Origin of the sequence: Cyanobium sp. Cruz-8D1, from assembly GCF_024345975.1 — a bacterium.
GTDB lineage: Bacteria > Cyanobacteriota > Cyanobacteriia > PCC-6307 > Cyanobiaceae > Cyanobium.
The window spans coordinates 1-52,184 of record NZ_JAGQCD010000007.1 but is presented as its reverse complement, the minus strand read 5'-3'; the positions used below and the strand labels follow the sequence as shown (position 1 = coordinate 52,184).

Sequence of the window (52,184 nt, the reverse complement as noted above, 5' to 3'; positions counted from 1 at the left end):
CCCGGTACTCGCGATGGCCGAAGCCCATGATCTTCTGCTTCTGGGCGATGGCCCGATCGAGCCAGGGCTCCACCTGATCGGTGCTGCCGATCTGGTCGAGCATGTCGAGGACGTCCTCGTTGGCGCCACCATGCAGGGGCCCGGCCAGGGTGCCCACAGCGGAAGCCACCACGGCGTAAGGGTCAGTGAGGGTGCTGGCGGTGACCCGGGCGCTGAAGGTGCTGGCGTTGAGGCTGTGCTCGGCGTGCAGGATCAGACAGGCATCGAAGATCCGTGCCGCCAGGGGATCGGGCTCCCGCTCCGTGAGCATGTAGAGGAAGTTGGCCGAGTAGGCGAGGTCGTCCCGGGGCTGGATCGGATCCTGACCCTTCCGGATCAGCTGGAACGCCGCCACCATCGTGGGGATCTTGGCGATCAACCGCACCACCGCATCGACGATGTACTGGGGGTCGTACAGGGCACGCCGGGAATAGAAGAGTCCCAGGGACGCCGCACTGGCCTGGAGGGCATCCATCGGATGGCCCGTGGCCGGGAAGCACTTCATCATGTCCCGGATGCGGAAGCTGAGCCGTCGGTGCATCTGCACCTCCTGCTCGAACTCCCGCAGCTGGAAGATTGTCGGCAGCTCCCCCCAGATCAGCAGATAGGCGGTTTCAAGGAAGCTGCTCTGGTTGGCGAGCTGCTCGATGGGGTAGCCCCGGTAGGTGAGCAGTCCACATTGCCCTTCGATGTCGCAGATGGCCGACTGGGTGGCCGGCACCCCTTCGAGCCCAGGGCGAAAGGCCGGCGGCGCCGGCGCCGGCGCCGATGGCGAGGGAGGGGTTCCCTGAGGGTCGTTCGCCTCTGGGGTGCTCTCCGCCGCCATACCGCTTCCTGTGGATGAGAAGAACTTAGGAGCAGGAACCGTCACCTGACGTAGCGCCCGCTGCCGGCTCAGGGGCGGGGAAGCCAGAGCCTGGGGCGCATCAGCCACTCCAGACCGGCTTTGCCGGCGAGCGAGCTGCCAACCTCCAGCAGCGGAAGGCGCAGCAGCGCCAGGCCTGCCTTGCGCAAGGCGATGGCGCCAGGCGGGGCCCCGAGGAGGCGGGACGCCAGCAGCCCCAGATCCGGCTCATGGCCCACCAGCAGCAGGCGGCAGGATGGCGAAGCACCGCCCTGGGTGAGCCAGCCCTGCAGCAGGGGCAGGGGATCGCCGCCGGGCTCCAGGGCCTGGGCCAGTTCGATGGCAGGGGCCAGGCCGACCATCCGGGCGATCTCCGCGGTTTGCCAGGCGCGGGCCAGGGGACTGGAGAACAGCCGATCGGCACGCAGACCCAGGCGGTTGGCCCGCTCCAGCACCGCCCGGGTGCGGGCCCGGCCGGCGGCGGTGAGCTCTCGCCCCGCATCCGTTCGGGTGGGGCTGCGTTCCTCGGCGATGCCGTGGCGCAGCAGCAGCAGCTCCCAGGTGTGCGGCGCCATGGTCAGGATCCTCCGAAGTCGAGGCGAGCTTCCAGCACCAGGACGCCTGGCTCTCCCCCCAGAGCCAGAGCCAGGCCGGTGACGGGCTCACTGAGCGGGCCCCCGGCCAGGGCGGTGAGGCGCTGCCACGGCCGCCAGGACGCCAGCACCTCGCGGGCCCGCGGACCGTCGAGGGCCCACTGCAGGGGGGCCTCCGGAACGGCAAGGGCCTCCAGCTGCCCCTGCAGGCGGCCGGCCCCCTTCGCCTCAGGTCCATCCAGGCTCTCCAGCTGGCCGAGGGACTCGCCCCACCAGGCCTGCTCGCCCCGTTGCCAGCGCCAGCCCAGCAGCGGCGCCTGCAGCTGCTCCGACCTCTCCGACCTGCCGTCGCGGCGGCCCGGGACGGCCTGCAGCCGCGTCCAGGCCAGCAACGGGTGGCCGTCGACCTCCAGGGGCGCCGCGATCAGGCCATCGACCGCCAGGGCCGCCTCCAGCACCGAGGGATCGGGGCGATCGGCCGCCGTGCCCAGCAGCCAGCGATCGCCGCTGGCTGCCGCCAGCAGCGGCCCCCCGTCGGACCCCACCACCAGGGCGGGCACCGGACCTGCCGCATCCGCCGCCCCCACCAGGCGGGCAAGCAGCGGCCGCAGCAGGGGGATCATGGCGAGGCTGGCGGGATCCTGCACCAGGGCGAGGCTGGAGGCCGGACGGTGCAGGGCGGCCAGCAGGGCCTGGCCAAGGCCGGCGTCGGCGCCGACCTCCGGCAGGGCGATCTCCGGCGGCAGCCCCAGCAGGGCGGACAGCCGCAGGCTTGGCCCCTCGGGTCGCAGGGCCAGCAGCAGCGCGCCGGGCCGCTGGTCGGCGGGGGCCGGCAGCGGCAGCCCCAGCCAGCGCTCGAGGGCGCCGGGGGCGGCCTGGAGCAGGGCGGCACCGGTGCCGAGCCGCCTGAGCCCCTCCTGGAAGGACGCCTGGCCAGCCTGGTTGAGTTCAGGGATCTGGGACACATCCAGCGCCTGCTCCAGCACCCCCCGCCCCGAGGCGATCAGAACGAGGTCGTCATCCACCAGAGCCGTGGCCAGCGGCATCGGTGTCCGGCCCAGCAGGGCGCCCTTGCCGCTGATCAGCCCCATGCCCCTGTAGGTGCTGATCTGAAGATCGGTGCCCGCCAGGCTGCGGGTCTGCCAGAACCGTTGCAAGAACAGGCGGGCGCCGTCGTCGTCACGGCTGCCCAGGGCCAGCAGCCAGCCCCCCCTGGAGCCCCCTGCTGCGATGGCTGAGTCCGCCTCGAACAGGGCCAGACCCACCGGCGCCGCCAGCCAGGAGCGCAGTTCACTGTCGTAGTCGAGGCCCGCCGCGGCGAAGGCCCCGTCACGCAGCCGGCCGACCGCCTCGGCTGCCTGGCGTCGCTGGCGGGGCGGGGCGACGGCACGGGCGTAGTCCAGGGGCTGGTCGCCGTCGCTGAACAGGTGGAAGCTGAGGGGCGCATCCCTGGGCACGAACTGGGCCGCCCGCGGGACCACCAGCGGCAGGCGCTGCAGCCGCAGGGCGCTGCGTTGCCACACCAGCCACCAGCCACCGAGCCCCAGTCCGAACACCACCAGCACCAGGGCCAGCAGCACCGCCAGGAAAGGGCGGGCCTTCATGCGTTCTCAGCAGGATGGGACCATCCTGACGCCACCCCCCCTCCGACGCCCGCCATGGACGAGCCGAACCGCCCGGGGACCCCCCGCACCCTCACCGCCACGGACCTGCAACGGCGCCTTGAGGCGGGGGAGCCGCTCCGGATCGTCGACGTGCGCGAAGACGGCGAACTGGCCCTGGCCAAACTGCCCCTCGAGGTGCTGCATCTGCCCCTGAGTCGCCACCGGGAGTGGCTGCCGCAACTGGAGACCCTGCTCGACCGGCAGCAGCCAGTGGTGGTGCTCTGCCATGCCGGCATCCGCAGCTGGGACTTCGGCTGCTGGCTGATCCAGGACCAGGGCTTTGGGGAGGTCTGGAACCTGAAGGGGGGCATCGACGCCTGGAGCCGGGAGGTGGATCCCCTGGTTCCCCGTTACTGAGCGCACCTGACGGGCCTGGGAAGGGACCTCACCTACCTAGGATTAATGATCGATTTCTTTGCTGTTTTCCCCCCGTCCTTGGACACGCTGCCGCGCCGACAACAGGAGGTCCTACGGGCCACGGTGCGGCACTACGTGGATACCGTCGAGCCCGTGGGCAGCCACACGCTGGTGCGACGTTTCGGGCTGCCCGCCAGCCCCGCCACGGTGCGCACGGCCATGGGGGCCCTGGAACAGCGCGGCCTGCTGACCCAGCCCCACACCTCCGCCGGCCGGATCCCCAGCCAGCGGGGTTATCGCCTGTACGTCGATCAATTGCTGCCAGCCCCGGGGGCGGCCGCCCTGCAGCTGGAGCGGGAGCTGGCCGGAATCAGCCTGCAGTGGGCCGCCCTGGATGATCTGCTGCTGCATCTGGCCCGCCGCCTGGCCGACCTCACCGGCCTGCTCAGCCTGATCACCCGCCCCCAGCGCCCCAGCCCCCTGCTGCAGGCGGTGCGGCTCGTGCCCAGCGGCGACCGGTTGCTGGTGTTCCTCGTCCAGGGGCCCGACTTCAGCACCAGCCTGAACCTGCGCCTTGGCGCCGGCCTGGAGGAGGAGCTGCCCATCCTGGAGCGCTGGTGCAACCAGCAGCTCCGCGCCAGCGGCGACGGCCGCATCCCCTGGGAGCGGCTGCCGGCCGAACTGCGCCGCAGCGGCGGCCTGCTGCGCCAGGCCCTGGAGAGCCACAGCCGCATCCGCGGCGAGGAGCTCGACGCCGTCGTGGCGGCCGGCCTGGGGGGGCTGCTGGCCCAGCCCGAATTCAGCCACAGTTCCAGCCTGCTTCCGGTGGTGCAGCTCGTGGAGCATGGCCCCCGCGCCCTGCTGGGGCTCAGCGACAACCCCGAGGCGATCGCCAGCCACGCCATCTTGATCGGCACGGAGCATCCCCATGCGGCCCTCGGGCAGTGCGCCGTGGTCCAGGCCACCTACCGGACGGGCCACGGCGGTCGCGGCCAGGTGGCCCTGGTGGGGCCGATGCGCATGGCCTATGCCACCGCCCGCGCGGCGGTCCAGTCGGTGGCCTCGATTCTGGAGAGACTGCTCAGCTGATGACCTATTGCCTCGGTTTTCTGCTCCAGAGCGGCCTGGTGTTCGCCTCCGACTCCCGCACCAACGCAGGCGTGGATTACATCTCCAGCTACAGCAAGATGCATGTGCTGGCGCCGGCTCCTGATCGGCTGTTCGTGCTGATGGCGGCCGGCAATCTGGGCACCACCCAGGCCGTGCTTAACCGCATCCGCCGCGACATCGAGAACCATGGCGCCGGCCCCAGCCCCCAGTGGGGCCGCCCGGACGACACCCCAGCCGGACCGAGCATGCTCACCGCCCGCTATCTGTTTGAGGTGGCCGATTACATCGGCCGGCTCAATGTGATGGTCCAGAAGGAGTTCAATCCCAACCTGCGCCAGGCGGGAGCCAGCGGCGAGGCCAGCTTCATCCTCGGCGGCCAGATCGCCGGCCAGCCCCACGGGCTCTACATGGTGTATCCCCAGGGGAACGCGATCATGGCCACCGCCGACACGCCCTTCCTGCAGATCGGCGAAACCAAGTACGGCAAGCCCCCCCTCGATTACATCGGCCGCCCCGACCTCTCCCTCGAGGATGCGGCGCGCCTCTGCCTGGTGTCGGAGATCGTCACCCGACGCTCCAATCTCACCGTCGGGCCACCCTTCGAGATCGCCCTGGTGCGCCGCGACGAGTTCAAGGTAAGCCGTCACCTCAAACTCGAAAAGGAGGCCCCGGAGATCCAGCACACCATGGATGTATGGGCCCGCCACATGCAGGAAGGGCTCAACAAACTGCCCCGCTTCCCCTGGGAGCAGGACCCGCTCTGAGGCAGGATCAGAAGGGACGCTCCATCCCAAGCGTTCGCAGGTAGAAATAGACCTGCAGCAGCAGACCGACGGGTGCGCTGGCAAGCCAGCCATAGACGCTCCAAGAAACCACCTGAATTCCCCAGAACGCAAATCCCACAGGGGCGATCCATACCGGCAGGACGACAGCTTGAAGTCGCGGTGGAAATCTGGAGAGTGAGGCCCATGTCTGTTGCCAGTCCAATGGGATTTCAATGGCGAGAATGAAGGCCGACATCAGACAAAGAATCACCCAGCGCCCATGGTCCCAGGCGGAGAAGAAGACGGGCGCCATGCAGAGAAACTGCAGCAGGGCTGCCGCCACAAAGAACCAGGCACGGATCCGCGACTGGCGTCCGATCACCGCCGCCAGCAGAACGACACCACTGACGCTGGCCAGGAGAACGATCAACCAGAGCGGGACGCCGTAATGGAGCTCGGCCAGCACGCCCTGGGAATCGGCGATGTACTTTTCGGCTGGAAGCGAAAGCCAGGCGATGGCCCCCTGGGGTCCAGGGAAAAGGACACCCGGATCGAAGGCGCCCCTCCAGGACTGGGCGATGGCCTGAACCCGGGAGTTCGTGCCTCGGAACCACAGCACCGCAGCCAGGGATAGGAGCGGAAGTACCAGCCAGGTCAGGCTGGTCGTGACACGACGGACGACACAGGTCACACCGGAACGGCCCCCGGCCAGGGCACGCAGGAGGATCAGAGCCGAGAACGAAGGCAGGGCCAGGAAGGCGATGACCTCATGGGACAGGATCCCCACCGCCAGAACCAGGCCCGCCAGGAACCCATGCCAGGGCTGCCGCTGGGAACAGATCAACCGCACCGCCCAGGCCAACAGCAGCAGAACAAGAAGATCCTTACGAATCAGGATGCGATCGATGAACACTGGATAGCCGAGCAGGGGGGTTGACAGCAGGACCCATCGGGGCACGATGCCGGCAGATCGACGCCACAAATAAACACTGAAGACGGCATAAAGAATGATGCAGGCCGTGACAATGCTGGCATTGGGCGCCACACCCAATTGTTCATACAGCCCATGGATGAAGGCGCCCGGCAAACCCCTGCGCTGAAAACCTCCGGCGTAGTTGGTCAACCACTCCGTGAGTCCATAGTTCGTCGTGAAATCGAGTGTTCTCCCGGCGAGGTGGAACACATAAACCAGGCGCTCAGCAAGACGGGCCGCGAACGCAAGGCCGAAGGCGAGAAGAAGAAGGCGGTCCAGCCGATCATGGCCCTGGCGATCAGCCGTGTGCTTCGCCATGGCGATTCGCCAGTATGGAAGCCGAGCTTACGTCGAGTTTCCGATCCCGCGTCCCCATCCCAGGCCCCAGAGCTTGGCCAGTGCCTGCCCGGCGCGGTGACCGGTGCCGATCAGGCCCCCATGGCATCGCCCAGCTTCTCCGCCACGGTGTTGACGTCCTTGTCGCCGCGGCCGGAGAGGTTGAGCACCACTTCGGTGCCGGGGGCGAGGGTTGGGCAGAGGGATTCGAGCCAGGCGAAGGCGTGGGCCGTCTCCAGGGCGGGGATGATGCCCTCCAGCTGGCTCACCCGTTGGAGGGCCTCCAGGGCCTGGGCGTCGGTGACGGCGGCATACTCGGCGCGGCCAATGCCCTTGAGATAGCTGTGCTCCGGACCCACACCCGGGTAATCGAGGCCGGCGCTGATCGAGTGGGCCTCCTGCACCTGGCCTTCGTCGTCCTGCAGCAGCAGGCTCATGGCGCCGTGCAGCACCCCCACCCGCCCTTCGGTGATGGTGGCGGCATGGCGACCGGTGGCCACGCCCTCGCCGGCCGCCTCCACGCCGATCAGGCGCACGGAGGTGTCCTGAACAAAGGGATGGAACAGGCCCATGGCGTTGGAGCCACCGCCCACACAGGCGATCAGCACATCCGGCAGTCGACCGAAGGCCTCCAGGCACTGGGCCCTGGCTTCCTGGCCGATCACGGCATGGAAGTCGCGCACCAGCATCGGGTAGGGGTGCGGGCCGGCCACCGAACCGAGGATGTAGTGGGTGCGCTCCACGTTGGTGACCCAGTCGCGGATGGCCTCACTGGTGGCGTCCTTGAGGGTGGCGCTGCCGGCGGTGACCGGCTGAACCGTGGCCCCCAGCAGCCGCATCCGGAACACGTTGAGGGCCTGGCGGCGCATGTCTTCGGCGCCCATGTAGATGACGCACTCCAGCCCGAAGCGGGCACAGACCGTGGCCGTGGCGACGCCGTGCTGGCCGGCGCCGGTCTCGGCGATGATCCGCTGCTTGCCCATCCGCAACGCCAGCAGGGCCTGGCCCAGGGCGTTGTTGATCTTGTGGGCGCCGGTGTGGTTGAGGTCTTCGCGCTTCAGCCACAGGCGCGGGCCGCCCTCCGGACGGCGGTAGTGGGCGGTGAGGCGCTCGGCTTCGTACAGCGGCGTTGGACGCCCGACGTAATGGCGCAGCAGGTGATCAAGCCGGGCGGTGAAGGCGGGGTCGGCCCAGGCCTCAGCGGCGGCCGTCTCCAGCTCCGCCAGGGCGGGCATCAGGGTTTCAGGAACGTACTGACCGCCGAAGGGACCGAAACGGCCCAGTCCATCCGGGCGGACCGACGGCTGCAGCTCGGCGGGATCAACGCGGCGGGAAGGGACGGTGCTGGTCACCGGCGGTGCCTACGGGGATGGTCCAGAGTAGGGAGGCACCACCCGGCATGGCTGGGACGGACCCTGGGATTCCGATGGGCCCGGCAGAATCACGGGCGGCAGTGGGTGCCGACCCCGTTCCAAACGAACGCCAGAGATGCTTCCCCACCACTACCTCTCGTCCCTGACACTGGCGGAACGGTTGCATCGCCAGAAACCCGAAGTGGCGGGCCAGATTTACTCACCGGAGATGCTGCACTTCCTTCGAGACGGTGTGATCATCTTTCCCCAGGTGATCGACTCTGATCTCCTCGATCGGATCGACGCCGACCTGGACGCCCTGCCACGCCTGGCCCAGACGTCCCTGCTGCACGGCATGATCGGCATCGACGGCAAGGTGGATCACTACGAAGCCAGGGTGCTGCGCAATCTGCCAAAACTGGGTATCACGGATCTGCGGCAGGCGGGCCCCGGGCTCAAGCTCAATGACCTGCATCGCTACTTCGATTCAGCCCGCGACCTTGCCTTCTCAGAGCCCATCATCCGGTTTCTCGACGAGCTGTTCGGATCGGCACCGGCCCTGATCCAATCGCTCACCTTCTGGAAAAGCAGCGAGCAATCGCTGCACCAGGATTTCTCCTACGTTCACCATCACAAGCGGCTGGGCCATCTGGCCGCCGCCTGGATTCCCCTGGAAGACATCAGCGATCAGGCCGGACCGCTCGTTTACTACAAGGGCTCCCATCTCCTGGAAGGCCATCAGTTTTACGACTGGCACCAGGGTGGAATTCTCGCCAGCCGCGACACCGACCCCCAGACGGCCGCGGGGTACGGCCAGTACCTGGAGACCCTGATCCGCCAGCAGGGCTGGTCACCGAGCATCTACCTGCCCCGGCGCGGCGATCTGCTGATCTGGCATGGGGCGCTGATTCACGGCGGCACCCCCATGGGCGATCCCTCGCTCACCCGCCGCTCCTACGTCTGCCACTACACGGCCGCCGCCAACCACAAGGCCCTGGCCCGCCATCGCGTCGGGGAGGGCGTCGACTTTTCCGAACCGCCGACCTTGCCCGAAATGATGCGCCCCCGCTCGCTGCCTTCCCGGCTGGTCTCCGCCGCCGGCCGCCGCATGCAGCAGCTCTTCAGGGAGGTCCGCAACCATGCCTAAAGGCGGCTGGAGGGAATTCAGCGGCTCAGAGAGCCTGCAGCGGCCTCCGGCCCCTGGCGGCCCTGGCGTGGCCCGGGCCCAGCAGCGCGTGCGGGTGCAGCGCACCAAGGCGGGCAAGGGCGGCAAGCTGGTCACGGCGATCACGGGGCTGGACATTCCAGATGCCGAGGCGCGCGCCCTGCTGCAGCGGCTCAAGACCCGCGCCGGCACCGGCGGCACCCTCAAAGACGGGGTGATCGAACTCCAGGGTGACCAGGTGGCCCTCAGCCTGGCCGAGCTGGAGGTGCAGGGGTTCCGCCCGAAGCAGGCGGGGGGGTAGGGGAGAATGCGGCACAAAGCTCCTGTCCGTTCTGTGTCCGAGATGACCTCGCCGTCCAAGGCCACCAACATCGTCTGGCACCACTCCACCGTGAGCCGCGCCGCCCGGGCCCACCAGCGGGGCCACCGCAGCGCCATCCTCTGGTTCACGGGGCTCTCGGGAGCGGGCAAGAGCACCCTGGCCAATGCCGTGAACTCGGCCTTGTTTGAGCAGGGGCTGGCCTGTTACGTGCTCGATGGCGACAACGTGCGCCACGGGTTGTGCAGCGATCTGGGCTTCTCCGACGCCGATCGCGAGGAGAACATCCGCCGGATCGGTGAGGTGGCGAAGCTGTTCCTGGATGCCGGCGTGGTGGTGCTCACCGCCTTCGTCTCCCCCTTCCAGGCCGACCGCCAACGGGCCCGTGACCTGGTGGAGTCGGGCGATTTCCTGGAAATCCATTGCGCCGCCGACCTGGAGGTCTGCGAACAACGGGACACCAAGGGGCTCTACGCCAAGGCCCGGGCCGGGGAGATCAAGGAATTCACCGGTATCTCGAGTCCCTATGAAGCCCCCGAAGCCCCCGAGCTGCGGGTGGCCACCGGCGAGCAGAGCCTCGACGACTCGGTGGCCCAGGTGATGGCCGAACTGGAGCGGCGCGGCATCATTCCGGCTCCGGCAGAGCCCTGAATGGCTCTGCCCTCAGGCGCAGGGCCCAGGCATCGAGGAAGGTCTTGGAGCAGCTGGCGACTGGCACCGCCAGCAGCAGACCCAGCAGTTCCCCCAGCCCCAGCAGCCCCCCCAGCCGGGCGCCGATCGGCAGGCTGATCAGCAGCCAGGCCGGCTGCAGTCCCACGATCGACCCCATCAGGCGCGGCTGGATCACCTGGTCGACCACCTGGCCGACGCTGATCGCCACCGCCAGCACCTCCAGGCCGGTACGCGGATCCTGGAGCGCCAGCAACACGCTCACCCCCACGATGGTGAGGGCACTGGCGTAAGGAATCAGGGTGGTGAAGCCGATGGCCACCGCAAACAGCACCCCATAGGGGATCCCGAGCAGGGTGAACACCAGGCTCTGGGCGCCGCTGAGGATCAGGGCCAGCACCACCTGGCCAGCGAAGTAGCCCCGGAAGGTGCGGTCGAGGGTGCTGAGCACCAGGGCGCGGGTGCCGCTGGGCAACCACTCCACCAGCCCCCTGGCGATGCCCTCGCCCCCCAGCAGCAGGAACACCGCCAGCACCAGGACGATCACCGTGTTGACGGTGATGCTCACCGTGGCCCCCAGGATTCCCAGCACCTGCTGGCTGAGCTGGGAGGCGATCTTGCTGGTGCGGGTGATCAGATCGCTGCTGATCCCGCCGAAGTCGGTGGGCAGCCCCCGCTCGGTGGCCCAGCTCTGCAGCTGCCCCAGCAGGGTTTCCCCCTGGGCCAGCCAGCTGGGCAGGGCCAGCACCAGGTCACCGAGCTGCTCCACCAGCCGGGGCACCAGCACCAGGGCCGCCAGCACCACCACCGAAAGGCTCAGCCCCAGCACCAGCACCAGGGCCAGTGGCCGCGGCAGACCGCGCTGGATCAGCCAACGGCTGGGGATGTCGAGCAGGAACGCCAGCAGGGCGGCCGTCAGGAACAGGGCCGGGAAGGGCGCCAGGGGAACCAGTAACTGGCGCAGCACCCACAGGTTGAGCACCAGCAGGGGCAGGGCCAGGGAGAACCGCAGCCAGGGGGGCAGCACCAGCCGCTCAAGCATCAGCGGGAGCCGGGCACAGCCCCGGTGAAGCAACGAACGCTGCTCAGCTTGGCCTGCCGGGCCGGCAACCGCCAGCGCTTCACCCCTGGCCCATGGCCTCCAGGTAGGCGGCGCTGCCCAGGGCCTGCAGGCGCCCATCCTTGGCCACCACCTGATCATGCAGTCCGCGCCGGTAGGCCTCCAGAGCTTCAGCGAGCACCGGATCGGCGATGGCCAGGATCGAGGCCGCCAGCAGGCCGGCATTGAGGCCGCCGCCGATGGCCACCGTGGCCACCGGGACACCCGCCGGCATCTGCACGATGGAGTGCAGGGAATCCATGCCGGAAAGGGCCTGGCTGCGCACCGGCACACCGATCACCGGCAGCAGGCAGAAGGCCGCCACCATGCCGGGCAGGTGGGCGGCACCGCCGGCCCCGGCAATGATCACCCGAAAGCCGCGCGAGGCCGCCGCCTCGGCGAAAGCCGCCATCTCCCATGGGGTGCGATGGGCCGAGAGCACCCGCACTTCGCTGGCCACCCCCAGCTGCTCCAGGATCCGCACGGCCGGCTCCAGCGTCGGCAGGTCGGAATCACTGCCCATCACGACCGCGACCCGGGGCGGTGGGGCGGGCACGGAAGCGGCGGGGGTGGGATCCATGGGGCAGGGACGGCGAGGATGGCATTGTCCCGTCCCGCGGCTGCCCGGATGCGTTGGCTGACCAACCTGCGACTGGCAGGCGATGACCCGGCCTGCGGCGAGGCGGAGCGGCGCTGGCAGGTCGGTGTCGACCGCGACGGACTGATTGCCCGGGTGCGGCCGACGCCGCCGGGGAGCCGGGCCGCCGGCGAGGACTGGGGTGGCGACTGGCTGTCCCCGGGGGGTGTGGACCTGCAGATCAACGGCGGCCTGGGCCTGGCCTTCCCCGAACTGACCCACGGGGACCTGCCCCGCCTGCAGGCGCTGCTGGCGCACCTCTGGCGGGATGGGGTGGAGGCCATCTGTCCCACCCTGGTGACCTGCGACCCGCAGGACGTACGCCAGGCCCTGACGGTGCTGGCCGAAGCCCGCCGCCGGCACCGTCCGGGGCACTGCCGGCTGCTGGGCGCCCATCTGGAGGGACCGTTCCTGGCGCCGGAGCGGCGCGGTGCCCACCCGGCCCAGCACCTGCAGGCCCCCAGCCGGGCTGCCCTCGACAGCCTGATCGCCGGCTTCCATGCGGGCCCCGAGGCCGATGTCGCCCTGGTGACCCTGGCGCCGGAACTGGAGGGCGCCACCGAGGTGATCGACGACCTGCGGGCCGCCGGCGTGGTGGTGAGCCTGGGCCACAGCGGCGCCAATGAGGAGCAGGCCAGGCAGTCCTTTGGGCGGGGGGTGGGGATGCTCACCCACAGCTTCAACGCCATGGCCGGGCTGCACCACCGCGCCCCGGGACCTGTGGGGGCGGCGTTGCTCCAGGGGGAAGTGGCCCTGGGGCTGATCGCCGACGGTGTCCACGTGGCTCCGACCATGGCCGTGCTGCTGCAGCGGCTGGCGCCCCACCAGCTGGTGATCGTCAGCGATGCCCTGGCTCCCTACGGGCTCGCCGACGGCAGCCACCGCTGGGACGAACGGCTCCTGCTGGTGCAGGACGGCAGCTGCCGACTGGAGGACGGCACCCTGGCGGGGGTCACCCTGCCGCTGCTGGAGGGGGTGCGGCGGCTGGCCGGCTGGAGCGGCCTGGTGCCGGCCTCGATCGCCGCCGCCACCCTCGCCCCCCGGCGCCTGCTGGGGGAGCGGCGGCCGCTGGAGCAGCTGCTGCTGGGGTTGCCCCTGGTGGACACCCTGCGCTGGAGCACGGCGGCTGACGGGCGCCTGGACTGGCGGCGTCCGGACACGGCGGCTGGCGAGCCCTAGGGGGGTGACCTTGGCCCCAACTCCCTAGGATCCGGCCCACCCGAACGGCCCTGCGCCCCATGCCCCCGGAACCGCAACCCCCCGCGTCAGCCGAGACACAGGCTGAGACGCAGGCCGAGAAAGCCGAGGTGCAGGCCTACTTCGAAAGCACCGGCTTCGAGCGCTGGAACCGCATCTACAGCGACAGCGAGGAGGTGAACCGGGTCCAGCGCAACATCCGCCTCGGCCACCAGAAGACGGTGGATGCGGTGCTGGCCTGGCTGCAGCAGCAAGGCGATCTGTCGAGCCGCAGCTTCTGTGATGCCGGCTGCGGGGTCGGCAGCCTCAGCCTGCCCCTGGCCGCCCTCGGGGCCGGCTCGATCGCCGCCAGTGACCTCTCGGCGGCGATGGTGGCCGAGGCCAGCCGCCGCGCCGCCGAGGCCGGTCTGGCCTCGGAGCGGCTGAGCTTCAGCGCTTCCGATCTGGAGAGCCTCCAGGGTCGCTACGACACGGTGATCTGCCTGGATGTGTTCATCCACTACCCCCAGGCGGCCGCCGAAGCCATGGTGCGGCACCTGGCCGCCATGGCCGAGCGCCAGCTGATCGTCAGCTTCGCCCCCTACACGCCGCTGCTGGCGGTGCTCAAGCAGATCGGCCAGCTGTTCCCCGGGCCGAGCAAGACCACCCGCGCCTACACCCTGCGCGAAGACGGGATCGTGGCGGCCGCGGCCGCCGCAGGCTTCCGCCCCGTCCACCGCAGCCTCAACCAGGCCCCCTTCTACTTCTCCCGCCTGATCGCCTTCGAGCGCGGCTGAGCTGGCGCTCTCCCGCCCTGGCCGCCATCAGCCCGAACCCCACGCCGGCAGGGGCGCCTCCCACGTGAAGCTGGCCCCGTCGGGTCCGGCCAGATCCAGCCGATGGGCGTGCAGCCGGTAGCCCCCCTCCCCCGGCAGCACCTCCGCACGGGCCGATCCACCGGCCAGATACAGGGGATCCCCCAGCAGCGGCGCCCCAATGGCGGCGCAATGGATGCGGATCTGGTGGGGCCGGCCCGTGGCGATCTCCACCTGCGCCAGATCCCCGTCCGGATGACGCCGCAGCATGGTCAGCAGGCTGCTGGCGGCCAGCCCAGCAGGGGAGGCGCACCAGATCGTCCCCAGCAACGGGTGGGCCCGACGGCCGATGGCCGTGGTGATCGGCAGGGGAACGCCCAGCTCCAGCTCCAGGGCCCCCGGCCGCAGCAGCGTGCGATAGAGCTTGCGACAGGACGGGGCCTCGCCTTCGCCCGCGGCGCTGCTGTCCCGCAACCGCTGGCTCAACCAGGCGCGGGTGGCGGGGCGGCGGGCGCAGACCAGCAAGCCGGAGGTGAAGCGGCCGAGCCGGTGCACCGGCCGCGGGGGCGGCGCCCCGGCCGGCCCGGCGGCGCTCTGGCGCTCCAGCAGCCGCAGCAGGGTGTGTTCCAGGAAGCCACCCGCCGGCAGCACGGGCAGGCCGCTGGGCTTGTCGATCACCAGCAGATCGCCGTCGTCATGGATCACCCCCCAACCCACCGGCACGGCGGGCTCCAGCCAAGGGGAACGCCGCCAGAGCAGCCGGTCGCCCGCGGCGAGGATCGCCTCAGCCCGCAGCGGCTCGCCGTTGCGGCTGATCTCGCCGGCGTCGAGGCGCCGTTGCCATTCGGCCGCTCCGGAGTGGGGGTAACGGCCGGCGTAATAGGCCACGATCCCCCTCCCGGCCCCGGCGAGGGGAACACGGTCGCGATAGGTCCAGCCGGCGTTGCGCTGGGCCGGCAGCCAGCCCGGTGGCAGGCTCAGCGGTGGGGGGTGGAGGGCCTCAATCCACCAGCCCGTGCTCGAGGGCGAAACGCACCAGCTCGGTGCGGCTGGCGGTGCCGGTCTTGATGAACAGCCGGCTCACGTACTTCTCCACATTGCGGATCGAGGTTTCCAGCCGGCGGGCGATCTCCTTGTTCATCATTCCCTCCGCCACCAGCTGCAGGACGCTGGCCTCGCGGGGGGTGAAGTCGAGTTTGACGTCGGTGACGGGCTTGCGGGCACTGGCGCCACCGCCGCCCAGCATCGAACGGATCTCGGTGATCTGGCGGGCCATGGCACCGATGTCGGCATCGGCGAAACGGGCCGCCTCCGCCAGCAGCCGCTCCTGGCGGCGCACCACGTTGCGCACCCTGGCCACCAGTTCATCCGGGTCGAACGGCTTGGGGATGTAGTCGTCGGCGCCGGCCTGGAAACCGGCGATGCGGTCGGCCGTCATGCCTTTGGCGGTGAGAAAGATCACCGGCGTGCCCCCGAGCCGCTCATCGTCCCGGAGCCGCTTCAGCAGGCCGTAGCCGTCGCAGCGGGGCATCATCACGTCGGTGATCACCACATCAGGCATCTGGGCCTGGGCCGCCGTCCAGCCCTCCTCGCCGTCGTTGGCTGTCGTGACGGCGAACCCCTCGTCTTCCAGGTAGGCCTTGACCGCCGTGCGCAGTCCGGGCTCGTCGTCCACCAGCAACAGCCGCACCGGGGTGCTGGCGGCGGCCTCGAGCGTCTCCTCCGACCCGGACGGCTCGGAGATGGGGCCGGCGGCGGCGGAAGGGTCTTGGCTCATGGGTCCAATCTATCGACCGGGACCAAGCACCACCTGTTCCCGTTCCGGCAACCGGCCGCTGTAGCCGAGCTGGAGGGCCAGGGGGCCGAGGCTGGCGGGATCCTTGCCGGCCTGGGCGGGCACGCAGACGGCCCACCACATGAGGTGGTCGAGGCGATTGGCCGGGGTGATCACACCGCCGGGATTGAGCTCACGAATGATCAGCCGGCGCGAAGAGCCGGTGATCCTCAGGGGGCTGGTGAGGCTGCAACCGATCTTGTCGGTGGCGACGGTGACCCGGTCATCGAGCTCCTCCCACACCTGCACGCGCCACATCCCCGGCTGGGCTGGCTCGGGAACCAGGCCGTAGACGCCCACCACCTCCCGGCCGCGGTGGGTCACCCGGTCCAGCAGCACCTGGAAGCCCGGCGGTCGATTCTCGGCGTTGCTGCGCGAATCCTCCTGGGCGGCCGCGGGCCAGGCCACCCCCACAGAAGCCGCCACCAGGCAGGACGCCGCCAGCAAGGCCCGGCAAAGCGCAGCCCCCAGCCGCAGGGGCAGGGCACCGGAGGAGCGGGGACGGTTCAGCATGGCCCCATGCTGACCTACCTCGACCACCACGCGAGCACCCCGTGCGATCCGGCGGTGCTGGCGGCGATGGCGCCCTGGTGGAGCCAGAACGCTGCCAACCCCTCCAGCCGCCTGTATCGGCCGGCCCTGGAAGCGGGGGCGGCCGTGGACATCGCCCGGGACCGGGTGGCCGAGGCTCTGGGCGTGGGCAGCGACGCGGTGATCTTCACCAGCGGCGCCACCGAAGCCAACAACCTGGCCCTGCGCGGGGTGGCCGAGGCCGCCCTGGAGCGGCGGGAGCCCCGCCGCCGGCTGGTGACCCTGGCCAGCGAGCATCGGGCCGTGCTGGAGCCGCTGGCCTGGCTGGAGCGCCACGGCTTTCCACTCACCGTGCTGCCGGTGGGGGCCGATGGCCTGGTCGCCCCCGAGCGGCTCGCCGAGGCCCTGGGCCCCGACACCCTGCTGCTGTCGGTGATGGCGGCGAACAACGAGATCGGCGTGCTGCAGCCCCTGGCCGACATCGGCGCCCTCTGCCGCGAGCGGGGGGTGCTGTTCCACTGCGACGCCGCCCAGGCGGTGGGTCACATCCCCCTGGCCATGGCCGACCTCGGCATCGACCTGCTCAGCCTCAGCGGCCACAAGTTCTATGGCCCCAAGGGTGTCGGCGCCCTGCTGCGGCGCCCGGGGGTGCCCCTGGCCCCCCAGCAGCTCGGCGGCGGCCAGGAGGGCGGGCTGCGGGGTGGCACCCTGCCGGTGCCATTGATCGTGGGCCTCGGCACCGCCGTGGCCAGGGCCCTGACCGACCGCCAGGAGCGGGCCGAACGCCTGGGAACCCTGCGCGACCGGCTGTGGAAAGAGCTGGAGGCCCTCGGCAGTGTGCGCCGCAACGGCCACCCACTCCATACCCTCCCCCACAGCCTCAGCATCACGGTGGAGGGGGTGGACGGCACCCGCCTGCACCGGCAACTGCGCCGCACCGTGGCGGTGAGCAGCGGTTCGGCCTGCAGCCAGGGCAGCCCCTCCCACGTGCTGGCCGCCCTCGGCCTCGACCGCCGCGCCGCTGGCGCCACGGTCCGCTTCGGGCTGGGACGGGGCACCACGGCGGCGGACATCGATGCCGCCGTGGCAGCCGTTGGCGCCGCCGTGGCGGAGTTGCGAGTGCCTGTCTAGCTTTCTGGTCTATAACCTTGGGTTGATGACCACGCCCGTCGGCCGGCAGGGGGCCCGGCTCGACTTCGGTGATGCCCTCCAGGAAGGCTGGCGAGCCTTCAGCCGCAGCCCGGGGCCCTTCGTTGGCTTCCCCTTGGTGGTGATCGCCCTCCAGTTTCTGATCCAGCCCCTGCAGAGCCGCATCAGCAATGGCGGTGTGGCCTCCAGCGATCCCCTCGACTGGCTCCTCTACCTGATCGGGCTGACGGCCAACCTGCTGCTCAACCTCTGGTGTGCCATCGGACTGGTGCGCGGCGCCGGCAGCGCCCTCCAGGGCGGCCACCCTTCCCTGGGGCAGTTGATGCGCTGGGACGGCGAGGTGTTCCTGCGGCTGCTGCGGGTCTGGCTGCTGCTGGCGGTCGTGGTGCTCGTGCCCCTGATCGGCCTTGTGCTCCTCGTGGGCGGTCCCCTGGCGCTGCTCGGGGTCTACGCCGAGCAGCTGGTGCCGTTCAGCCGCACCCTGGTGGAGGTGCTGGGCCTGAGCCTGGCGGTGGTGTTCGCCCTGCTCCTGGGCGTGCTGCTGCTGGGGGTGATCTATCTGGCGATCAACCAGAGCTTCCTCACCCAGATCGTGTTGTTCGAGCGGGCCGGCTCCCGCTCCGCCCTGCAACGGGGGCGGGCCCTGGTGGACCCCAGCTGGCTGATGGTGCTGCTGCTCACCCTGATCGAGGGCCTGCTGCTGCTGCTGGGTCTGCTGGCCTGCCTGGTGGGGGCCTTCGTGGCCTGGCCCCTGGTGGTCTGCATCGCCACGGCGGCCTACCGGCAGCTGGTGCTGGCCAGCGGTGGCGCCGATCCCCTGCCGCCCCACCCCAGCCGCTGAGGGCGACGCAGCCGCACGCCTCAGGCGCCGAGGCGGGTGGCGAAGGGGCCTGCGGTGAGCAGCACGAACCCCAGCACCCCCACCAGGGCCAGCAGCAGCTGGGCCAGCCGACTGACCAGCATCCCGGCCACCACCGCCAAACCCACCAGCAGGGAGCGGCGCAACCGCCCCAGGCCCGGCGGCCCCAGGGAGGGCGGGGCGGTGAGCAGCTCGCCGAGGCTGGCCCCGAGCAGGGGGCCCACCAGGGCCCCGAGCAGGGGCCCACCCACCGGCAGGGCCGGCAACAGCCCCAGCAGGCCCACCACCAGGCCGAGGCCGGCGCCGACATAACTCCAGCGGGTGGCCTGCAGCCGGGCCGGGCCGAGCAGCAGGCCCAGGGCCTCGGCCCCCCAGCCCAGGGCGAGCAGCACGACACCCAGCAGCAGGACCGGCCAGCCGGCGGCCCAGCCCACGGCCCAGCACCACAGCAGGGCGCCCAGGGGCAGCAGGGTGAGGCCGGGGGCCACTGGCAACACGGTGCCGGGGATGGCCAGGGCCTGGATCAGCAGGGCGATCCACCAGAGGACATCGACACGATCGAGGCTCGGCAGGCTGGCCGGGGTCATGGCGGCAGGATCAGGCCACGCGGCGGGCCAGCCTCAGCTTGGCGGACCGGCTGCGGGGATTGGCCTGCTCCTCCTCCTCACTGGCCACCAGGGGCTTGCGGGTGAGCCGCTCCAGGCGCGGATCGGCCAGGAAGGCCGTCTTGACGCGCCGGTCCTCGAGGGAGTGGAAGCTGATCACCGCCAGCAGACCCCCCGGAACCAGCCAGCCGGGGGCTTCAGCGAGCAGATGGTCGAGGGCCCCGAGCTCGTCGTTGACGGCGATCCGCAGGGCCTGGAAGGTGCGGGTGGCCGGGTGGATGCGGCCGTGGCGCGCCTTGGGGGGGAAGCAACCGGCCACGGCATAGGCCAGGTCGGCGGTGCTGCGGCCGCTGCCGGCCCAGGGGCGCTCGGCCACCAGACGCCGGGCGATGCGGCGCGACAGGCGTTCTTCTCCATAGGCGTGGATCAGATCCGCCAAGGCCGATTCCTCCAGCCGGTCGATCAGTTCGGCGGCGGTTTCGCCGGCGTCGGGGTCCATGCGCATGTCCAGGGGGCCGGGAGCCCGGAAGCTGAACCCCCGGCTGGGCTCATCCAGCTGGGGACTGCTGACCCCAAGATCGGCCAGCACGGCCAGGGCCGGCTCGGCGGGGAGGTGGTCGGCGAAGTTGGCGGCTTGGATCGCAATCCGATCGCCAAAGGGGGCGAGCCGTTCGGCGGCCGCGGCCCGGGCGGCGGGATCCCTATCGAGGCCGATCAGCCGCAGGGCGGGATGGGCCTTCAGCAGCAGGGCGCTGTGGCCGCCGCCGCCGAGGGTGCAGTCGATCAGCACGCCACCGCCGGGTCGCTCCGCCAGCAGGGCGGACAGCGGGGCCAGGCCCTCCTGCACCGCATCCGCCAGAACGGGCACGTGCGCAAAGGACCCCGAAGCCACCATCACCCTATCCTGGCCTGCAGGGGTGGCGGCCCCCGCCGCCCCTGGTTGAGGTCCTTGCTGAGAAGGCGCCAGCCGCGCTCGGCGGTCTCGATCGCCTCGTGCAGCAGGCGGCCGAGGGTGAAGCGGATCGCCAGCCTCTCCAGCTGCGCCGCCGGCAGCCGATCGAGCCGGGGATCGTTGAAGCGCTCCTCGAGCCCCTGCCAGGCCGGGGGCAGCTGCAGGGGGGAGGCGGGAGGCGGCGGCAGGGACCCCGCTTCCCGGCCGATCAGGCGGCTCCAGAGGGCCAGGCGTGCCGCCAGCACCCGCAGCAGCTCGGCCTGATCGGCCTGAAGCGATTCCAGCAGCGCCCCGGCATCGGGCTCCAGCGGGGGCTGGTCGGCGAGATCGCGGCTGGCGCTGAGCAGCCGCGAACCGGCCCCCTCCAGGGTCTCCACCAACCGGTGCAGGGGATGGCGGAAGGGCTTGGTTCCCAGCTCCGCATCGAGGGCCGGCCGCTGGCCGCGCAGCTTCTGCAGGGTCGCCTGGCGGGCCCGCAGGCGGGCAGCGCCCTCCACCGGATCGGCGGGCGTCGCAGCCGGGGGCAGGGCCGCGGCCTCGAACGCCAGATCGTCGGCCAGGCCGGCGAACAGCTCGGCCAGACTCGCCAGCACGGCCCTCTGACTGCGGCTCGGCCAGAACAGGCGCAAGCTCAGCAACGCCGCCATGATGCCCGCGACGGTCCAGATCAGCCGCAGCGGCAGCCAGGAGCCGAGCTCGTTGTCGTGAACGATCCAGCCCATCACCATGATCATGCCGCCCACCTTGTAACCGACCTTCAGTCCCAGGGCGCCGCCGATCAGCCGCAGCGATCCCAGGGCGATCGCCAGGCCCACGGGCATTGGCAGGCCCTGCAGACCGCGCACGCCGACCACCAGCAGAACCCCGCCCAGCAGCGAGCCCAGGATCCGCTGGCGGCCCAGCTCCAGCGAGGAGCCATAGGTGCCGCTGCAGACCGCCAGCACCGCCAGGGGGGCGTAGTAACCGAAGGCGAGGCCACTGAGGCTGCTGAAGCCGTTGACCAGCCCGGTGGTGAGGGCGAGCCGCAGATCGACACGGGTGATCAGGGGCATGGGGCGACACCACGCAGGCGGGCGAGCTCCTGACCGCTCTCCAGGAGCGGGCGCTGCTCCTGGGCCAGGGCCAGCAGGGTGAGCAGCGAACGGCCGCTGCCGGCGGCCAGGGCCGTCCAGTCCTCCAGCGGGATGACCGGGAGATCGGCACCGCCACCCCCCTCGCACTGGGCCGCCAGCACCTCGATGGCAACGCTGAGCGGGCTGGGACAGGCCGGATCGGGAGGCGGCGGATCGCTCGCCACGAGCAGCCGCTCCCACTGCAGCCAATGCAGGCGCAGGCTCTGCCAGAGCTGCAGCCGGCGGCGCCAGTCACCCGCCTGCAGGCGCCGCCAGCGCGGCCCGCTGAGCTCCTGATGCAGCAGGGTCTCCATCCGCTCCAGGCCAGCACCCAGGGAGGCTGGCGGCAACGGGCCGGGGAGGCTGCCCGCCCCGGCCAGCCAGCGCCTGTAGCCCGCCAGCTGGCCGCGCAGCAACGCCACCAGCTCATGCTCCGCCGCCTCGAGCTGCTGCAGGCCATTGCGGGGCCAGAAGATCAGCCCCACGGCAATGGCCACGATGCAGCCGATCGAGGTGTCGAGGGCACGGTTGAACACGTAATCCCAGTTGAGGGCGGCGTGGCCGGGGATCATCAGGAACATCACCGGGATCAAGGCGGCCGTGCTCAGGGCGCTCTGCCAGCCCAGCAGCCGCAGCATCGGGGCGATCAGCAGCAGCGACAGGAGCACCCCGGGCCAGCCGGCGGCGATGCCGTGCACCAGAAAGGTGATCAACCCACCGGCCGCCGTGCCCAGGATGCGGCCGGTGGCGGCCTTCACGGTCAGATCGTCGTTGTCGTCGACCACGATCACCACCGCCAGCAACGGGTACCAGGCGAAGGCAATGCGGTCGAAGCGCTCCACCAGAGCCGCGGTGATCAGGGCCGCCACCGCCAGCTTGAGGCTGTTGCGCAGCAGCTGCGCATTCATGCGGGGCCAGCAGGGTCGTGGTCATGATCGCCCCAGCGCAAGCCCCCCAGCTGCGCCGGAGCCCCACCCGGATCAGGCTCCGAGCCAGGCCCGCATGGCTTTCGCCTACTTAGACTCCGCTCCAACTCGGACCCGGCCCGTCGGCCGCCCTCCTTCATGACCCAGCTCGAGACCCGCACCGAGCCGATGGTGGTCAATTTCGGCCCCCATCACCCGTCGATGCACGGGGTACTGCGGCTGGTGGTGACCCTCGACGGCGAGGACGTGATCGACTGCGAGCCGGTGATCGGCTATCTCCACCGCGGCATGGAGAAGATCGCCGAGAACCGCACCAACGTGATGTTCGTGCCCTACGTGAGTCGCTGGGACTACGCGGCGGGCATGTTCAACGAGGCGATCACGGTGAATGCGCCGGAACGGCTGGCCGACGTGCCCGTGCCGAAGCGGGCCAGCTACATCCGGGTGCTGATGCTGGAACTCAACCGCATCGCCAACCACCTGCTCTGGCTCGGCCCGTTCCTCGCCGACGTGGGGGCCCAGACACCCTTCTTCTACATCTTCCGGGAGCGGGAGATGATCTACGACCTCTGGGAGGCGGCCACCGGCCAGCGACTGATCAACAACAACTACTTCCGTATTGGCGGCGTGGCCGTTGATCTTCCCTACGGCTGGCTTGAGAAGTGCGCTGACTTCTGCGATTGGTTTGGCCCCAAGATCGATGAGTACGAAAAACTGATCACCAACAATCCCATCTTCCGCAAGCGGATTGAAGGGCTCGGGGTGATCGGCAAGGAGCAGGCGATCAACTGGAGTCTGTCTGGTCCGATGCTGCGGGCTTCCGGTGTGCCCTGGGATCTGCGCAAGGTGGATCACTACGAGTGCTACGACGACTTCGAATGGTCCGTGGCCTGGGAAAAAGAGGGTGACTGCTACGCCCGCTACCGGGTGCGGATCGAGGAAATGCGCCAGTCGCTGAAGATCCTGCGCCAGGCCATCAGCATGATTCCCGGTGGCCCCACCGAGAATCTCGAGGCCCGGCGGATGGCCGAGGGCAAGAAGAGCGAGTGGTATGGCTTCGACTACCAGTACGTCGCCAAGAAGGTAGCTCCAACCTTCAAGATTCCCGACGGTGAGCTCTATTGCCGCCTGGAGTCGGGCAAGGGCGAACTGGGTGTCTTCATCATGGGCAACAACGACGTCACCCCCTGGCGCTGGAAGATCCGTGCCGCCGATTTCAACAACCTCCAGATCCTGCCCCACATCCTCAAGGGGGCCAAGGTGGCCGACATCATGGCCATCCTCGGTTCGATCGACGTAATCATGGGCTCCGTCGACCGGTGAACAGCGTCGGTCGGCGCTGGATTCGCCGGCTGGAGCGCTGCGGCCCCCTCCTGCCCCTCGGGGTCACAGGCCTGCTGGTGTTGAAGGGGCTGCACCCAGGCCTGCCCGGATTCAGCTGCCCCCTGCGCGCCCTCACCGGCCTTCCCTGCCCCACCTGCTACCTGACCCGGGCAACGGCAGCGAGCTTGGTGGGGCGCTTCGACGACTCCCTGGCCCTGCACGCCTTCGGGCCGGTGCTGGCCGCCGGCCTGGTGATCTGGTCGCTGCAGGCCCTGCGGACCGGCCGGCTCGTGCCCCGGGTCCTGCGGGGCCGCCACCTGGCCGGCATCGGCCTGCTGCTGTTGCTCTACTGGGCCGCTCGGATGGGTCTGACCTACGGCGCCGGCCTGCAGGCTTTTCCCCTCCCCTAATCCAGCCGGGAGGCCACAGACCGAACCCACAACCGCCACGGCGGCGCAAAGGGCCCACCTACGCTGAAGCCTGGATGGACCTACCCGTTGCTCCCCGGTCCACACCAGACACTCCTTGCCCCACCCGTCCAGCACCGCAGCACCGGCCGGTGCCCAGCCTCTGATCGCCCAGCCCGACTACGCCAAACAGCTCCGCCCCCTTCTGCCAGCCGACGCCTTCACGCCCGATCGGGGCACCCTCACCATCCTCGGCCTCAATGGGGCGATTCTGGCGCTGGGCTGGGCCATGGCCCGCCAGCTACAGCTCAGCCACTGGCAAGGTCTGATTCTGTTTCTGCCCTTCGCCCTGGTGATGGGCAATGCCGTGGTGGTGATGCTGTTCGGCACCCACGACCTGATGCACAGCAAGGCCATCCGCCAGCCCCAGCTGCGCTGGCTGGTTCAGCTGCTCGGCCTGGCCCTGTTGTGGATGCCGCCGACCCTGTGGAAAGCCGTTCACAACCGGGAACATCACGGCAAGACCAATTCCGAACAGGATCCGGATCGTAACTACAACGCCAACCAGCCAGCGAGCTGGGGAAAATGGATCCAGAATCTGTTTGTGCCATCGCTTGAAGTGCACCCGTTCTGGCTGACTGTGGGCATGACCTCAGCCTGGGGTGTGCACGCCTTCCGAAACCTTTCATCGGTGCTGCTGTTCAACAATGGTTCCACGCGTTATCCGGTTTTCTCCTTCCGGGTGAGCAGCCGGGAGAGGCGCCAGATTGCCATCGAACTGGCCGTCATCGTGTTGATCCACGCGTTAATCATTAGCTTCATCGGTCTACGCCCTGTGCCCCTGCTTCTGGGCTACTTTCTGCCCATCTGGATCGGCTACAGCGTGGTGATGGCCTATATCTACACCAATCACATGGCCTGCCAGGCCACCGAAACCAACGACCCCCTCATCAACAGCATTTCGCTGAAGATGCCAGCCATTTTTGACACACTTCACTTCAACTTCTCCTATCACACCGAGCACCATATTTTTCCGGGCATGAATCCCGATTACTACCCCCATGTGAGGGCCCTGCTGCAGGAGCATTATCCGGATCGCTTCAATCTGCTGAGCGCCCCCCACGCCTGGCAACTGCTGAGGCAAACCCCCCGGCATTACCTGGATGCCACCACCTTCGCCAGCAGCTGTGGGGCCATCACCCAGCCGTGTCCGCTCAGCGTGCCCACGGCTCCAAAGGCCGGGGCCTCAACACTCAGCTGAGCACGCCCTGGTGATAGGCGGCGTTCTGGATGTAATACGTGGCCACCGGAACTGCGACCAGAGGGCCCAGGCCGCAGTTGAAGATCGTCACCACCAGCACCAGCAGCCAGGCGATCAGTTCAATGCCCGCGAAGGTACGGCCCTTCGCTGATCCATACACGGCCTGAAATGAGGCCGAGGACCGTGAGCGCCAGGGAGGCCACGACACCGATGACCGTCAGGACAATCGTGACCACCCAGATCAGCAGGATCGTGGGGATGTGGGCCAGGAAAGCGGCCCAGGCCTTGGTGATGGTGGGCGGCTCGTAGGCGATGCCGGCGGCCAAGGGAGGCATTCCGTTCTGCGCGGAACCTAGGGGCGTTCCAGGAGGCCAGCAACGGGCAGGGTGCCGGCGGCGGCAAGGGGCGCCAGGATGGGCTCATGGGCAAGATGGCGACGCCACGGAGGTTGATGTCCCCATCCAACCCACCAAGCACGCCGGCGGACTGGCTGCTGCTCTGCCGCACCGTGCGCTTCGGTGACACCGACGCCGCCGGGGTGATGCACTTTCACCAGCTGCTGCGCTGGTGCCATGTGGCCTACGAGGAAAGCCTGGAGCGGTTCGGCGTGGCGTCCGGCGCCATCTTTCCCGGGCCTGGCCGGACACCGCCCGTAGCGCTGCCGATCGTGCACATCAGCGCCGACTTTCTCAGGCCCCTCGTCTGCGGGGATCCCCTGGCCATCGAGTTGCGGCCCCTGCAGCGCGATCGCGGCAGCTTCGAGATTCGCTACCGCTTTGTGCACGACGGCAAGGAAGCGGCCACCGGCCTGACCCGGCACCTGGCCATGGAGTCAGCCAGCCGGCAGCGGACGGATCTCCCCGGCAGCCTCGTGAAATGGCTGGAGGCCAGTCGGCCGGACGCCTAGCGGCGGTTCAGCAGGGCCCACACCAGGGCGGCCAACTGCAGGGGCAGCAGCGCCCCCGTCAGGGCCAGGGGGTGCAGGCCATCGTGCGGCGTTGCCCCCAGGGCCACGAAACTGACCAGCCCACCCCCCACCAGCAGGGCGAGGCCCAGCCGTGGGTGGGGGGCCGCCATCAGAACCACTCCCGGGTGGCGTCGATGTACTGGGCCTGGAATTCCTCCGTCGACTTGGTGAGGTAGATGACACCTTCAATCACCCCGATGATCCCCATCACCGACGCGCCGAAGCCACAGGTGAGCACCGTGACCAGCAGCATGATCAGCCCGGGTTTGTTGTAGCCCAGAACGAATTTGTGGATACCCAGCGATCCCAGGAAGATGGCCAGCAGCCCTGCCGCCAGCTTCTTGTTGCTGGTCTCGACCTGTTGGCTGTCGGTCATCGGTGCGGGTGCCATTCAGAAGGCTTCTAGCGAGTCCAGCCACCGCTGCCAACGTCCCCGTTCCCATTTGCCCGCGGCGGTGGGTGCCAGCGACGGGCAGAGGTGCCAGGAGCGGGGCCGCTCGGCGGGCGGCCAGGCGGCCGTGAGGGCCTGCAGCGCCCCCAGCAGTTCCGCCCCTTCGCCCTCCTGCCGGGGGCGCACCAGGGCCACGAGCTGCTCGCCCCATTCCGGATCGGGCCGGGCCAGCAGCAGCAGCGCGTCGAGGCCCGCCCCCGCGCATTCCGCCTGGGCCTGCAACCGTTCCTCCAGCCGCTCCGGGAAGACCGTCTCGCCACCGCTGTGCAAGGCCCCATCCAGGCGGCCCAGCACCGCCAGTCCCTCGGCGTCGAGCCGCCCGGCGTCGCCGCTGCGCCACCAGCCGCCCGGTTGCAGCGGCAGGGGCAGCAGCCGGCCCGCCACCAGCCGGCCGGGGCTGAGGCGGCCGCAGCGCACCTCCACCGCGCCGGTGGCACCATCGAGGCGCAGGGCCACGTCGCCCAGGGGCTCACCACAGCCCGCGGCTCCGGCCAGGAACCGCTGCGGCGGCAAGGCACACACCATGGCGGCGGTTTCGGTGGCGCCGTAGCAGGGGGCCAGGGGCAGGCGGGCGCGGCGGGCAGCGGCGGCCAGCGGTGCCGGCAGGCCCGCACCCCCGACCCAGATCACGGCACAGCCCGCCAGCCAGGCGGTGGCCTCGGGGCTGGCCAGCAACCGGGCCAACTGGGTGGGCACCAGCGAGAGCAGCACCGGGCGATCCCGGGGCAGGGGGCAGGCCTGGGGCAAGTCCTGCGGCCGGCGCAGCAGCGACGGGGCCAGCCAGCGCCACGCCCCCCCCCAGTGGCGGGCGCGCACCAGGGGCAGCAGGCCGCTGACGTGGTGCAACGGCAGGGGGTCGAGGTGCAGGCAGGCGGCCGGCTCCAGCCCCAGGGCCTCCACCCAGGTGACGGTGGCCTCGGCGGAAGCCTGCAGGTGGGCCAGGGGTTGCAGACACCAGTGACGCCCGCCGGCGCTGCCACCGCTGCCCACCACCACCGCCGCCCCGAACCGGGCCAGCGCCGCCATCTCCTCGGTGGCCCCACCCAGGGCCTCGGCCAGCTCCCCCTGTTGGCCGGGCCCGGCCAGGGCCACCAGGCGCTGCTGTCCCCAGGCCTGCTCCAGCTGGGCCGCCGCCGCCTCGGGGTCAGCCCGGGCGGGTTCGAACAGCAGGGGCGCCCAGGAGGGGTCGGCCACGCAGGGTCTCCGCTTACCGCCACGCTAAGGGCCCCGCCAGGGGCTCAGGCCGCCGCCGCCCAGACCCGCTGCGGGTCATGGGCGAACAGGGGGCCGCCGGGCGACCAGTCCGGGGCCAGGCCGGGGGCCACCGGCGTCGGCCCGCGCCATTGCAAGGCCGCCAGGTGGGCCGTCCAGCGGGCGCCGATGCCGGTCTCGAAGCCGGTGCTGAGCATCAGCCGGGGCACCCCCTGCTGCAGCTGGCCCAGCAGGGGCCTGGGATCACCGTCCTGGGACGGGCGCCGCACCTGCCAGCCACCCCAGTGCTGGCGGAGCTCCGGCCACCGCCGCAGGGATTCATCCAGGGCCACGGGAATCTTCAGGGCCAGCCGCTCGTGGCCCTCCTGGTCGCCGGCGGCCAGGGGCTGCTCCAGCCACTCCAGCCGCGGTTCCTGCGCCAGCCGCTCGGCCCAGGCGGCGGCGGTGGCCCGGTCCCAGCCGCCGTTGGCATCGAGCCGCAGGCGGCCAGCCGCCGGCAGGCGCTCGAGCAGCCGCTCCAACCACTGCCGCTCCAGCCCATCGGCTGCCACCGCCACCTTCCACTTGGCGGTGAGCGCCGTGGCCGCTGGGCCGGCGAGCCGTTGTTCTAGAGCCGCGAGCATCGCCTCCCCGGCCGGGAGCAGCCAGGCCGACGGCGGCGCGGCGAGCCAGCCGCCACCGGCAGCCGCTCCCACCGCCCCATCGCATTCCGCCAGGGCGGCCCCCAGGGCGAAGGCCAGACTGGGCGGCAGGGCCGGTAGCCTGTCCTCCAGAGCGCTCCGCTCCACGGCAGGGCCCAGAGCCTGGAGGGCCTCCGCCACGGCCGGCGTCTCGCTGGGCTCCAGCGGCGCCGCCTCCCCCCAGCCGACGCCGCCGTCCGGGGCCTGCAGCCGCAGCAGCCAGCCCCGCTTGGACGCCAGCCGACCGCTGGACGTCTGCAGCGGCCTGGGCAACTGGAAGGCGAAGGGCCGAATCTCCAGCCCCAGCCACCCCTCGGGCCTTCCCCCGGCCGCAGGGGCGCTCACCGGCCCGCCAGCGCCGTCAGCCAGGGGCCGAGGGCCAGGCCGCAGGCGAGCCCCAGGCCGTTGAGGGCCTGGAAGCGCAGGGCCAGGAACTTGCTGCCGATGAGGCGCTCGGGCCGGTGGTGCTCCTCGCCGAGGAGCCGGATCAGGGCCCGGGCCGGCGGCAGGCCGATGGCCCCCAGCAGGGCCGTGGGCGGCCACCAGCCCAGCAGCACCGGCGCCCACTGCAGCGCCAGGGCGGTGGCCACGAACCAGGGCACCAGGGCGGCGGCCCGCTGGCTGCCGAGGCGCACCACCGGCGAACGCTTGCCGTGGGCGGCGTCCTCGTCCACCTGGTGGAAATGGGAGCAGAACAGCACCAGGCAGGTGGCCACCGCCGGCCCGCTGCCCAGCACCAGCGCCGGTCCCCATGGCGCCCCACCGGCTCCCTCCCCAGCTGGGGCCAGGGCCAGCAGGGCGGCAGCCGTGGCGCAGGGGCCGAAGGCCAGCCAGCAGAGGGGTTCCCCCAGGCCGCGGTAGCCAAGTCGGAACGGTGGCCCCTGGTACAGGTAACCCAGGCCGCAGCAGAGCAGCACCAGCAGCAGCACCACGGCGCTGCTGCGCAGGGCCACCAGGGCCATCAGGGCCAGCCCGAGCAGCAGGCAGCCGTTGGCCAGAGCGAGCACCCGGTCGCGCCGGCCGGTGAGGTTGACCACGGAATGGGGCTTGCCGTGGGTGTCCACGCCGGTGTCGGCATCGAAGACGTCGTTGGCGAGGTTCTCCCAGGCCAGCAACAGCACCGCCGCCAGCAGGAACAGCAGCAGCTGATCGGGCCGCAGGCCCAGCCCCTGGCCGAACCGCCAGCCGGCGGCCAGCAGCACCGGCATCACCGCCACGGCGTACATGGGCCACTTCACGGCGGCGCGCCAGAGGCGACCGCGATCGGCGGCGGCGATGCTCCCCGCGGCGTAACGGCTTGCGACGACCTGTGGCTCAGACATGGGGGCCGCGGGCGTTCGGCGGGGAAAGGCCCATACATTTGAGCAGCCTTCCGCCCCGGTCCCGCGGCCCCTTGGTGCAGGCCCCTGCCAGCTTCTCCGCGCTGCTCTCGGCAGCCACCGCCGCCAGCCGGCGTCTGGAGGAGGAGGGAGTGCTCAGCCTCGGCCTGCCGATGGCGGCCCTCGACCCCCTTGTTGCCCTGCCCCACCTGGGTGGCAGCGGCGACTTCCGCTTCCTCTGGGACGGCGCCCCGGGGCTCAGCATCGCCGCCGCCGGCCAATGCAATGGCCTGGAGCTGAGCGGTCCGCGCCGCTTCGAGCTGGCCCAGCGTTTCAGCAGCCTGAGCCTGAGCCGCCTGGCCCGGGAAGCAGCCCCCTGTCCGGCCCTGGCCAGGCCCAGGGTGCTGCTGGCCTTCGCCTTCTTCGAGAGCCCGCTGCACCCCGGCACCGGTGCAGCGGGGGTGCAGGCGGTCCTGCCCAGCTGGCAGCTGAGCCGCCAGGGCCGCCACTGCTGGCTGCGGCTGCAGCGCTCCCTCGGCGGCGGCATCACGGCCCGCAGCGTGGCCGAAGAGCTCTGGGACACCCGCCAGCGACTCGAAGCCCTGGACTCTTCAGGGCACTTCGGGACGAGCCGGGGCCTTCCGGTGGGCATCGCCCATGGCTCCAACTGGCAGGCGGGCTACCGCTCCGCCCTGGATCGGGCCCTGGAGCTGGTGGAGCGCGGCGAGCTGCAGAAGCTGGTGCTGGCGGTGCGCCAGCAGCTGGTGCTCGATGGTCCGCTCGATCCCCTCAGCCTGCTGTCGCACCTGCGCCGCAGCCAGCCCGGCAGCTGCCGCTTCCTGTGGCAGCAATCGGAGCGGCAAGCCCTGGTGGGGGCCTCACCGGAGCGGCTGCTCACCCTGCGGCAGGGCCAGTTGCGCAGTGATGCCTTGGCCGGCACCGCCCCGCTGGGGGAACCAGCCGACGACCTGCTGCAGTCGGGCAAGGACCGCCACGAGCATGAGCTGGTGGTGGAAACGATCACGGCCGTGCTGCAGAAGGCGGGCCTGGAGCCACGGCGGCCACGGCGGCCGCGGCTGGCCCGGCACGGCTCCCTGGTGCATCTGCACACGCCGATCACGGCCTCACTGCAGGGCCAGGCCCCACTCACCCTGGCCGAAGCCCTGCACCCCACCCCCGCGGTGGCGGGCCTGCCCCGGCGCGAGGCGATGGCCTGGCTGCGCAGCCTCGAGCCGTTCGAGCGGGGCAACTACGCCGCGCCAATCGGCTGGATCGACACCGAAGGCGATACGGATCTGCGGGTGGCCATCCGCAGTGGCACCCTGCGGGGCCGGCAGCTGGAGCTGACAGCCGGGGCGGGGCTGGTGCGCGGATCCCACCCTGAGCGGGAACTGCAGGAGGTGGCGCTGAAGCTGGGGGTCCTGCAGCAGCAACTCAACCTGCCGCTGGCCACCTCCTTCAGCTGACCAGCAGGCGCTCGATGACCTGATCGGCCAGGGGGCGGCGCCCCAGCCACTCCACCTCCCGCACCCCGGTGGGGCTGGTGACGTTGATCTCACTGAGCCGGCCATCGATCACGTCGATGCCGACGAAGAAGAGCCCCTCGGCCCGCAGCACCGGGGCAAGCTCGGCGCAGATGCGCTGCTCGGTGTCGCTCAGATCGGCAGCGACGGGGGCGCCACCCAGGGCCAGGTTGCTGCGGAACTCACCCGCCTTGGGCAGCCGATTCACGGCGCCCAGGGGCTCCCCATCCACCAGCAAGATCCGCTTGTCGCCGGCGCTGACCCCCGGCAGAAAGGCCTGAACCATGACGGGCAGCGTTTCCTGGAGGGTGACCAGCTCCAGCAACGCCCGCAGGCCGGGAGCCGCCGCCGCGGCCCGCACCACCCCTTGTCCGGCCCGCCCCGCCAGGGGCTTGAGCACCACCTCCTCGTGACCTGCGGCGAAGGCCGCCAGCTGCTCCACCCGCGCACTCACCATCGACGGCGCCATCAGATGGCTGAAGCGCAGGGCACCCAGCTTCTCGTTCCAGGCCCGCAGGGCCGCAGGGCGATTGAGGACACGCACACCGGTGGCTTCAGCCATCTCCAGCAACTGGGTGGCGTAGAGGTAGGCCTCATCGACGGGTGGATCCTTGCGCATCCAGATCCAGCGGAAATGATCCAGCGGCAGCTCGCGGGGCTCACCGGCCTCGAACCAGGGGTCCGGCACGGTCCAGCCCTCCGGCGTGGCGGCCATCTCCGCCAGATGCAGCGGCTGGGCCCAGGCCCGGGGGCAATGGGCGCCATCGGCCCTCCCGGCGGTGGAGAGATCCGCCTGGGTACAGGCCCACACCGCCAGACCAGCCCGCTGCGCCGCCTGCATCAGGGCCACACTGGAATCCTTGGCCGGCCGCAGGCGCGTGATCGGATCGACCACGAACAGCTGGGCGTCCCGATTGCCGATCACGCGACCAGACGCAGCAGGGCGGCCAGCTCACCGCCAGCATTCAGTTTTTCAAGCTCGGCGTAGCCGCCGATGGCGATGCCGTCGATGAAGATCTGGGGAACGCTGGTGCAACCTCCCGAGCGCTTCATCATGGCGAGATTGTTGATTTCATCGTCGTCGATGATGAATTCGTTGTAGGTCAAACCGAGCCTGTCCAGCAGACCCTTGGCCCGGACGCAATCGGAGGAGAAGCGGTAGGTGTAGATCTCGACCTTGGCGGGCGGCTTCACCTCCACGGCGTCCTGCCCGGATACCTCTGGGGGGACTCCTGGGATCTCCATCCAGTCTCACGCGGCCATCTCCGCCCAGCCTAAGGGGGAGACACCACGCCCCACCTGATACGGTCGTGGCACAAGACTTGCTGGTTGCGGTGCTCGACCTCACCGATTTCAAGCGCGACCTCTCCGAACTCACCGACCGCCTGGGCCATGCCCAGGACTGTCTTTGACGTACCGGCTCTGAAGGCGCGTCAACGGGACCTCGAGCAGCTGGCCTCCCAGCCCGGCTTCTGGGACGACCAGGCGACGGCGCAGAAAAAGATGCGTCAGTTGGATGACGTCAAAGCCCAGCTGGAGCAACTCTCCGCCTGGCGGGCCAGCATCAATGACGGCCAGGCCACCCTTGAGCTCTACGACCTCGAACCCGACGACGAGTTGTTGGCGGAGTCGAACACCTCGCTGCAGTTGCTGCGCGCCGACCTCGACCGCTGGGAACTGGAGCGCCTGCTCAACGGCCCCTACGACAAGGAGGGCGCCGTGATCTCGATCAATGCGGGTGCCGGCGGCACCGACGCCCAGGACTGGGCCCTGATGCTGATGCGGATGTACACCCGCTGGGCCGAGGACCACGGCATGAAGGTGACCGTGGACGAGCTCTCCGAAGGGGAGGAGGCGGGCATCAAGAGCTGCACGATCGAGATCGACGGCCGCTACGCCTACGGCTACCTGCGCAACGAGAAGGGCACCCACCGCCTGGTGCGGATCTCGCCCTTCAACGCCAACGACAAGCGCCAGACCAGCTTCGCCGGGGTGGAGGTGATGCCGAAGCTCGACGAGGACGTCAAGCTCGACATCCCTGAGAAGGACCTGGAGGTCACCACCTCCCGCTCCGGCGGCGCCGGCGGTCAGAACGTCAACAAGGTGGAAACAGCGGTGCGCATCCTGCACGTCCCCACCGGCCTGGCGGTGCGCTGCACCCAGGAGCGCTCCCAGCTCCAGAACAAGGAGAAGGCCATGGCCCTGCTGATGGCCAAGCTGCTGGTGATCGCCCAGGAGCAACGGGCGGCGGAAATCGCCGACATCCGCGGCGACATCGTGGAGGCCGCCTGGGGCAACCAGATCCGCAACTACGTGTTCCACCCGTACCAGATGGTGAAGGACCTGCGCACCGCCCAGGAGACCACCGACGTGCAGGGGGTGATGAACGGCGATCTGGATCCCTTCATCCAGGCGCTGCTGCGCCAGGGTGTGGAGATCGCCGCCGACGCGGCCGCCTGATCCCCTGCTCCAGCCACCCGATGCCCGAATCCGCCACTTCCAGCGCCGCTGCCCCCGGCCAGGAGAACCCCAGCTTCGTGAAGCTGGCCATGCGCAACATGGTGCGCAAGGGACGCCAGAGCCTGCTCCACTTCGGCCTCACCGCCCTGGGGCTGAGCGGTTTCCTGTTGCTGATCGCCTGGCTGGGGAGGCCCAGCCTGCCCGGATGAGCACAGCGATGACAGACCCAGCGGCGGGGGCAACACCGGAGATTGATCTGGCCTTCAGCCTGGAGCCGGGGGCCGGGGCCGCCGCCATCGCCACCCCAGGCAGCCCCCTGGTGGATCCCGCCCTGGCCGAAACGCTCTGGGGCAACCACCTCGGAGCCTGGCTGGCCCAGCTGGGCCCGGAGCTGCCGGCCCAGCTGCGGGCGCCGGGCTACAGCCTGGGGCTGCAACTCTGCGACGACGCCACCATCGCAGGCCTCAACCAGACCTGGCGCCACCGCAGCGGCCCCACCGACGTGCTGGCCTTCGCCGCCCAGGAGGAGGCGCCGCCAGCCCTAGAGGGTTGCGGCGAGGCCTGGTTGGAGCTGGGCGACATCGTCATCTCCCTGGACACGGCCCAGCGGCAGGCCCACGATGCCGGCCACGGCTTGGCGGAGGAGTTGTTGTTTCTGGCCAGCCACGGGCTGCTGCATCTGCTGGGCTGGGACCACCCCGATGGGGCCAGCCTGGCGGCGATGCTGGAGCGGCAGACGGCGCTGCTGCGGGCGTCGCCGTCCTGACAAAGGCTGTTCGACGCGTCCAACGGCGGTAGTGTTGGCCTTGCCCCTCCAAAGGCGGTGCGATGCCAATGCTCGTTCCCGAGGAACAACCGCCGGCTCTGCGCGACGTGACCAGTGACGTTCAGCGGCGCGGCAGGCGCCTGCGGGTGGGGGCCTGGAAAGTGGCCGGCGACTTGCCGGCGAGCTTCCGCTATGCCGCCCAGGGTCTGGCCTACGGCTTCGCCAGCCAGCGCAACTTCCGTATCCACGTCTTCACCGGTGTTGTGGTGTTCGGCCTGGGGCTGTGGTTGCGGCTGGCCGCCGATCGCCTGGCCGTGCTGGTGCTGACGGTGGCGGCGGTGCTGGTGCTGGAGCTGCTCAACACCGCCACCGAGGCGGTGGTGGATCTGGCCATCGGCCGCCAGTTCCACCCCCTGGCCCGCATCGCCAAGGATTGCGCCGCCGCCGCCGTGCTCGTCGCCGCCCTCTCCTCGCTGCTGATTGCCCTGCTGCTGCTCGTGCCCCCCCTGCTGATCCGCCTCGGCGTCTAGACCATTCCCATGCTTCTGGTTCTCGACAACTACGACAGCTTCACCTTCAACCTGGTGCAGTACCTGGGTGAACTGGCCGCCGATCATCCCCTGGCCGCCGAGGTGCGGGTGGAGCGCAACGACGCCCTCGACCTGGAGCAGATCCGGGCGCTCGAGCCGGCGGCGATTCTCATCTCTCCTGGCCCCGGCGATCCTGACCAGGCCGGGGTCTGTCAGGAGGTGCTGCGGGAACTGGGGCCCACCGTGCCGGTGCTGGGGGTCTGCCTGGGGCACCAGTGCCTGGCCCAGGTGTTCGGGGGGCGGGTGGTGCGGGCCGGCGAGCTGATGCACGGCAAGACCTCACCGGTGCACCACCGGGGCGCGGGGGTGTTCGAAGGCCTGCCCGAACCCCTCACCGCCACCCGTTACCACAGCCTGATCGCCGAGCGCGACAGCCTGCCCGACTGCCTGGAGATCACCGCCTGGCTGGAGGACGGCACGATCATGGGATTGCAGCACCGCCACTATCGCCACCTGCAGGGGGTGCAGTTCCACCCGGAGAGCGTGCTCACCCAGGCCGGTCACCAACTGCTGGCCAATTTCCTGCGTCAGGCAGCCCACTGCTATTTTCGCGCCACATGACCAATTCCATGGTTCACCCCACCTGCAGGACCACCACCGGCGGCCTGCGCCTGGGGGTCAGTCTGGCCCTGGCAGCCGGACTGACCCTGCCGCTGCCGGCGATGGCCCAGAAGGGTGGCGGGGTCACGATCACCAGCCTGGGCCACAGCGCCCTGATGATCCAGGGGGGCGGTTCCCGGGTGCTGCTCAATCCCTTCCAGCCGGTGGGGTGTGCCGCCGGCCTGCCCGCGCCGAAGGTGAGCGCCGATGTGATCCTGGCCAGCAGCCTGCTGAAGGATGAGGGCGCACCGGTGGCCAGCGGCAAGTTCCTGGTCAAGCCGGGCTCCTACCGCCTGGCCGGGCTGCAGATTGAAGGCATCGCCGCCCCCCACGACCGGGTGGGAGGCCGCCGCTTCGGCAACGCGACCCTCTGGCGCTGGCGCCAGGGCGGCCTCGACATCGCCCACCTCGGCGGCACCGCCGGCCGCCTCAGCCCCGCCGATCGCGTGCTGCTGGGACGCCCGGACGTGCTGATCATCGGCGTCGGCGGCGGCGGCAAGGTCTACACAGGCCAGGAAGCGGCCGAAGTGGCGCGGGAGCTGCAGGCCCGCCGGGTGATTCCTGTGCAATACAACAGTGGCAAACCCCCGGCCGGCTGCGATCAGGGGTCAGTGGAGCCATTCCTGAAGGCGATGGCGGGTGCCACGGTCCGGCGCAGCGGCCCCTCGGTCAGCCTGGTGCCGCCGCTGGGGGATGGGGTGGTGGTCGAGGTGTTGCGCTGAGGCGTCCCAGTTGGGGCGTCAGTTCAGCCCATCGATCCGCCGGTAGGCCTCCCAGAACTGGCCCATCTGCTCCGTGCTGCCCAGGCTGACCCGTAGGGAGCCGTCGATCAGCGGCTTGCCGGCCATCGAGCGCACCAGAATGCCGGCCCGGCGCAGGTCAGCCTCCACCTCTGCTGCGGGGCGACGGGGCCAGAGCAGCAGGTAGTTGCCGCCGGCGGCGTGGTGGCGCACCCCCGCCTGCCGCAGCTGGCCCAGGAGCCAGTCGCGGGCGCGCAGCACCTCGGCCACATAGGCGTCCACGTAGGCCTGGTCGGCCAGGGCGGCCTGGGCCGCCGTCACCGCGAAGCTGTTGATGTCGTACGGGCCGCAGACCCGGCCCACCCGCTCCACCAGGGCGGGGGCACCGATGGCGAAGCCGATGCGCAGGCCCGCCAGGCCGGCCGTCTTGGCCAGGGAACGCAGCACCAGCAGGTTGGGAGCCGCGGCGAAGGGATCGCCATTCGCCCCAGCCGCCAGCAGCAGGGGCAGCACGCTGTCGCCAGTGAAGGCCTCGTAGAGCTCATCGACCACCACCAGGGTGTGCGGCGCCGCCGCCGCCAGCTCCAGGATCCGCTCGGGCGCCAGCCGGGTGCCGGTGGGGTTGTTGGGGTTGCAGAGCAGCAGGATCCTCGGGGCCGCCGCCGATCCAGCCGGTGCGAGGGCCGCGCGGATCTCCTCGAAGGGGAAGTCGAAATCGGGCAGGCGGTAGGGGATCGCCTCGATCGCCATGCCCTGCATGCGGGCGCAGGGGGCGTAGTAGCCGAAGGTGGGACTGGTGGTCAGCAGCAGGTCGCCAGGGGCACCGAAGGCATGGAAGATCGCATGGATGGCCCCGTCCACCCCGTTGAACAGACCGACGCAGGCCGGTGAGAGACCACGACCCCCGAGCGAGGCCACCACGGCCTCCCGCAGTCCGTCATATTCCGGGTAGATGGCGTAGTGCTCCGCAGGGATGGCGCGGATGGCCTCCACCACCTTCGGACTGGGGCCGATGGTGTTCTCGTTGAAATCGAGCCGCAGCAGGCCCCGGCGCCCCTCCAGGGGGGCGCTGTAGGCCGTGAGGGTTTCCACCTCGGGGCGGGCCAGGGGGCCTGGGGAAACGGCCGGGCTCTCGCCTGGGGTCGGGCTGCTCACGGAGCCGGAATCGGATCGCTACGGGAGCCATCCTGCAGCGCAGCCCTACCGTTTGATCACCTGCGCGAGGAATCCGGTGGCGAAAGCGGAGCTGGTCCTGCGGGCCCTGGAGCGAGGCGACCTGCGATTCATTCACGACCAGGTGAACAACAGGAGCGTCATGGCCTACTGGTTCGAAGAACCCTACGAGTCGTTCGACGAACTGGAAGAGCTCTACATGCGCCATATCCACGACAACGCCGAGCGTCGCTTTGTCGTCGAGAACAAGGACAAGGAATTGATCGGCTTGGTGGAACTGATCGAGATTGATTACATTCATCGTCGGGCTGAGTTTCAGATCATCGTGGCCCCTGCCCACCAGGGCAAAGGCTTTGCACGCTTCTGCATCCACAAGGCCCTCGACTACTCCTTCACGATCCTGAACCTGCACAAGATCTACCTTTCCGTCTCCGTCGACAACGCCAAGGCGCTGCACCTCTATGAACAATGCGGCTTTGTCGAAGAAGGTCACCTGGTGGGCGAGTTCTTCATCGAAGGCCAGTACCGCGACGTCAAACGCATGTACATCCTTCAGGAGGATTATCTGGCCAGATCACCCAGCCTCACATCCTCTCCAGAGTGGTGATGCCGAGCAGCCCCAGGCCCAGCTTGAGGGTGTCGGCGCTGAGGCGGCAGAGGGCCAGCCGCGATCCGCGGGCCGGTTCTTCGGCCTTGAGCACGGGCACCTGGTCGTAGAAGCGGTTGAACACCTGGGAGAGCTCAAACAGGTAGCTGCACAGCCGGTTGGGCAGCAGTTCCTGTTCCACCTCCAGGATCACCGCATCGAACTGCAGCAACTGGCGCACCAGCGCCCACTCCTGGGGTTCGCCGAACACCAGGGGGGCGGGGAAAGCGGCGCCGGCGGCATCGGCGCCGCCCTTGCGGGCAATCCCGGCGATCCGCACCACCGCATAGAGCAGATAGGGGGCGGTGTTGCCGCTGAGGGCCAGCATGCGATCGAAGCTGAACTGGTAGTTGGTGATTCGGTTGGTACTCAGGTCGGCGTACTTCACTGCCGCCAGGCCCACGGTGGTGGAGACCTCACGGATGAAGGCGGCGTCCTCGTGGCGCTCCTCTTCGACCAGGCGGCGGTGCAGATCGGCCTCGCAGCGCTCCACCGCCTCATCCAGCAGCTCCTTGAGCCGCACGGTGTCGCCGGAGCGAGTCTTGAGCTTCTTGCCGTCCTCCCCCTGCACCAGCCCGAAGGGCACATGCTCCAGGCAGCCGTCGTCGGGAATCCAGCCGGCGCGGCGGGCCACCTGGAACACCCCGGCGAAATGGCTGGCCTGGCCGGCGTCGGTCACATAGATCACCCGCCGGGCCCCATCACCATCGGGAGATGCGGCGAAGCGATAACGGATGGCCGCCAGGTCGGTGGTGGCGTAGTTGAAGCCGCCATCGCTCTTGCGCACGATCACCGGCGGCGCCTGGCTGGCCGCCCCGTCCTCCCCCTTGAGGAACACACACTGGGCGCCACCGTCGCTGACGAGCAGGCCCTCGACGGCCAGGTCGGCCACCACCGACTCCAGGTAGGGGTTGTAAAAAGACTCGCCGCGCTCCTCAAGACGGATGTCGAGGCGGTCGTAGAGGCGCTGGAATTCGCGGCGCGACTGATCGCAGAGCAGTTGCCAAGCCTTGCGGGACACCGGATCGCCGCTCTGCAGCTTCACCACCTCCTCGCGCGCCGTGGCCTGGAAAGCCTCATCGGCGTCGAAGCGGGCCTTGGCCTGGCGGTAGAAGGCCACCAGATCGCCCAGATCGACGGCGTCGGCGGTGTCGAGGGCCTCGGGGGCCTCCTGCTTGAGGTGGGTGATGAGCATGCCGAACTGGGTGCCCCAGTCGCCGACGTGATTGAGCCGCAGCACCGGATGGCCGCGGAACTCCAGCACCCGCGCCAGGGCGTCGCCGATGATCGTGGAGCGCAGATGGCCCACGTGCATCTCCTTGGCGATGTTGGGGCTTGAAAAGTCCACCACCACCGGGGCGCCGCCTGCGGCCACGGCCTCCACCCCCAGCCGGGGATCGGCCAGGCAGCGCGCCACCTCGGCGGCCAGCAGCTCGGGCTTGAGGGTGAGGTTGATGAAGCCCGGGCCAGCGATCTCAGGCGGCAGGCACAGGGCCGCAAAGGCCGGGTCGGCCTCCAGCTGGGCCACGATCGCGGCGGCAATGGCACGGGGGGCCAGCTTCAGGGGCCGGGCCAGGGCCAGGGCGCCATTGGCCTGGAAATCACCGAACTCCGGTTTCGAGGCCGGCCCCAGCTGGGGATCCAGTGGCGCGCCAGCCTCTCGGGCGGCGGCCGCCGCCTCGGGGAACGCCCTCTCCACTGCCCCCACCAACAGGGTGTTCAGGGCTTGGGAAAGGCGCAGCATGGAACGAAACCGATGCAATGGCGGGCGTGGCCGTGATCATCCTCCCCGGTGGAGCGAGGGGTCACAGACCCTCGTTGAGCTCCTGCACCCGGCGATGCCAATCGGCGCCGTCAGGGGTTGCGCCGTTGATGACGCGAACGATGGGCACGAAGCAGCGCTCGATGCCGGTATGAAAGCTCTGCAGGCGCAGGGCGACCGCGTCCACCCAGAGGGGCGGGAGGGGGTCCTGCTCCATGGACCGTTCGATGTCCCGCAAGCTCTCCACCAGCGTGTCCAGCTTCGAGCGCTCCACACGGAGGTCGAGCAGAAGATCATCCAGCTTCTGCCTGGAAGGACCGTCGGATGTCACAGCAGGCGCTGGCCGCGTTCCCGTATCCGCTGCTGCCAGTGGGGCGGCAGGCTTTCCAGGCGCACCAGGTCAACGGGGATGTTGCCAGCGGTGAATTCCGCTTCCGCCATGGGCTCAAGCAGATCCAGCTTTGGCAAGCCATCCACGGCGAGGTCGCTATCGGAAGCCATGCCGAACCTCCCGTCGATGGTCGAACACGAACAGCCACACGCCATCGATCGCCGGCCAGCGGCGTTGCAGGGCCTCGGCGCAGCGGCTGGCCGCCGGCAAGGCCCTCAGCAGAAGACTCACGCAAGCCTCACGCTCCCGGACCTGGCGCTCCTGCCAGTGGCGACGATGGGGGTCGGACACCCTCATCCGATCAATTCAGGTGAAAGGGGGCTGGCTCCTGGATGCGTCCTGAGGGTGGAATCACCGATGGTCGTGGAGCGCACGTGTCTCTCCTTGGCGGTGTTGGGGCTGGAGACATCCACCATCACCGGGGCGGCGATCTGCGGCGGCAGACATGACGCGTCGGCCGACCTGTGGGGGACTTGAGAGCTCCCTTGCGCCGGGCAGACGGGAGGAGAGAGCCGGCACCCGAAGGGCCGTTTGCTGCAGACCTGCTGCAGGATCACCCATCGGACATGGCCATTCCCTGACCCCGGCCCACGACGGCTCAGGCCCATCGCCACGAGAGTACCAACCCCGTAGCCAGCAAATACCCTGCTCCCGCAACGGCTTTCAGGAACCGAACCGGCGAGGACCGAAGCCGGCACAGGCCGGGATTCAGCCGCCTACGCGAACAACTATGACCAACCTGAAAATCAGCACAGGAAAGGTGGTGCACTCTTCACTTATCCTACTGCTTTCACCATGGGCCCACTCACCACGCGTTCAGCAACCCGTGTGGTTGCCAGGTCCGTCGGCACCGTGTCTGCAGCTGGGATCCTGAGCCTCCTAGCAGCTTTTCCCGCCTTAGCCGTCGACGACCCCTTCTTCACGCTTCATTTTGAGTCCACCTCCGCCAGCAGTACGAATGGGGGTATCAATGGAATCCTTGGCGAAGCCACTTACACCTTTCTTTCGGGCACGCCCGGAAAGATGGTTCTTAGTCTGAACAATCTCTCGACAACGAGCTCCAAGCTTGTTAGCACTGGCTTCAATCTACCCACCAACCCTCCAACCGTCTCCGATATTAGCTATGTCAGCGACAGCTTTGTAGCGTCAGACCCAAAATGGAATATAGTAACTAACGGCATGCTAGATAATACAACATTCGACATCTGTGCGTCAATTAACCCTCCGAGTGACTGTGACGCTAGTGGATCTCCCGCTGACGGCTTGGCGAACGGCGATTCCACTACAGTAGGAACATTCACTTTTAGTAGCACTAATGATCCTTTGACCACCGCCACCCAATACCGCGATGCCTTCGTGGCGTTGTTCAACGACACCGGTGCGCCAGATGGTACTCCGTCCGCGGGCCAATTCCCTGGTAACTTCTTTATGCGGTGGAAGGATATTCCGATTGGAGAAGGAAGCGATAAAGTATGGGCAACAAGCATCAGAACCGGGGGTGGCGTCCCTCAAACCCCTGGGGATGAAGTGCCTGGCCCACTTCCCCTGCTCGGCGCCGCAGCCGCTTTTGGTTACAGCCGGAAACTGCGCCGCCGCATGAAAGTCCAATCCGTGATTGGTTGATTGTCACATCACTCAGCTGCTACCCTCAGTTAATTAGTGATTGATTCATGAGCCTGTTCATATTGAGCAGGCTTTTTGCATTCTGCCTCAACAATGCGACGGACATCCTATTGATGACAGACTGGTTATGACCATTTAGGCCCAGGCTGGCTTGTACCTCCAGTGCCTAACTCAGCCTGACTTCGACCAGGCTTTATCTGAATAAGCTTCATACCATGGCTGGCCAAAGACATGTCAGAATAAATGGCGAAGACAAGGATTAAGCACGTCTGATTCAGACATCAAGAGTTCACATTTTCAGAGCCTGACTTACCGCCATACTCTCAACAATGACTACGACCCCACAAATCAGAAGTCTTGAGGAGGCGATTTTCGCCGACCGTCTGGCGGTGGTCGCCATGGCTCTGTTTGCGGTCTATCTGATCTCGGTTCTGGCGTTCATCCTGCCGCCAAAGTTGCTCGATCCACTCTGGCAACTCAGCAGCATCAAGATCGCCGTGGAAGCTGCACCCATTCCACTGCTCGGTCTGGCTCTGTTGCATCTAGCTGCTTACCTCTACCCGGCCAATCTCCGGCTTCAGAGGCGACGGGATGCTTTGGCTCGGCTGGCCATCCTGGCCAGCCTCGGATTTCTGCTGATCGTTCCCTTGCAGGGCCATGTCGTCTGGACGTCCTATCTCCGTTCCAATTCCGTCGCAAGCCAGCAGCAGGCCAGCGCCACCGAACGAGGAAATGCTGTTCGTCAGGCCATCACGCAGGCCACCAGTACCGAAGATCTTCAGAAACGCCTTCTCGCGTTGCAGCGTCCTGATCTGCGCATCACCCTCGATCCCGAGCGATTCCCCGCCATTCCCCTGCCGCAACTGAAACGGCAACTTCTTTCCCGAGTGGATCAGGCGGAAGGCCAGTTCAAGGCGAGGGTCGCACCCATCGACCCTGCCACGGGCGAACGGATCACCCGGGAGAGCTTGCGGGTCATGATCTCTTCCATGGCCTTCGCCATCGCCTTCGCCACGCTGGCCCAGAGAAAAAACAGCATCGTGCCATTCCTGGTTGAAGTGCCTGACCTGCTAGGCCGCCTCTGGGCGTCTCTCCGGCCTCGGCGGGCTGGAACTGGCCAGGCCAGGCCTGGGATGCCGTTCCAGAAGTCGGCCTCCAAGCGCGAAGAGGAGTTCTTTGAATCCTTGGCCCCTCCGGAGAAAGAAGAACCCCCAGCCCATTGACCAGCAGGAGGGGGGAGCGGGGTTGACGAGGACCAACAAGGCCTCCCCCTCCTCCATCCCCCTTGGCTCACCCTTTCTGGAGTCAGGAATGGCGCGGGATGCGGCGCTGCGAGATCGCCTAGGGCAGGCCGCCGGGAGGCCGTTACAAACTTTATTGGGGACATGAACATCCGTAGGGATGTCGGGTGAGGATCAGGACGCCAGACCCAGCGCTTCCTCCAGGCCGGCAAGCACCACATCGGCCGTCAGCTTGATCCGGTAGCGGCAGGCCTGGGTTTCGGTGCAGGCGAGGGTGCCGTGCTCCCAGTACTTGTTGCTGCCGGCGCCTCCCCCACACAGACCGAAGTAGGCACACTCGGCGCGACAGCGGTCGGTGCCGGCGCGCATGTCCGCCAGGATGCGCCGAAACTTGGGGCTGGCGGCGATCGACACCAGGCTGTCGCTCTGCACATGGCCCAGCACGAAATCGCCGTAGGTGTCTGTCTGCACCGAGAGCAACTCGGGATCGAAGGTGGAAATCGCCCCACGGGCATCCACATTGACGATCGCAAAGGGGTTGTTCATGTCGGTGCACTCCAGGCGGGCATCGGCCTGGGCCAGGCTGCAGATGCCTTCAAACTCCCGCACCCGCATCCGCTCAGGCTGCTCCTGCCACAGCCCCCAGAACCGCTGCAGAAACTGGCGATAGGCCGCCTCAGCATGGGGACGGCTGAGGGTGGAGACCCGGTTCTCCCCCTCGGTCTCCTCCATGTTGAAGGCCACGTCGGTGATGCCGTGCTCGACGAAGAAGGCAAACAGCTCATCGGCGTGGCCGAGGGATTCCTCCGTGATCACGGCGATCACCTGGAAGGGGATGCCGCGGCGGCGCAGATGCTCGATGCCGCGGACGGTGGCGGCATGGGTCCCCAGGCCGGTGCGGGTGCGGCGGTGGAGATCGTGGAGGAAGGCCGGCCCGTCCATGCTCACGCCCACAGAGATGCCGTTGCGCTCGAAGCAGTCGCACCAGGCCGCGTTGATCAGCGTGGCGTTGGTCTGCACCGACTGGTGGATCGCCAGGGGCTCCCCCTGCCAGCGCTCCAGCGCCCGCCGCACGCAGGCGCTGGCCGCGTCGTAGAAGGCGATCGGCACGGTGAGCGGTTCACCGGCATGCCACAGCAGGGTGAAGTCGCCACCCACATACGGGCTCTCCAGCACCCGGTCCAGGGCCGCCTCCAGCAGCTCCAGCGGTAACCGGTGCCGGTCGTCGCGGTTGGGCAGGTAGCAGTAGTCGCAGTCGAGATTGCAGTAAGGCGTGGGCTGGACCACCAGCAGCTGCAACGGCCCGAAGCCTTCAGGGTTTCCGGGCGGCGGGGTACCGATGGCGATCACCAGAAGTTGCGGAAACCACCGTTCCGGAAGCCACCGTTGCCCCAACCGCCGTTGCGGAAGCCGCCGTTGCCCCAACCGCCGTTGCGGAAGCCCCCGTTGCCCCAGCCGCCGTTGCGGAAACCGCCGTTGCCCCAGCCGAAGCGGGGGCCGCCCCCGTTCACGAAGATGTAGGCAAGGCGGCCATCGGGGGCTTTGGCCCGGCCCTCGGCTGGCTCCTGACCGGACGGCTCCTGCCCCATGGCCTCGGAGATGCGCCGCAGGCGGGCATCGATCGACCCGGGCGCGGCCTCCAGCTGGGACGAGGCCTGGGCCAAGGCGCCGGCGGGGGCCAGGGCCGCCAACAGGAGCAGGAAACTGAACAAACCGGCACGGGGGTGGTTCGTCATCGGAGGGCTACCAGGGAGGGAAGGGGGAGCGGGACGGAGCGGTCAGGCCGCTGCAGGGCGGAGGGCCGCGCGCTCATCGGGGCGCCACCGGTGCAGGGGCCCCCAGGTGGAACCCTTCACGGGTCAGCAGCACGGATTCGAAGAGGGCGCGGACGCGCTCGGTGGGAACCACCAGAACACCCGTGGGGCCGACCCAGGGGGCGATGCTGGCCACGGCCTCGGGGCGGCCCTCCAGGTAGCCCTGGAGGAGGCCCGCGATGGCCAGGTTGACCACGTTCAGCAGCCTGGAGTTGTTCTCCGGCACGATGCAGCCGACGCCATAGCTCACGTAGGGCTGCTCAGGCACCAGGCGCACGCCCGACAGTCGGCGCTGGTGCCGCAGACCCGCCAGCACGTTGGCATCGCCCAGCACGCCCGTCACCTTGTTCTGCTCCAGGCCCGTAACCGCCAGGGCCAGGGTGGGGAAGCTGACCGCCCTGGCGTTGGGCTGGAGGGAACCAAGCAGCCCGGCCCCAAGGGACCCCTCCACCACAGCGATCGATTGACCGGCGAGGGAGGCCGGGGAACCATCAAGGCTGCCGCGGCGGGTGAGCAGCCTCAGGCCGGAAAGACCGATCGGGAGGGAAAAGTCGACCAGCTTCTCGTTCTCCCAGCTGAACGGCACGCCACAGGCCAGGCCGGCCTTGCCGCTGGAGACAGCCCCCACCGTGACGGTGGTGTTGTCCACGGGGGCGAAGCGGATCCGGACGTTGTTGCCCAGTTCCGCCTTGAGCTGGCGGTCGATGCGACGGGCCAGTTCGATGGCGTAACCCTCCGGTTCCCCGTTCGGCCCGATCATGACCAAGGGCGGGCTGTCGGCGGGGCCGACCATCAGTACCTCGCCGGACTTGGCCGCCTGCTCCAGCACGGCGTCGGCGGCGCTGGCTGGTGTCGCGGCCCCCAGGGACCAGAGGCAGGCCAGGGCTCCCAGGGCCAGGAGCCTGCTGCTGCGGGATCGGACGGAACCGGAGGCAACCGGCGCAGCAGGAAAATCCATGGGCAGAGCTGTGCACGTGCTGCACCTTAAGGGCGGTTTCAGGGCTTGCCCACGGCAGCGTTGGGGCATGAAACGCCCTGGCCTGGCGGGACCTACCAGTTCCGGAACGCCCCACCGCGCATGCCGCCCCCATTCACGAAGCCGCCCCCGCCCCTGGCATTGACGAAACCGCCGCCCCCGTTGCGGAAGCCGCCGCCGCCGCCGTAGTAGGGGTGCCCATTGACGAAGCCGCCCCGGGCCGCGTTGGCGAAGCCGCCCCGGCCGCCGTTGGCGAAGCCATAGGCCAGCCGCTGGTCGCCGGGGGAGGCGCCATCCGCCCCGCTCCCGTCACCCTGGGCGCGGAACGCTGCGCTGATGCGCTGCAACCGTTGCTCGATGGAGGGTGTGCTGGCCGGGGAGAGCAGCAGGGCCGCCTGGCCGGCGGCCGGAGCGGTCAAGGCCGCCAAAGCCAGGGAGAAACCGAGCAGGGCCGCGCGGGAGGTGATGGACATGGGGCGGCACTCCTTAACGGGCAGGTGAGGTGGGGACGACAGGCGATGGGCTCGTGGCCGACAGGGGCCTGACCCGTTCGTAGTTGAGCAGAACGGACTGGAAATAGGCCTTGATCACGTCGGGGGGCAACGCCAGGACTCCCTTCGGACCCAGCCAGCGGTTGACGCTGGCCACGGCAGCCGGCTCATCGTCGAGGTAGCCCTGCACCAGCCGGGCGATGGCCAGGTTGACCAGGTTGCGGAAGGTGGAGTTGTCTTCCGGAAGAATGCAACCCACCGCAAAGCGGGAGAAGGCCTCCGCGGGCACCAGGCCGTAACCCTTGCCGCCAAAGCTCTGAACAGCACCGGCGAGCAGCAGGGAATCGCCCCCCACGCCATCCACCTGGCCGGCCAGCAACGCCCGCACCGCCGGCTCGATTCCGGCGAAGGGCACCCGCACCGCCGTCGGCTGCACGGCCGCGATGGTGGCACTGCCCAGGGAGTCCTTCACCACGCCGATCCGCTTGCCCGCCATCGAGGCCGCCGAGCCATCGAGCCCCCCCTCCCGGGTGAGCACGCGAATCCCGGAGAGGGCGAAGGGCATCGAGAAGTCGACGAACATCTCCCGCTCCCAGGTGAACTGAACCCCACAGGCCAGATCCACATCACCGCGGCTCACGTCACGGAACACCGCCAGCGGATCCGCGTTGACGGTGTAGACGATCTTCACCGGCCGGTTGAGATAGGTGGAGACCTCTGCCTCGATCAACCGGGCCACATCGAGGCTGTAGCCCACCAGCGTCTTGCTGGCATCGCGGTAGGCGAAGGGCACCATGTCGGTGGGGCCGGCCATGGTGATCTCGCCGGTGCGCGCCGCCTGCTCGAGCACCGATTCGGCCCTGGCTGGCGTGGGGCTGCCCAGCGCCGCCACCAGCGCCAGCAGCAGGGAGGGTCCCACCACGCCGCACCGCCTGGCTCGGGCGGCGACCCCGATCGGGACGGCCTTCGCCGGAGCTGCTGGGTGCGGAAGGGCTGGATGCGGCACGGGTCGCTGCGGCACGCGGGTCGGCTCGGGGGTCATCCCCGCCCACTCTGGCAACCGATCGGTGGCGGAGCCAGCGCTGCCGGGGGACTCAGGCGATTCTTCACCAAGGCCCCGGCTCAGGCCAGCAGGGGGTCGAAGCGCATGCTCAGATCCAGCCACGGGCTGCGGGTGACCGGGGCGCTGGTGGAGATCAGATCGATGCCGGTGGCGGCGTAGGCCGCCAGCTGCTCGGGCCGCACCCCGGAGGCCTCCAGCAGCACCGCCGGCGCCAGGGCCCGCAGCTGGGGCACCAGGGCCGCCAGCGCCGCGGGGGTGAAGTCGTCGAGCAGCACCGCATCAGCACCGGCCTGCACCGCCGCCATCGCCTCGGCCGGGGTTTCCGCCTCCACAATCAGCCGCGCCGGCCAGGGGGCCGCGGCCCGCACCGCCGCGATGGCCGGCGCCACGCCCCCCGACCAGGCCAGGTGGTTCTCCTTGAGCATGGCGGCATCGTCGAGGCCGAGGCGGTGGTTGCAGCCGCCGCCGCAGCGCACGGCGTACTTCTCCAGCACCCGCAGGCCGGGGGTGGTCTTGCGAGTGTCGGCCAGGCGCACGCCGGTGCCCGCCAGCACCTGCACCAGGGCGGCGGTGGCGGTGGCGATGCCCGACAGACGCATGGCCAGGTTGAGGGCCGTGCGCTCCGCCGCCACCAGGGCGGCCGCCGGCCCCTCCAGCGCCAGCAGCCGCTGGCCGGCAACCACCGGCTCCCCATCGGCCACCAGCAGCCGCACCGATGTCTGGGGATCCAACAACGCCAGCAGCGGCCCCACCAGCACCCCGCCGCAGAACACCCCATCGGCGCGGGTGACCCAGTGGGCCCGGCCAGGGCGGCCGATCAGGGCCGGGGCGGTGAGATCGCCGCGGCCGATGTCCTCGTCCAGCCAGCCGCGCAACTGGGCCTCCAGGGCAGGGGTGAAGGGCAGCACCGGCACAGCGGCAGTAGCAGGCGACATCAGCTGCCGGCAGGAGCGGCGGCGGGGGCCGGCGCCTCAGGCGGGGCAAAGGGCGGACAGACCCGCTTCACCGAATCGCAGGCAAAGATGGTGGGCTTCTGCCAGGCCAGGGGAATCTCCAGCAGGTCGCGGCTGCCGGTGATCCCCTGCGCCACGAACAGCACCGCCGCCAGGATCGAGGCGCTGAGATGCAGCCGGCGCCAGCGCAGATCCCTGAGGATCTCCGGGCGGGCGGCCAGCGAAAAGATCATCAGCCCCACCACGGCCACCCCGGCCCAGTAATGGGACTGCCAGAACGCGGGGCTCAGCGGGTTGTCACTGAGGCGCCACACCTCCGGCTGGGCCCCGAGGCCGAGAACGCCCGCCCAGGTGAGCAGGGCGAAGACGAGCCGGTAGCCCTTGGCCTTCACCCGCCAGAGGGCCAGCAATGACACCAGCGTGCCCCCCAGCACCAGCAGCAGCTGCAGGGCACGGCCGGGGCCGCCCGTGAAGCCCTCCGGCGGCTGCTTGGTGACGATCACCACCGTGAGCGCCACCAGCACCAGCAGCACCACCCCCGCCGACAGCCACTGGCCCAGGTCGGCGTGGTCGCGGCCGGTGGTGGGGGGCAGCTTCGCCTTGTCGACACGGCGCTGGCGGGCCTGGACCCCGAGCCGCACCACCATGCCGATCAGGGGGTAGATCAGCACCACCGCCAGGGCGGGGTGCAGGATCCAGAGCCAGTCGATGGTTTGCATCCGCCCGCTGGAGTCCGTTCGTCAAAGCATTGACGCACGAGGACAAGCAGTCAACCGGGGTGAGTGTTTCGTGATGCCGGCGCCGCCGGCTATTTGCCGATGCAGAAGCGGGAAAAGATCCGCTCCAGCACCGCCTCGCTCACCTCCTCGCCGGTGATCGCCCCCAGGCCGGCGATGGCGCCGCGCAGGTCGATGGTCCAGAAATCCCAGGGCAGGCCCTGGTCGGCCGCCTCCAGCGACCGCTCCAGGCTGGTGGCCGCCGCCGCCGCCAGCTCCCGCTGCCGGCCGTTGAGGGCCACCTGCAGCCCCTGGAGCTCGCTGGCGCCGCAGAGGCCCAGCAGGGCCGCCACCAGTCCGTCGCGACCCGCGCCGGTGAGGGCGCTGATGGCCACGACGGGGGCTTCCGGCGGTGCCGACGGGACGCCGGCCGGAGCGGCCCCCGGCGGCAGAGCATCGCGCTTGTTGCCCACCAGCAGCAGGGGTACCCCCTCGGGCACCAGGGCCCTCAGCTCCTGATCAGCGGCCGTCCAGCCAGCCACCAGATCGAAGAGCAGCAGCACCGCATCGGCCCCGGCCAGGGCCTGGCGGCTGCGGGCGATGCCCAGCTGCTCCACCCGGTCTTCGGTTGGGCGGATCCCGGCGGTGTCGAGCAGGGTGAGGGGCACCCCATCGAGCACCAGGTCGCTTTCCAGCAGGTCGCGGGTGGTGCCGGGGAGGTCGGTGACGATGGCCCGCTCGCGGCGGCTGAGCAGGTTGAGCAGGCTCGACTTGCCGACGTTGGGCCGGCCGACGATGGCCACCCGCAGGCCCTCGCGCAGCAGCTCCCCCTGGCGGGAGTCGGCCACCAGCTGCTCCAGCTCGCCCCGCACCGCCAGCAGCTCGGCCCGTACCGACGCACCATCGAGCGGGGGCAGATCCTCCTCGAAGTCGACCCGGGCCTCCAGCTCGGCCAGCTGGTCGAGCAGGCGCTCCCGCAGGCCGGTGATGCGCCGCTGCAGACCGCCGTCGATGCCGGCCATGGCCAGCTCAGCCGCCCGCCGGCTGCGGGCGGCGATCATCTCGGCGATGGCCTCGGCGCGGGTGAGGTCGAGGCGGCCATTAAGGAAGGCCCGCTGGCTGAACTCGCCGGCCCCGGCCAGGCGGGCGCCGGCGGCCAGCACCAGCTCCAGCACCCGCCGCACCGCGACCAGCCCGCCGTGGCAGTGCAGCTCCACCACGTCCTCGCGGGTGAAGCTGCGCGGGGCCCGCATCAGCAGCACCAGGGCCTCATCGACGCGCTCACCGCTTTCGGGAACTACCACGTGGCCGTAGAGCACCCGGTGACTTTCCCAGGCCTGGGCGCCGGGGGCCAGAAACAGACGCCGGCCGATCGCCTCGGCCGCCGGGCCCGAGAGGCGCACGATCGCCACGCTGCCGGCCCCGGCGGCGACGGCGGTGGCGATGGCGGCGATGGTGTCGCCATTAGGGTTCGCGCCAATCGGGAGCTCTGCCCGCGTCACTGGTCCCATGGCAGCGTTTCGCCCCCAGTCTCCGTCCCTGCCGCTGGCCCTGAAGGGAGTGAGAAGGAAGCTGCGGCAAGCGATCGAATGGCTCTGGCGCCAGGAGGGCAGCCACGGCCAGCGGGCCCGGGGCCTGGCGGCCGGGGTGTTCATGGGCTGCTTTCCGATCTTCGGCTTCCAGACCCTGCTGGGGGTGGCCCTGGCCAGCCTGGTGCGGGGCAACCACCTGCTCGCCGCCGCCGGCACCTGGATCAGCAACCCGATCACCTACCTGCCGCTTTATTGGTTCAACTACCAGCTGGGCAGCCTGCTGCTGGGCCCCGGCAAGGGCTGGCCGGGCGGCCTGGTGCTGCGCCACGACAGCCTGCGCCAACTGGGCTGGGACTTCACCGCCCGCCTGCTGCTGGGCTCGACCGTGGTGGGCACGGTGCTGGCTCCGCTCAGCGGCCTGCTGTGCCTGCGGTGGCTGCAGCGCCGTCAGCGGACCTCCTGAGGGAGGCGGACATCCTCAGGATTCGGCCAGCCCCGGAAACACCATCAGATCGATGTGGCCACCGGCGGGCTGGCGCCATTCGCGGAATTCCGCCGCCAGGGCGCGGTGCTCATGGCTCAGGGCCTGCGCCTCGAGATCCTGCAGACGCTGGTGCACCAGATCGAGCGTGTTGTCGATGAGCTGGGCCGCCTGTTCGGAGGTCATGGCATCGCTGCGATGGAGAAAGCCTGAGCTTCGCGGTGTTGTAGAGGACGCCGCCCTGCTGGGCTGTAGCCCCTGACACGGGCCGTCTCCCCCGTCGGCGGACCCGCACCGATCACCGGCCGAATCCTGGAAAGGCAGCTGCATGGAACAGGCGGCAGCAGGCCCCGTGGGCGGGGGCAACAACACACCGTGTCCCACCCCCGGGAAGGTGGTCAGACAAGCCGTCTTCAAGCCCTTGGCCACCGCCCTTCGTGGACGCACGACCTCTATGGCGGCCATGGGCAGCCTCAGGATGGCGGCCTTTTCATCCAAAAGGGACACCAGGAGGGTGGCTTCCCCTGTGGATCGCTGGCCAGCCGAGAACCAGCCAGCCAGCCAGCCAGGCATGGCATCGCCATTGCCGATCAACAACGTGAGAACCAGTTACAGCTGGGCGTGCCGTAGACGATGGAGTCGTAACGCCCATTGGCGGTGCGGATGACCACACAGTTGTTGGTCCTGGCTTCACGCCAATAGCCATAAACTGCATTACCAGAAGGATCGGCTTTCAAAAAGCGAAAACCCCGTTGCTTGATCATGGCTTCCGCCTGACTGGCCCTGGAGCCGACAAGATCACCCAAGCTCATGAGAGGTGTACCGACATCAGGACCCTTGCTTGGCTTGGTGGTTCCGCTGTTCATCCCGCTCGACAAGCTCCCCGTACTGGGCTTCCAATAAACGTAACTGTTCAGGGGGGGAGAAAGCTCCGGGGCAGTTCCGCTCTTGACAGACCTCTGAAAACAGCTTGGATCTCAGGCAGAGACTGCCCGAGATGCATCCACCACCTGCCGGCATTTCTGAGAGTGACTGGGAGGCGACACCGCCAACCGTGAGAGCACTGGTGGGCCAACTGATTACCCAGCTGGAAACACTTTCCGCCCGTGTCACCCAGCTGGAAGAGCAGATGGGCCGCAGCTC

The 52,184-nt window shown here is 69.5% G+C and carries 62 protein-coding genes (1 of these 62 running past the window's edge); 25 read left to right on the top strand and 37 right to left on the bottom strand.

Features of this window, described 5'->3' with window-relative positions; all coding sequences use genetic code 11:
* The 3 genes from KBZ33_RS06340 to KBZ33_RS06330 form a co-directional block, all read right to left on the bottom strand.
* A protein-coding gene (locus KBZ33_RS06340) for a citrate synthase (protein WP_254951525.1) crosses the window boundary here: on the bottom strand, positions 1-865 show its 5' portion. Its footprint begins 353 nt before the window's first position; only the first 865 of its 1,218 coding nucleotides appear in the window; its start codon is at positions 863-865; its stop codon lies off the left edge, out of view.
* A 68-nt stretch (positions 866-933) separates the two neighbouring features.
* Entirely contained in the window at positions 934-1,458 is a 525-nt protein-coding gene (locus KBZ33_RS06335; RefSeq protein WP_254951527.1) for a histidine phosphatase family protein, read from the bottom strand.
* Between the two features lie 2 nt (positions 1,459-1,460).
* Positions 1,461-3,080 (bottom strand): DUF3352 domain-containing protein, encoded by a 1,620-nt coding sequence (locus KBZ33_RS06330; RefSeq protein WP_254951529.1) that lies wholly within the window; start codon positions 3,078-3,080, stop codon positions 1,461-1,463.
* A 54-nt stretch (positions 3,081-3,134) separates the two neighbouring features.
* Here KBZ33_RS06330 and KBZ33_RS06325 point away from each other — a divergent pair, with 54 nt between their 5' ends.
* Genes KBZ33_RS06325 through KBZ33_RS06315 form a run of 3 tightly spaced genes read left to right on the top strand, consistent with a single transcriptional unit; the run spans position 3,135 to position 5,371 of the window.
* Positions 3,135-3,497: a rhodanese-like domain-containing protein gene (locus tag KBZ33_RS06325; RefSeq protein ID WP_254951531.1), complete on the top strand. Its 363-nt coding sequence runs from the start codon at positions 3,135-3,137 to the stop codon at positions 3,495-3,497.
* A gap of 45 nt (positions 3,498-3,542) precedes the next feature.
* Positions 3,543-4,586, top strand: coding sequence for a heat-inducible transcriptional repressor HrcA (locus KBZ33_RS06320; protein WP_254951533.1), 1,044 nt, complete (start codon positions 3,543-3,545; stop codon positions 4,584-4,586).
* A complete protein-coding gene (locus KBZ33_RS06315) occupies positions 4,586-5,371 on the top strand; it encodes a 20S proteasome subunit A/B (protein ID WP_254951535.1) in 786 nt (261 codons plus the stop codon). The genes KBZ33_RS06320 and KBZ33_RS06315 overlap by 1 nt, the downstream gene beginning before the upstream one ends.
* Before the next feature lie 7 nt (positions 5,372-5,378).
* Here the strand turns inward: KBZ33_RS06315 and KBZ33_RS06310 are convergent, their stop codons facing one another.
* Positions 5,379-6,662, bottom strand: a complete 1,284-nt coding sequence (locus KBZ33_RS06310; protein ID WP_254951536.1) for a hypothetical protein — start codon at positions 6,660-6,662, stop codon at positions 5,379-5,381.
* Positions 6,663-6,772: 110 nt separating this feature from the next.
* Entirely contained in the window at positions 6,773-8,032 is a 1,260-nt protein-coding gene (gene trpB / locus KBZ33_RS06305) for a tryptophan synthase subunit beta (protein WP_254951538.1), read from the bottom strand.
* Between the two features lie 136 nt (positions 8,033-8,168).
* Here trpB and KBZ33_RS06300 point away from each other — a divergent pair, with 136 nt between their 5' ends.
* The 3 genes from KBZ33_RS06300 to cysC are packed head-to-tail and all read left to right on the top strand — an operon-like array spanning position 8,169 to position 10,167.
* Positions 8,169-9,179, top strand: coding sequence for a phytanoyl-CoA dioxygenase family protein (locus KBZ33_RS06300; protein ID WP_254951540.1), 1,011 nt, complete (start codon positions 8,169-8,171; stop codon positions 9,177-9,179).
* The gene (locus tag KBZ33_RS06295) at positions 9,172-9,498 is read left to right on the top strand and encodes a translation initiation factor (RefSeq protein ID WP_254951542.1); all 327 of its coding nucleotides are present in this window, start codon (positions 9,172-9,174) and stop codon (positions 9,496-9,498) included. The genes KBZ33_RS06300 and KBZ33_RS06295 overlap by 8 nt, the downstream gene beginning before the upstream one ends.
* A gap of 42 nt (positions 9,499-9,540) precedes the next feature.
* Positions 9,541-10,167 carry an adenylyl-sulfate kinase gene (cysC, locus tag KBZ33_RS06290; RefSeq protein ID WP_254951544.1) on the top strand — a complete coding sequence of 209 codons (627 nt, stop codon included), beginning with the start codon at positions 9,541-9,543 and terminating at the stop codon, positions 10,165-10,167.
* On the opposite strand, the gene KBZ33_RS06285 is transcribed toward cysC, so the two are convergent.
* Together KBZ33_RS06285 and purE are read right to left on the bottom strand one after the other, a co-directional pair.
* Positions 10,142-11,227, bottom strand: a complete 1,086-nt coding sequence (locus tag KBZ33_RS06285; RefSeq protein ID WP_254951546.1) for an AI-2E family transporter — start codon at positions 11,225-11,227, stop codon at positions 10,142-10,144. The genes cysC and KBZ33_RS06285 overlap by 26 nt on opposite strands.
* 79 nt (positions 11,228-11,306) lie before the next feature.
* Complete coding sequence (purE, locus tag KBZ33_RS06280; protein WP_254951547.1) at positions 11,307-11,864, bottom strand: 5-(carboxyamino)imidazole ribonucleotide mutase; 558 nt, start codon at positions 11,862-11,864, stop codon at positions 11,307-11,309.
* 48 nt (positions 11,865-11,912) lie between these two features.
* Between purE and KBZ33_RS06275 the strand changes: the two genes are divergently transcribed.
* Both KBZ33_RS06275 and bchM read left to right on the top strand, forming a co-directional pair.
* Positions 11,913-13,100 (top strand): N-acetylglucosamine-6-phosphate deacetylase, encoded by a 1,188-nt coding sequence (locus KBZ33_RS06275; protein ID WP_254951549.1) that lies wholly within the window; start codon positions 11,913-11,915, stop codon positions 13,098-13,100.
* A gap of 59 nt (positions 13,101-13,159) precedes the next feature.
* Positions 13,160-13,894 (top strand): magnesium protoporphyrin IX methyltransferase, encoded by a 735-nt coding sequence (bchM, locus tag KBZ33_RS06270; RefSeq protein WP_254951551.1) that lies wholly within the window; start codon positions 13,160-13,162, stop codon positions 13,892-13,894.
* Positions 13,895-13,921: 27 nt separating this feature from the next.
* On the opposite strand, the gene KBZ33_RS06265 is transcribed toward bchM, so the two are convergent.
* The 3 genes from KBZ33_RS06265 to KBZ33_RS06255 form a co-directional block, all read right to left on the bottom strand.
* Positions 13,922-14,800: a pseudouridine synthase gene (locus tag KBZ33_RS06265; protein ID WP_254951553.1), complete on the bottom strand. Its 879-nt coding sequence runs from the start codon at positions 14,798-14,800 to the stop codon at positions 13,922-13,924.
* A gap of 112 nt (positions 14,801-14,912) precedes the next feature.
* Entirely contained in the window at positions 14,913-15,689 is a 777-nt protein-coding gene (locus tag KBZ33_RS06260) for a response regulator transcription factor (RefSeq protein ID WP_254951555.1), read from the bottom strand.
* A gap of 9 nt (positions 15,690-15,698) precedes the next feature.
* Positions 15,699-16,259, bottom strand: a complete 561-nt coding sequence (locus KBZ33_RS06255) for a hypothetical protein (RefSeq protein WP_254951557.1) — start codon at positions 16,257-16,259, stop codon at positions 15,699-15,701.
* Between the two features lie 6 nt (positions 16,260-16,265).
* Between KBZ33_RS06255 and KBZ33_RS06250 the strand changes: the two genes are divergently transcribed.
* Positions 16,266-17,408 (top strand): cysteine desulfurase family protein, encoded by a 1,143-nt coding sequence (locus KBZ33_RS06250; protein ID WP_254951559.1) that lies wholly within the window; start codon positions 16,266-16,268, stop codon positions 17,406-17,408.
* A gap of 25 nt (positions 17,409-17,433) precedes the next feature.
* Positions 17,434-18,267 (top strand): hypothetical protein, encoded by an 834-nt coding sequence (locus tag KBZ33_RS06245; RefSeq protein WP_254951560.1) that lies wholly within the window; start codon positions 17,434-17,436, stop codon positions 18,265-18,267.
* A 20-nt stretch (positions 18,268-18,287) separates the two neighbouring features.
* Here the strand turns inward: KBZ33_RS06245 and KBZ33_RS06240 are convergent, their stop codons facing one another.
* From KBZ33_RS06240 to KBZ33_RS06225, 4 genes are read right to left on the bottom strand one after another with little or no spacing between them, the layout of a single operon-like run.
* Entirely contained in the window at positions 18,288-18,872 is a 585-nt protein-coding gene (locus tag KBZ33_RS06240; RefSeq protein WP_254951561.1) for a DUF456 family protein, read from the bottom strand.
* Positions 18,873-18,882: 10 nt separating this feature from the next.
* Positions 18,883-19,785: a 16S rRNA (cytosine(1402)-N(4))-methyltransferase RsmH gene (rsmH, locus tag KBZ33_RS06235; RefSeq protein WP_254951562.1), complete on the bottom strand. Its 903-nt coding sequence runs from the start codon at positions 19,783-19,785 to the stop codon at positions 18,883-18,885.
* On the bottom strand, positions 19,785-20,894 hold the full coding sequence (locus tag KBZ33_RS06230) for an FUSC family protein (RefSeq protein WP_254951563.1): 1,110 nt from the start codon (positions 20,892-20,894) through the stop codon (positions 19,785-19,787). The genes rsmH and KBZ33_RS06230 overlap by 1 nt, the downstream gene beginning before the upstream one ends.
* On the bottom strand, positions 20,885-21,862 hold the full coding sequence (locus KBZ33_RS06225; RefSeq protein WP_254951564.1) for an aromatic acid exporter family protein: 978 nt from the start codon (positions 21,860-21,862) through the stop codon (positions 20,885-20,887). The genes KBZ33_RS06230 and KBZ33_RS06225 overlap by 10 nt, the downstream gene beginning before the upstream one ends.
* Positions 21,863-22,018: 156 nt before the next feature.
* Between KBZ33_RS06225 and KBZ33_RS06220 the strand changes: the two genes are divergently transcribed.
* The 3 genes from KBZ33_RS06220 to KBZ33_RS06210 all read left to right on the top strand — a co-directional run bounded on the left by KBZ33_RS06220 (position 22,019) and on the right by KBZ33_RS06210 (position 24,871).
* Complete coding sequence (locus tag KBZ33_RS06220; protein ID WP_254951565.1) at positions 22,019-23,203, top strand: NAD(P)H-quinone oxidoreductase subunit H; 1,185 nt, start codon at positions 22,019-22,021, stop codon at positions 23,201-23,203.
* Positions 23,200-23,613, top strand: coding sequence for a DUF2752 domain-containing protein (locus KBZ33_RS06215; RefSeq protein WP_254951566.1), 414 nt, complete (start codon positions 23,200-23,202; stop codon positions 23,611-23,613). The genes KBZ33_RS06220 and KBZ33_RS06215 overlap by 4 nt, the downstream gene beginning before the upstream one ends.
* Positions 23,614-23,728: 115 nt before the next feature.
* On the top strand, positions 23,729-24,871 hold the full coding sequence (locus tag KBZ33_RS06210; protein WP_254951567.1) for a fatty acid desaturase: 1,143 nt from the start codon (positions 23,729-23,731) through the stop codon (positions 24,869-24,871).
* Between the two features lie 119 nt (positions 24,872-24,990).
* Here the strand turns inward: KBZ33_RS06210 and KBZ33_RS06205 are convergent, their stop codons facing one another.
* Entirely contained in the window at positions 24,991-25,206 is a 216-nt protein-coding gene (locus tag KBZ33_RS06205) for a hypothetical protein (RefSeq protein WP_255011598.1), read from the bottom strand.
* Positions 25,207-25,322: 116 nt separating this feature from the next.
* Here KBZ33_RS06205 and KBZ33_RS06200 point away from each other — a divergent pair, with 116 nt between their 5' ends.
* Positions 25,323-25,778 carry a thioesterase family protein gene (locus tag KBZ33_RS06200; RefSeq protein WP_254951571.1) on the top strand — a complete coding sequence of 152 codons (456 nt, stop codon included), beginning with the start codon at positions 25,323-25,325 and terminating at the stop codon, positions 25,776-25,778.
* On the opposite strand, the gene KBZ33_RS06195 is transcribed toward KBZ33_RS06200, so the two are convergent.
* The 5 genes from KBZ33_RS06195 to menA are packed head-to-tail and all read right to left on the bottom strand — an operon-like array spanning position 25,775 to position 29,503.
* Positions 25,775-25,948, bottom strand: coding sequence for a hypothetical protein (locus KBZ33_RS06195; RefSeq protein ID WP_254951573.1), 174 nt, complete (start codon positions 25,946-25,948; stop codon positions 25,775-25,777). The two genes, KBZ33_RS06200 and KBZ33_RS06195, sit on opposite strands and share 4 nt — an antisense overlap.
* Complete coding sequence (locus tag KBZ33_RS06190) at positions 25,948-26,214, bottom strand: TM2 domain-containing protein (RefSeq protein WP_254951574.1); 267 nt, start codon at positions 26,212-26,214, stop codon at positions 25,948-25,950. Before KBZ33_RS06190 ends, KBZ33_RS06195 begins: the two co-directional genes overlap by 1 nt.
* A 15-nt stretch (positions 26,215-26,229) precedes the next feature.
* Positions 26,230-27,483, bottom strand: coding sequence for an AMP-binding protein (locus KBZ33_RS06185; protein ID WP_254951575.1), 1,254 nt, complete (start codon positions 27,481-27,483; stop codon positions 26,230-26,232).
* Between the two features lie 44 nt (positions 27,484-27,527).
* Entirely contained in the window at positions 27,528-28,526 is a 999-nt protein-coding gene (locus KBZ33_RS06180; protein ID WP_254951577.1) for an o-succinylbenzoate synthase, read from the bottom strand.
* Complete coding sequence (menA, locus tag KBZ33_RS06175) at positions 28,523-29,503, bottom strand: 2-carboxy-1,4-naphthoquinone phytyltransferase (RefSeq protein WP_254951578.1); 981 nt, start codon at positions 29,501-29,503, stop codon at positions 28,523-28,525. The genes KBZ33_RS06180 and menA overlap by 4 nt, the downstream gene beginning before the upstream one ends.
* Before the next feature lie 71 nt (positions 29,504-29,574).
* Between menA and KBZ33_RS06170 the strand changes: the two genes are divergently transcribed.
* Positions 29,575-30,966, top strand: a complete 1,392-nt coding sequence (locus KBZ33_RS06170; protein ID WP_254951580.1) for an isochorismate synthase MenF — start codon at positions 29,575-29,577, stop codon at positions 30,964-30,966.
* On the opposite strand, the gene gshB is transcribed toward KBZ33_RS06170, so the two are convergent.
* Positions 30,959-31,948 (bottom strand): glutathione synthase, encoded by a 990-nt coding sequence (gshB, locus tag KBZ33_RS06165; protein ID WP_254951581.1) that lies wholly within the window; start codon positions 31,946-31,948, stop codon positions 30,959-30,961. The genes KBZ33_RS06170 and gshB overlap by 8 nt on opposite strands.
* On the bottom strand, positions 31,945-32,223 hold the full coding sequence (locus KBZ33_RS06160) for a glutaredoxin domain-containing protein (protein WP_315859148.1): 279 nt from the start codon (positions 32,221-32,223) through the stop codon (positions 31,945-31,947). Before KBZ33_RS06160 ends, gshB begins: the two co-directional genes overlap by 4 nt.
* Before the next feature lie 134 nt (positions 32,224-32,357).
* Between KBZ33_RS06160 and prfB the strand changes: the two genes are divergently transcribed.
* The 6 genes from prfB (at position 32,358) to KBZ33_RS06130 (ending at position 36,161) form a co-directional block, all read left to right on the top strand.
* A protein-coding gene (prfB, locus tag KBZ33_RS06155) for a peptide chain release factor 2 (RefSeq protein WP_254951640.1) occupies positions 32,358-33,483 on the top strand; the annotation gives its coding sequence in 2 pieces (ribosomal slippage) (positions 32,358-32,432 and positions 32,434-33,483; 1,125 coding nt in all).
* Positions 33,484-33,503: 20 nt separating this feature from the next.
* The gene (locus tag KBZ33_RS06150) at positions 33,504-33,692 is read left to right on the top strand and encodes a DUF3285 domain-containing protein (protein WP_254951583.1); all 189 of its coding nucleotides are present in this window, start codon (positions 33,504-33,506) and stop codon (positions 33,690-33,692) included.
* 8 nt (positions 33,693-33,700) lie between these two features.
* Positions 33,701-34,249 (top strand): rRNA maturation RNase YbeY, encoded by a 549-nt coding sequence (gene ybeY / locus KBZ33_RS06145; RefSeq protein WP_254951584.1) that lies wholly within the window; start codon positions 33,701-33,703, stop codon positions 34,247-34,249.
* Between the two features lie 68 nt (positions 34,250-34,317).
* Entirely contained in the window at positions 34,318-34,779 is a 462-nt protein-coding gene (locus tag KBZ33_RS06140; RefSeq protein WP_254951642.1) for a diacylglycerol kinase family protein, read from the top strand.
* Positions 34,780-34,788: 9 nt separating this feature from the next.
* Positions 34,789-35,400, top strand: a complete 612-nt coding sequence (locus KBZ33_RS06135) for an aminodeoxychorismate/anthranilate synthase component II (protein WP_254951586.1) — start codon at positions 34,789-34,791, stop codon at positions 35,398-35,400.
* Between the two features lie 8 nt (positions 35,401-35,408).
* Positions 35,409-36,161 carry an MBL fold metallo-hydrolase gene (locus KBZ33_RS06130; protein ID WP_254951588.1) on the top strand — a complete coding sequence of 251 codons (753 nt, stop codon included), beginning with the start codon at positions 35,409-35,411 and terminating at the stop codon, positions 36,159-36,161.
* Positions 36,162-36,179: 18 nt separating this feature from the next.
* Here KBZ33_RS06130 and KBZ33_RS06125 read toward each other — a convergent pair whose 3' ends face one another.
* Positions 36,180-37,334, bottom strand: coding sequence for a histidinol-phosphate transaminase (locus KBZ33_RS06125; protein WP_254951589.1), 1,155 nt, complete (start codon positions 37,332-37,334; stop codon positions 36,180-36,182).
* A 76-nt stretch (positions 37,335-37,410) separates the two neighbouring features.
* Here KBZ33_RS06125 and speG point away from each other — a divergent pair, with 76 nt between their 5' ends.
* Positions 37,411-37,959: a spermidine N1-acetyltransferase gene (gene speG / locus KBZ33_RS06120; protein ID WP_254951590.1), complete on the top strand. Its 549-nt coding sequence runs from the start codon at positions 37,411-37,413 to the stop codon at positions 37,957-37,959.
* On the opposite strand, the gene argS is transcribed toward speG, so the two are convergent.
* From argS to KBZ33_RS06100, 4 genes are all read right to left on the bottom strand, one after another.
* Positions 37,937-39,742, bottom strand: a complete 1,806-nt coding sequence (argS, locus tag KBZ33_RS06115) for an arginine--tRNA ligase (protein ID WP_254951592.1) — start codon at positions 39,740-39,742, stop codon at positions 37,937-37,939. The genes speG and argS overlap by 23 nt on opposite strands.
* Positions 39,743-39,803: 61 nt before the next feature.
* The gene (locus tag KBZ33_RS06110; RefSeq protein ID WP_254951594.1) at positions 39,804-40,091 is read right to left on the bottom strand and encodes a hypothetical protein; all 288 of its coding nucleotides are present in this window, start codon (positions 40,089-40,091) and stop codon (positions 39,804-39,806) included.
* Positions 40,088-40,261, bottom strand: a complete 174-nt coding sequence (locus KBZ33_RS06105; protein WP_254951596.1) for a hypothetical protein — start codon at positions 40,259-40,261, stop codon at positions 40,088-40,090. The genes KBZ33_RS06110 and KBZ33_RS06105 overlap by 4 nt, the downstream gene beginning before the upstream one ends.
* Positions 40,248-40,448, bottom strand: coding sequence for a hypothetical protein (locus KBZ33_RS06100; protein ID WP_254951598.1), 201 nt, complete (start codon positions 40,446-40,448; stop codon positions 40,248-40,250). The genes KBZ33_RS06105 and KBZ33_RS06100 overlap by 14 nt, the downstream gene beginning before the upstream one ends.
* A 498-nt stretch (positions 40,449-40,946) precedes the next feature.
* On the opposite strand from KBZ33_RS06100, the gene KBZ33_RS06095 reads away from it, so the two are divergent.
* Together KBZ33_RS06095 and KBZ33_RS06090 are read left to right on the top strand one after the other, a co-directional pair.
* Positions 40,947-41,774, top strand: coding sequence for a hypothetical protein (locus KBZ33_RS06095; RefSeq protein WP_254951600.1), 828 nt, complete (start codon positions 40,947-40,949; stop codon positions 41,772-41,774).
* Between the two features lie 329 nt (positions 41,775-42,103).
* Positions 42,104-42,997 (top strand): HpsJ family protein, encoded by an 894-nt coding sequence (locus tag KBZ33_RS06090; protein WP_254951602.1) that lies wholly within the window; start codon positions 42,104-42,106, stop codon positions 42,995-42,997.
* A 192-nt stretch (positions 42,998-43,189) separates the two neighbouring features.
* Here KBZ33_RS06090 and grrM read toward each other — a convergent pair whose 3' ends face one another.
* From grrM to mnmE, 8 genes are all read right to left on the bottom strand, one after another.
* The gene (grrM, locus tag KBZ33_RS06085) at positions 43,190-44,365 is read right to left on the bottom strand and encodes a cyclophane-forming radical SAM/SPASM peptide maturase GrrM/OscB (protein ID WP_254951604.1); all 1,176 of its coding nucleotides are present in this window, start codon (positions 44,363-44,365) and stop codon (positions 43,190-43,192) included.
* Positions 44,362-44,751 carry a GrrA/OscA1 family cyclophane-containing rSAM-modified RiPP gene (gene grrA / locus KBZ33_RS06080; protein WP_254951606.1) on the bottom strand — a complete coding sequence of 130 codons (390 nt, stop codon included), beginning with the start codon at positions 44,749-44,751 and terminating at the stop codon, positions 44,362-44,364. Before grrA (KBZ33_RS06080) ends, grrM begins: the two co-directional genes overlap by 4 nt.
* 73 nt (positions 44,752-44,824) lie before the next feature.
* Positions 44,825-45,787 carry an extracellular substrate binding-like orphan protein GrrP gene (grrP, locus tag KBZ33_RS06075; protein ID WP_254951608.1) on the bottom strand — a complete coding sequence of 321 codons (963 nt, stop codon included), beginning with the start codon at positions 45,785-45,787 and terminating at the stop codon, positions 44,825-44,827.
* A 92-nt stretch (positions 45,788-45,879) separates the two neighbouring features.
* A complete protein-coding gene (gene grrA / locus KBZ33_RS06070) occupies positions 45,880-46,278 on the bottom strand; it encodes a GrrA/OscA1 family cyclophane-containing rSAM-modified RiPP (protein WP_254951610.1) in 399 nt (132 codons plus the stop codon).
* 13 nt (positions 46,279-46,291) lie between these two features.
* Positions 46,292-47,215 carry an extracellular substrate binding-like orphan protein GrrP gene (grrP, locus tag KBZ33_RS06065; protein WP_254951611.1) on the bottom strand — a complete coding sequence of 308 codons (924 nt, stop codon included), beginning with the start codon at positions 47,213-47,215 and terminating at the stop codon, positions 46,292-46,294.
* Between the two features lie 203 nt (positions 47,216-47,418).
* Positions 47,419-48,294, bottom strand: coding sequence for a carboxylating nicotinate-nucleotide diphosphorylase (gene nadC, locus KBZ33_RS06060; protein WP_254951613.1), 876 nt, complete (start codon positions 48,292-48,294; stop codon positions 47,419-47,421).
* The gene (locus KBZ33_RS06055; protein WP_254951615.1) at positions 48,294-49,031 is read right to left on the bottom strand and encodes a DUF4079 domain-containing protein; all 738 of its coding nucleotides are present in this window, start codon (positions 49,029-49,031) and stop codon (positions 48,294-48,296) included. The genes nadC and KBZ33_RS06055 overlap by 1 nt, the downstream gene beginning before the upstream one ends.
* Positions 49,032-49,120: 89 nt before the next feature.
* Positions 49,121-50,539: a tRNA uridine-5-carboxymethylaminomethyl(34) synthesis GTPase MnmE gene (gene mnmE / locus KBZ33_RS06050; protein WP_254951617.1), complete on the bottom strand. Its 1,419-nt coding sequence runs from the start codon at positions 50,537-50,539 to the stop codon at positions 49,121-49,123.
* On the opposite strand from mnmE, the gene KBZ33_RS06045 reads away from it, so the two are divergent.
* Entirely contained in the window at positions 50,538-51,023 is a 486-nt protein-coding gene (locus tag KBZ33_RS06045; RefSeq protein ID WP_254951618.1) for a DUF2062 domain-containing protein, read from the top strand. The genes mnmE and KBZ33_RS06045 overlap by 2 nt on opposite strands.
* A 15-nt stretch (positions 51,024-51,038) precedes the next feature.
* Here KBZ33_RS06045 and KBZ33_RS06040 read toward each other — a convergent pair whose 3' ends face one another.
* Positions 51,039-51,227: a hypothetical protein gene (locus tag KBZ33_RS06040; protein WP_254951620.1), complete on the bottom strand. Its 189-nt coding sequence runs from the start codon at positions 51,225-51,227 to the stop codon at positions 51,039-51,041.
* Positions 51,228-51,631: 404 nt separating this feature from the next.
* A complete protein-coding gene (locus KBZ33_RS06035; RefSeq protein WP_254951622.1) occupies positions 51,632-51,907 on the bottom strand; it encodes a hypothetical protein in 276 nt (91 codons plus the stop codon).
* Between the last annotated feature and the right edge of the window lie 277 nt (positions 51,908-52,184).

What these genes read in the sequence shown, in the direction of transcription:
- KBZ33_RS06335 (WP_254951527.1), bottom strand. Translation starts at nt 1,458, where the DNA reads ATGGCGCCGCACACCTGGGAGCTGCTGCTGCTGCGCCACGGCATCGCC.
- KBZ33_RS06330 (WP_254951529.1), bottom strand. Translation starts at nt 3,080, where the DNA reads ATGAAGGCCCGCCCTTTCCTGGCGGTGCTGCTGGCCCTGGTGCTGGTG.
- KBZ33_RS06325 (WP_254951531.1), top strand. Translation starts at nt 3,135, where the DNA reads ATGGACGAGCCGAACCGCCCGGGGACCCCCCGCACCCTCACCGCCACG.
- KBZ33_RS06320 (WP_254951533.1), top strand. Translation starts at nt 3,543, where the DNA reads ATGATCGATTTCTTTGCTGTTTTCCCCCCGTCCTTGGACACGCTGCCG.
- KBZ33_RS06315 (WP_254951535.1), top strand. Translation starts at nt 4,586, where the DNA reads ATGACCTATTGCCTCGGTTTTCTGCTCCAGAGCGGCCTGGTGTTCGCC.
- KBZ33_RS06310 (WP_254951536.1), bottom strand. Translation starts at nt 6,662, where the DNA reads ATGGCGAAGCACACGGCTGATCGCCAGGGCCATGATCGGCTGGACCGC.
- KBZ33_RS06300 (WP_254951540.1), top strand. Translation starts at nt 8,169, where the DNA reads ATGCTTCCCCACCACTACCTCTCGTCCCTGACACTGGCGGAACGGTTG.
- KBZ33_RS06295 (WP_254951542.1), top strand. Translation starts at nt 9,172, where the DNA reads ATGCCTAAAGGCGGCTGGAGGGAATTCAGCGGCTCAGAGAGCCTGCAG.
- cysC (WP_254951544.1), top strand. Translation starts at nt 9,541, where the DNA reads ATGACCTCGCCGTCCAAGGCCACCAACATCGTCTGGCACCACTCCACC.
- KBZ33_RS06285 (WP_254951546.1), bottom strand. Translation starts at nt 11,227, where the DNA reads ATGCTTGAGCGGCTGGTGCTGCCCCCCTGGCTGCGGTTCTCCCTGGCC.
- purE (WP_254951547.1), bottom strand. Translation starts at nt 11,864, where the DNA reads ATGGATCCCACCCCCGCCGCTTCCGTGCCCGCCCCACCGCCCCGGGTC.
- KBZ33_RS06275 (WP_254951549.1), top strand. Translation starts at nt 11,913, where the DNA reads ATGCGTTGGCTGACCAACCTGCGACTGGCAGGCGATGACCCGGCCTGC.
- bchM (WP_254951551.1), top strand. Translation starts at nt 13,160, where the DNA reads ATGCCCCCGGAACCGCAACCCCCCGCGTCAGCCGAGACACAGGCTGAG.
- KBZ33_RS06260 (WP_254951555.1), bottom strand. Translation starts at nt 15,689, where the DNA reads ATGAGCCAAGACCCTTCCGCCGCCGCCGGCCCCATCTCCGAGCCGTCC.
- KBZ33_RS06255 (WP_254951557.1), bottom strand. Translation starts at nt 16,259, where the DNA reads ATGCTGAACCGTCCCCGCTCCTCCGGTGCCCTGCCCCTGCGGCTGGGG.
- KBZ33_RS06250 (WP_254951559.1), top strand. Translation starts at nt 16,266, where the DNA reads ATGCTGACCTACCTCGACCACCACGCGAGCACCCCGTGCGATCCGGCG.
- KBZ33_RS06245 (WP_254951560.1), top strand. Translation starts at nt 17,434, where the DNA reads ATGACCACGCCCGTCGGCCGGCAGGGGGCCCGGCTCGACTTCGGTGAT.
- KBZ33_RS06240 (WP_254951561.1), bottom strand. Translation starts at nt 18,872, where the DNA reads ATGACCCCGGCCAGCCTGCCGAGCCTCGATCGTGTCGATGTCCTCTGG.
- rsmH (WP_254951562.1), bottom strand. Translation starts at nt 19,785, where the DNA reads ATGGTGGCTTCGGGGTCCTTTGCGCACGTGCCCGTTCTGGCGGATGCG.
- KBZ33_RS06230 (WP_254951563.1), bottom strand. Translation starts at nt 20,894, where the DNA reads ATGCCCCTGATCACCCGTGTCGATCTGCGGCTCGCCCTCACCACCGGG.
- KBZ33_RS06225 (WP_254951564.1), bottom strand. Translation starts at nt 21,862, where the DNA reads ATGAATGCGCAGCTGCTGCGCAACAGCCTCAAGCTGGCGGTGGCGGCC.
- KBZ33_RS06220 (WP_254951565.1), top strand. Translation starts at nt 22,019, where the DNA reads ATGACCCAGCTCGAGACCCGCACCGAGCCGATGGTGGTCAATTTCGGC.
- KBZ33_RS06205 (WP_255011598.1), bottom strand. Translation starts at nt 25,206, where the DNA reads ATGCCTCCCTTGGCCGCCGGCATCGCCTACGAGCCGCCCACCATCACC.
- KBZ33_RS06200 (WP_254951571.1), top strand. Translation starts at nt 25,323, where the DNA reads ATGTCCCCATCCAACCCACCAAGCACGCCGGCGGACTGGCTGCTGCTC.
- KBZ33_RS06195 (WP_254951573.1), bottom strand. Translation starts at nt 25,948, where the DNA reads ATGGCGGCCCCCCACCCACGGCTGGGCCTCGCCCTGCTGGTGGGGGGT.
- KBZ33_RS06190 (WP_254951574.1), bottom strand. Translation starts at nt 26,214, where the DNA reads ATGACCGACAGCCAACAGGTCGAGACCAGCAACAAGAAGCTGGCGGCA.
- menA (WP_254951578.1), bottom strand. Translation starts at nt 29,503, where the DNA reads ATGTCTGAGCCACAGGTCGTCGCAAGCCGTTACGCCGCGGGGAGCATC.
- KBZ33_RS06150 (WP_254951583.1), top strand. Translation starts at nt 33,504, where the DNA reads ATGCCCGAATCCGCCACTTCCAGCGCCGCTGCCCCCGGCCAGGAGAAC.
- ybeY (WP_254951584.1), top strand. Translation starts at nt 33,701, where the DNA reads ATGACAGACCCAGCGGCGGGGGCAACACCGGAGATTGATCTGGCCTTC.
- KBZ33_RS06140 (WP_254951642.1), top strand. Translation starts at nt 34,318, where the DNA reads ATGCTCGTTCCCGAGGAACAACCGCCGGCTCTGCGCGACGTGACCAGT.
- KBZ33_RS06135 (WP_254951586.1), top strand. Translation starts at nt 34,789, where the DNA reads ATGCTTCTGGTTCTCGACAACTACGACAGCTTCACCTTCAACCTGGTG.
- KBZ33_RS06130 (WP_254951588.1), top strand. Translation starts at nt 35,409, where the DNA reads ATGGTTCACCCCACCTGCAGGACCACCACCGGCGGCCTGCGCCTGGGG.
- argS (WP_254951592.1), bottom strand. Translation starts at nt 39,742, where the DNA reads ATGCTGCGCCTTTCCCAAGCCCTGAACACCCTGTTGGTGGGGGCAGTG.
- KBZ33_RS06105 (WP_254951596.1), bottom strand. Translation starts at nt 40,261, where the DNA reads ATGGCTTCCGATAGCGACCTCGCCGTGGATGGCTTGCCAAAGCTGGAT.
- KBZ33_RS06100 (WP_254951598.1), bottom strand. Translation starts at nt 40,448, where the DNA reads ATGAGGGTGTCCGACCCCCATCGTCGCCACTGGCAGGAGCGCCAGGTC.
- KBZ33_RS06095 (WP_254951600.1), top strand. Translation starts at nt 40,947, where the DNA reads ATGGGCCCACTCACCACGCGTTCAGCAACCCGTGTGGTTGCCAGGTCC.
- KBZ33_RS06090 (WP_254951602.1), top strand. Translation starts at nt 42,104, where the DNA reads ATGACTACGACCCCACAAATCAGAAGTCTTGAGGAGGCGATTTTCGCC.
- grrA (WP_254951606.1), bottom strand. Translation starts at nt 44,751, where the DNA reads ATGACGAACCACCCCCGTGCCGGTTTGTTCAGTTTCCTGCTCCTGTTG.
- grrP (WP_254951608.1), bottom strand. Translation starts at nt 45,787, where the DNA reads ATGGATTTTCCTGCTGCGCCGGTTGCCTCCGGTTCCGTCCGATCCCGC.
- grrA (WP_254951610.1), bottom strand. Translation starts at nt 46,278, where the DNA reads ATGTCCATCACCTCCCGCGCGGCCCTGCTCGGTTTCTCCCTGGCTTTG.
- nadC (WP_254951613.1), bottom strand. Translation starts at nt 48,294, where the DNA reads ATGTCGCCTGCTACTGCCGCTGTGCCGGTGCTGCCCTTCACCCCTGCC.
- KBZ33_RS06055 (WP_254951615.1), bottom strand. Translation starts at nt 49,031, where the DNA reads ATGCAAACCATCGACTGGCTCTGGATCCTGCACCCCGCCCTGGCGGTG.
- KBZ33_RS06045 (WP_254951618.1), top strand. Translation starts at nt 50,538, where the DNA reads ATGGCAGCGTTTCGCCCCCAGTCTCCGTCCCTGCCGCTGGCCCTGAAG.
- mnmE (WP_254951617.1), bottom strand. Translation starts at nt 50,539, where the DNA reads ATGGGACCAGTGACGCGGGCAGAGCTCCCGATTGGCGCGAACCCTAAT.
- KBZ33_RS06040 (WP_254951620.1), bottom strand. Translation starts at nt 51,227, where the DNA reads ATGACCTCCGAACAGGCGGCCCAGCTCATCGACAACACGCTCGATCTG.
- KBZ33_RS06035 (WP_254951622.1), bottom strand. Translation starts at nt 51,907, where the DNA reads ATGAACAGCGGAACCACCAAGCCAAGCAAGGGTCCTGATGTCGGTACA.